General features: G+C 36.9%; 57 protein-coding genes and 3 tRNA genes (1 of these 60 running past the window's edge). 36 read left to right on the forward strand and 24 right to left on the reverse strand.

The window, feature by feature from the left end; translation table 11 throughout:
* Nucleotides 1-201: 201 nt before the first annotated feature.
* From PGOND44_RS08850 to PGOND44_RS08890, 9 genes are all read right to left on the reverse strand, one after another.
* Nucleotides 202-279 (reverse strand) — tRNA-Pro (locus tag PGOND44_RS08850).
* Between the two features lie 54 nt (nt 280-333).
* Nucleotides 334-417 (reverse strand) — tRNA-Ser (locus tag PGOND44_RS08855).
* Nucleotides 418-510: 93 nt separating this feature from the next.
* On the reverse strand, nt 511-816 hold the full coding sequence (locus PGOND44_RS08860; RefSeq protein WP_003440372.1) for a thioredoxin family protein: 306 nt from the start codon (nt 814-816) through the stop codon (nt 511-513).
* A gap of 53 nt (nt 817-869) precedes the next feature.
* Nucleotides 870-4334: an efflux RND transporter permease subunit gene (locus tag PGOND44_RS08865; RefSeq protein ID WP_003440375.1), complete on the reverse strand. Its 3465-nt coding sequence runs from the start codon at nt 4332-4334 to the stop codon at nt 870-872.
* A 3-nt stretch (nt 4335-4337) separates the two neighbouring features.
* Nucleotides 4338-5513 (reverse strand): efflux RND transporter periplasmic adaptor subunit, encoded by a 1176-nt coding sequence (locus PGOND44_RS08870; RefSeq protein ID WP_003440378.1) that lies wholly within the window; start codon nt 5511-5513, stop codon nt 4338-4340.
* A gap of 4 nt (nt 5514-5517) precedes the next feature.
* Entirely contained in the window at nt 5518-6885 is a 1368-nt protein-coding gene (locus PGOND44_RS08875) for a TolC family protein (protein WP_003440379.1), read from the reverse strand.
* Nucleotides 6882-7487 carry a TetR/AcrR family transcriptional regulator gene (locus tag PGOND44_RS08880; protein WP_040555966.1) on the reverse strand — a complete coding sequence of 202 codons (606 nt, stop codon included), beginning with the start codon at nt 7485-7487 and terminating at the stop codon, nt 6882-6884. The genes PGOND44_RS08875 and PGOND44_RS08880 overlap by 4 nt, the downstream gene beginning before the upstream one ends.
* A 273-nt stretch (nt 7488-7760) precedes the next feature.
* The gene (locus PGOND44_RS08885) at nt 7761-8393 is read right to left on the reverse strand and encodes a response regulator (RefSeq protein ID WP_003440381.1); all 633 of its coding nucleotides are present in this window, start codon (nt 8391-8393) and stop codon (nt 7761-7763) included.
* A 96-nt stretch (nt 8394-8489) separates the two neighbouring features.
* Nucleotides 8490-11528 (reverse strand): two-component regulator propeller domain-containing protein, encoded by a 3039-nt coding sequence (locus PGOND44_RS08890; protein WP_003440382.1) that lies wholly within the window; start codon nt 11526-11528, stop codon nt 8490-8492.
* 202 nt (nt 11529-11730) lie between these two features.
* Here PGOND44_RS08890 and PGOND44_RS08895 point away from each other — a divergent pair, with 202 nt between their 5' ends.
* From PGOND44_RS08895 to PGOND44_RS08975, 19 genes are all read left to right on the forward strand, one after another.
* Complete coding sequence (locus PGOND44_RS08895) at nt 11731-12663, forward strand: proline iminopeptidase-family hydrolase (RefSeq protein ID WP_081606525.1); 933 nt, start codon at nt 11731-11733, stop codon at nt 12661-12663.
* A gap of 35 nt (nt 12664-12698) precedes the next feature.
* The gene (locus PGOND44_RS08900) at nt 12699-13739 is read left to right on the forward strand and encodes a hypothetical protein (RefSeq protein WP_003440384.1); all 1041 of its coding nucleotides are present in this window, start codon (nt 12699-12701) and stop codon (nt 13737-13739) included.
* Nucleotides 13740-13741: 2 nt separating this feature from the next.
* Nucleotides 13742-15157: an MBOAT family O-acyltransferase gene (locus tag PGOND44_RS08905; protein ID WP_003440385.1), complete on the forward strand. Its 1416-nt coding sequence runs from the start codon at nt 13742-13744 to the stop codon at nt 15155-15157.
* A gap of 40 nt (nt 15158-15197) precedes the next feature.
* Nucleotides 15198-15950 carry an SDR family NAD(P)-dependent oxidoreductase gene (locus tag PGOND44_RS08910; protein WP_003440386.1) on the forward strand — a complete coding sequence of 251 codons (753 nt, stop codon included), beginning with the start codon at nt 15198-15200 and terminating at the stop codon, nt 15948-15950.
* Between the two features lie 41 nt (nt 15951-15991).
* The gene (locus PGOND44_RS08915; protein ID WP_003440389.1) at nt 15992-16420 is read left to right on the forward strand and encodes a RidA family protein; all 429 of its coding nucleotides are present in this window, start codon (nt 15992-15994) and stop codon (nt 16418-16420) included.
* Nucleotides 16421-16431: 11 nt separating this feature from the next.
* Nucleotides 16432-16767, forward strand: a complete 336-nt coding sequence (locus PGOND44_RS08920) for a hypothetical protein (protein ID WP_003440392.1) — start codon at nt 16432-16434, stop codon at nt 16765-16767.
* Nucleotides 16768-16910: 143 nt separating this feature from the next.
* On the forward strand, nt 16911-17672 hold the full coding sequence (locus PGOND44_RS08925) for an SDR family NAD(P)-dependent oxidoreductase (RefSeq protein WP_003440395.1): 762 nt from the start codon (nt 16911-16913) through the stop codon (nt 17670-17672).
* A gap of 41 nt (nt 17673-17713) precedes the next feature.
* Nucleotides 17714-18193: a nuclear transport factor 2 family protein gene (locus PGOND44_RS08930; RefSeq protein ID WP_003440398.1), complete on the forward strand. Its 480-nt coding sequence runs from the start codon at nt 17714-17716 to the stop codon at nt 18191-18193.
* Between the two features lie 20 nt (nt 18194-18213).
* Nucleotides 18214-18522, forward strand: a complete 309-nt coding sequence (locus PGOND44_RS16005) for an SDR family NAD(P)-dependent oxidoreductase (protein WP_262500719.1) — start codon at nt 18214-18216, stop codon at nt 18520-18522.
* A gap of 7 nt (nt 18523-18529) precedes the next feature.
* Nucleotides 18530-19069 (forward strand): SDR family NAD(P)-dependent oxidoreductase, encoded by a 540-nt coding sequence (locus tag PGOND44_RS16010; protein WP_262500720.1) that lies wholly within the window; start codon nt 18530-18532, stop codon nt 19067-19069.
* A 170-nt stretch (nt 19070-19239) separates the two neighbouring features.
* A complete protein-coding gene (locus PGOND44_RS08940) occupies nt 19240-20562 on the forward strand; it encodes a DUF418 domain-containing protein (RefSeq protein ID WP_003440401.1) in 1323 nt (440 codons plus the stop codon).
* 48 nt (nt 20563-20610) lie between these two features.
* Nucleotides 20611-21945, forward strand: a complete 1335-nt coding sequence (locus PGOND44_RS08945; RefSeq protein ID WP_003440405.1) for a YfcC family protein — start codon at nt 20611-20613, stop codon at nt 21943-21945.
* A gap of 6 nt (nt 21946-21951) precedes the next feature.
* Complete coding sequence (locus tag PGOND44_RS15560; protein WP_155943820.1) at nt 21952-22107, forward strand: hypothetical protein; 156 nt, start codon at nt 21952-21954, stop codon at nt 22105-22107.
* Nucleotides 22108-22461: 354 nt separating this feature from the next.
* Nucleotides 22462-24639, forward strand: coding sequence for a prolyl oligopeptidase family serine peptidase (locus PGOND44_RS08950; RefSeq protein ID WP_236611979.1), 2178 nt, complete (start codon nt 22462-22464; stop codon nt 24637-24639).
* Between the two features lie 150 nt (nt 24640-24789).
* The gene (locus PGOND44_RS08955) at nt 24790-25473 is read left to right on the forward strand and encodes a hypothetical protein (protein ID WP_003440411.1); all 684 of its coding nucleotides are present in this window, start codon (nt 24790-24792) and stop codon (nt 25471-25473) included.
* A gap of 218 nt (nt 25474-25691) precedes the next feature.
* Entirely contained in the window at nt 25692-26192 is a 501-nt protein-coding gene (locus PGOND44_RS08960) for an ester cyclase (protein WP_003440413.1), read from the forward strand.
* A gap of 62 nt (nt 26193-26254) precedes the next feature.
* The gene (locus PGOND44_RS08965; protein ID WP_003440416.1) at nt 26255-26710 is read left to right on the forward strand and encodes a VOC family protein; all 456 of its coding nucleotides are present in this window, start codon (nt 26255-26257) and stop codon (nt 26708-26710) included.
* A 206-nt stretch (nt 26711-26916) separates the two neighbouring features.
* Complete coding sequence (locus tag PGOND44_RS15005; RefSeq protein ID WP_003440418.1) at nt 26917-27639, forward strand: DUF6090 family protein; 723 nt, start codon at nt 26917-26919, stop codon at nt 27637-27639.
* Nucleotides 27640-27688: 49 nt separating this feature from the next.
* Nucleotides 27689-28204: a hypothetical protein gene (locus PGOND44_RS08975; RefSeq protein ID WP_003440419.1), complete on the forward strand. Its 516-nt coding sequence runs from the start codon at nt 27689-27691 to the stop codon at nt 28202-28204.
* 692 nt (nt 28205-28896) lie between these two features.
* On the opposite strand, the gene PGOND44_RS08980 is transcribed toward PGOND44_RS08975, so the two are convergent.
* The 4 genes from PGOND44_RS08980 to PGOND44_RS08995 all read right to left on the reverse strand — a co-directional run bounded on the left by PGOND44_RS08980 (nt 28897) and on the right by PGOND44_RS08995 (nt 33496).
* Nucleotides 28897-29994, reverse strand: coding sequence for an acyloxyacyl hydrolase (locus PGOND44_RS08980; RefSeq protein WP_155943821.1), 1098 nt, complete (start codon nt 29992-29994; stop codon nt 28897-28899).
* Nucleotides 29995-30382: 388 nt separating this feature from the next.
* On the reverse strand, nt 30383-31534 hold the full coding sequence (locus PGOND44_RS08985; RefSeq protein WP_003440421.1) for a tetratricopeptide repeat protein: 1152 nt from the start codon (nt 31532-31534) through the stop codon (nt 30383-30385).
* Complete coding sequence (locus PGOND44_RS08990) at nt 31524-33134, reverse strand: M56 family metallopeptidase (protein ID WP_003440434.1); 1611 nt, start codon at nt 33132-33134, stop codon at nt 31524-31526. Before PGOND44_RS08990 ends, PGOND44_RS08985 begins: the two co-directional genes overlap by 11 nt.
* Nucleotides 33134-33496, reverse strand: a complete 363-nt coding sequence (locus PGOND44_RS08995; protein WP_003440438.1) for a BlaI/MecI/CopY family transcriptional regulator — start codon at nt 33494-33496, stop codon at nt 33134-33136. Before PGOND44_RS08995 ends, PGOND44_RS08990 begins: the two co-directional genes overlap by 1 nt.
* A 117-nt stretch (nt 33497-33613) precedes the next feature.
* On the opposite strand from PGOND44_RS08995, the gene PGOND44_RS09000 reads away from it, so the two are divergent.
* Complete coding sequence (locus PGOND44_RS09000) at nt 33614-34408, forward strand: PhzF family phenazine biosynthesis protein (RefSeq protein ID WP_003440441.1); 795 nt, start codon at nt 33614-33616, stop codon at nt 34406-34408.
* A gap of 44 nt (nt 34409-34452) precedes the next feature.
* On the forward strand, nt 34453-34695 hold the full coding sequence (locus PGOND44_RS09005; RefSeq protein WP_040555970.1) for a hypothetical protein: 243 nt from the start codon (nt 34453-34455) through the stop codon (nt 34693-34695).
* Between the two features lie 336 nt (nt 34696-35031).
* Here the strand turns inward: PGOND44_RS09005 and PGOND44_RS09015 are convergent, their stop codons facing one another.
* Nucleotides 35032-35382 carry a hypothetical protein gene (locus tag PGOND44_RS09015; RefSeq protein ID WP_003440445.1) on the reverse strand — a complete coding sequence of 117 codons (351 nt, stop codon included), beginning with the start codon at nt 35380-35382 and terminating at the stop codon, nt 35032-35034.
* Nucleotides 35383-36357: a polyprenyl synthetase family protein gene (locus tag PGOND44_RS09020; protein ID WP_003440448.1), complete on the reverse strand. Its 975-nt coding sequence runs from the start codon at nt 36355-36357 to the stop codon at nt 35383-35385.
* 192 nt (nt 36358-36549) lie between these two features.
* On the opposite strand from PGOND44_RS09020, the gene PGOND44_RS09025 reads away from it, so the two are divergent.
* The 4 genes from PGOND44_RS09025 (at nt 36550) to PGOND44_RS09040 (ending at nt 42107) form a co-directional block, all read left to right on the forward strand.
* Entirely contained in the window at nt 36550-39363 is a 2814-nt protein-coding gene (locus tag PGOND44_RS09025) for a 2-oxoglutarate dehydrogenase E1 component (RefSeq protein WP_003440451.1), read from the forward strand.
* 30 nt (nt 39364-39393) lie between these two features.
* Nucleotides 39394-40701 (forward strand): 2-oxoglutarate dehydrogenase complex dihydrolipoyllysine-residue succinyltransferase, encoded by a 1308-nt coding sequence (gene odhB, locus PGOND44_RS09030; RefSeq protein WP_003440453.1) that lies wholly within the window; start codon nt 39394-39396, stop codon nt 40699-40701.
* 441 nt (nt 40702-41142) lie between these two features.
* Nucleotides 41143-41640, forward strand: a complete 498-nt coding sequence (gene parS, locus PGOND44_RS09035; protein ID WP_003440457.1) for a type II RES/Xre toxin-antitoxin system antitoxin — start codon at nt 41143-41145, stop codon at nt 41638-41640.
* On the forward strand, nt 41640-42107 hold the full coding sequence (locus PGOND44_RS09040) for an RES family NAD+ phosphorylase (RefSeq protein WP_003440460.1): 468 nt from the start codon (nt 41640-41642) through the stop codon (nt 42105-42107). Before parS ends, PGOND44_RS09040 begins: the two co-directional genes overlap by 1 nt.
* A gap of 65 nt (nt 42108-42172) precedes the next feature.
* Here the strand turns inward: PGOND44_RS09040 and PGOND44_RS09045 are convergent, their stop codons facing one another.
* A complete protein-coding gene (locus tag PGOND44_RS09045) occupies nt 42173-42610 on the reverse strand; it encodes a retropepsin-like aspartic protease (protein ID WP_003440463.1) in 438 nt (145 codons plus the stop codon).
* A 51-nt stretch (nt 42611-42661) separates the two neighbouring features.
* Between PGOND44_RS09045 and PGOND44_RS09050 the strand changes: the two genes are divergently transcribed.
* The 8 genes from PGOND44_RS09050 (at nt 42662) to PGOND44_RS09085 (ending at nt 47824) form a co-directional block, all read left to right on the forward strand.
* Nucleotides 42662-43429: a TatD family hydrolase gene (locus tag PGOND44_RS09050; protein ID WP_003440466.1), complete on the forward strand. Its 768-nt coding sequence runs from the start codon at nt 42662-42664 to the stop codon at nt 43427-43429.
* A gap of 13 nt (nt 43430-43442) precedes the next feature.
* Entirely contained in the window at nt 43443-44462 is a 1020-nt protein-coding gene (locus tag PGOND44_RS09055; RefSeq protein WP_003440469.1) for an asparaginase, read from the forward strand.
* Nucleotides 44463-44543: 81 nt separating this feature from the next.
* Nucleotides 44544-44633: transfer RNA gene (locus tag PGOND44_RS09060), tRNA-Ser, on the forward strand.
* 60 nt (nt 44634-44693) lie between these two features.
* Nucleotides 44694-45482 (forward strand): MotA/TolQ/ExbB proton channel family protein, encoded by a 789-nt coding sequence (locus PGOND44_RS09065; protein ID WP_003440472.1) that lies wholly within the window; start codon nt 44694-44696, stop codon nt 45480-45482.
* 5 nt (nt 45483-45487) lie between these two features.
* Nucleotides 45488-45922 (forward strand): hypothetical protein, encoded by a 435-nt coding sequence (locus PGOND44_RS09070; protein WP_003440474.1) that lies wholly within the window; start codon nt 45488-45490, stop codon nt 45920-45922.
* Between the two features lie 2 nt (nt 45923-45924).
* Entirely contained in the window at nt 45925-46533 is a 609-nt protein-coding gene (locus PGOND44_RS09075; RefSeq protein ID WP_003440476.1) for an ExbD/TolR family protein, read from the forward strand.
* Between the two features lie 14 nt (nt 46534-46547).
* Entirely contained in the window at nt 46548-47030 is a 483-nt protein-coding gene (locus tag PGOND44_RS09080; RefSeq protein WP_003440477.1) for an ExbD/TolR family protein, read from the forward strand.
* A gap of 95 nt (nt 47031-47125) precedes the next feature.
* The gene (locus PGOND44_RS09085; protein ID WP_040555972.1) at nt 47126-47824 is read left to right on the forward strand and encodes a porin family protein; all 699 of its coding nucleotides are present in this window, start codon (nt 47126-47128) and stop codon (nt 47822-47824) included.
* Here PGOND44_RS09085 and PGOND44_RS09090 read toward each other — a convergent pair whose 3' ends face one another.
* The 4 genes from PGOND44_RS09090 to asnS all read right to left on the reverse strand — a co-directional run bounded on the left by PGOND44_RS09090 (nt 47825) and on the right by asnS (nt 52275).
* Nucleotides 47825-48439, reverse strand: a complete 615-nt coding sequence (locus PGOND44_RS09090) for a hypothetical protein (protein WP_003440482.1) — start codon at nt 48437-48439, stop codon at nt 47825-47827.
* The gene (gene rpoN, locus PGOND44_RS09095; protein WP_003440485.1) at nt 48436-49884 is read right to left on the reverse strand and encodes an RNA polymerase factor sigma-54; all 1449 of its coding nucleotides are present in this window, start codon (nt 49882-49884) and stop codon (nt 48436-48438) included. The genes PGOND44_RS09090 and rpoN overlap by 4 nt, the downstream gene beginning before the upstream one ends.
* An 83-nt stretch (nt 49885-49967) precedes the next feature.
* Nucleotides 49968-50846, reverse strand: coding sequence for an RluA family pseudouridine synthase (locus PGOND44_RS09100; RefSeq protein ID WP_003440488.1), 879 nt, complete (start codon nt 50844-50846; stop codon nt 49968-49970).
* Nucleotides 50833-52275, reverse strand: a complete 1443-nt coding sequence (gene asnS / locus PGOND44_RS09105) for an asparagine--tRNA ligase (protein WP_003440491.1) — start codon at nt 52273-52275, stop codon at nt 50833-50835. The genes PGOND44_RS09100 and asnS overlap by 14 nt, the downstream gene beginning before the upstream one ends.
* 180 nt (nt 52276-52455) lie before the next feature.
* Here asnS and PGOND44_RS09110 point away from each other — a divergent pair, with 180 nt between their 5' ends.
* The 3 genes from PGOND44_RS09110 to PGOND44_RS15320 are packed head-to-tail and all read left to right on the forward strand — an operon-like array spanning nt 52456 to nt 54920.
* The gene (locus PGOND44_RS09110; RefSeq protein WP_003440494.1) at nt 52456-52689 is read left to right on the forward strand and encodes a FeoA family protein; all 234 of its coding nucleotides are present in this window, start codon (nt 52456-52458) and stop codon (nt 52687-52689) included.
* The gene (gene feoB / locus PGOND44_RS09115; RefSeq protein ID WP_003440503.1) at nt 52682-54784 is read left to right on the forward strand and encodes a ferrous iron transport protein B; all 2103 of its coding nucleotides are present in this window, start codon (nt 52682-52684) and stop codon (nt 54782-54784) included. The genes PGOND44_RS09110 and feoB overlap by 8 nt, the downstream gene beginning before the upstream one ends.
* A gap of 7 nt (nt 54785-54791) precedes the next feature.
* Nucleotides 54792-54920: a FeoB-associated Cys-rich membrane protein gene (locus PGOND44_RS15320; RefSeq protein WP_081606522.1), complete on the forward strand. Its 129-nt coding sequence runs from the start codon at nt 54792-54794 to the stop codon at nt 54918-54920.
* Here PGOND44_RS15320 and PGOND44_RS09120 read toward each other — a convergent pair.
* The 4 genes in view from PGOND44_RS09120 to PGOND44_RS09135 are tightly spaced (each overlapping or abutting the next) and all read right to left on the reverse strand, a layout consistent with a single transcriptional unit that may run on beyond the window.
* On the reverse strand, nt 54917-55483 hold the full coding sequence (locus tag PGOND44_RS09120) for a 5-formyltetrahydrofolate cyclo-ligase (RefSeq protein WP_003440505.1): 567 nt from the start codon (nt 55481-55483) through the stop codon (nt 54917-54919). The two genes, PGOND44_RS15320 and PGOND44_RS09120, sit on opposite strands and share 4 nt — an antisense overlap.
* Nucleotides 55476-56456, reverse strand: coding sequence for a succinylglutamate desuccinylase/aspartoacylase family protein (locus PGOND44_RS09125; protein WP_003440506.1), 981 nt, complete (start codon nt 56454-56456; stop codon nt 55476-55478). The genes PGOND44_RS09120 and PGOND44_RS09125 overlap by 8 nt, the downstream gene beginning before the upstream one ends.
* Nucleotides 56456-57328, reverse strand: coding sequence for a 30S ribosomal protein S6--L-glutamate ligase (gene rimK / locus PGOND44_RS09130; protein WP_003440508.1), 873 nt, complete (start codon nt 57326-57328; stop codon nt 56456-56458). The genes PGOND44_RS09125 and rimK overlap by 1 nt, the downstream gene beginning before the upstream one ends.
* Nucleotides 57318-57671: the 3' portion of an ATP-dependent zinc protease family protein gene (locus tag PGOND44_RS09135; protein ID WP_003440510.1), read on the reverse strand. 78 nt of this gene lie beyond the right edge of the window; the window shows 354 of its 432 coding nt (coding positions 79-432); its start codon lies beyond the right edge, outside the window — the gene reads right to left on this strand; the stop codon is at nt 57318-57320. Before PGOND44_RS09135 ends, rimK begins: the two co-directional genes overlap by 11 nt.

The following is a 57671-nucleotide window of genomic DNA, read 5'->3' on the forward strand; positions in this document are numbered from 1 at the left end:
ACACTTTCGTGTAAGGCTTTTGATGGTCGGGGTGGCAGGATTACCTCCCAAAAGTCGGTGATCCTGAAAATGAGGTTGTTGCTCATTAAAAGCCTAAACGCCTATAGCGTTTATAAGGCTTTTTGTGTTCTCTTCGGTTTTGAAGCAAGCTTCAACCTCTAGAAAACAAAAAAGCCTTACACTTTCGTGTAAGGCTTTTGATGGTCGGGGTGGCAGGATTCGAACCTGCGACCTCCTGCTCCCAAAGCAGGCGCGATGACCGGGCTACGCTACACCCCGAGTGTAGATTTTGTTTGAGTTTAGATGGATCTCGCTTCATCTAAAATATATCAGCGGAGAGACAGGGACTCGAACCCTGGCGACACTTACGCGTCGACAGATTAGCAATCTGCTCCATTACCACTCTGGCACCTCTCCAATGTTTATAAGAACATGCGCTTTTTGCGGTTGCAAATATAACTGCAATTTTGATTTTGACAAAGCGAATTGAGATTATTTTCTAGTTTCTTTTTAACTCATTGGAGTCTGCTCTTCTAGAACAACAATAAGTTCATTCGCCTCTTTCTTTCCGCTCTCTCTCCATACCATTTCACCCAAATTATAGAGCATATAGGTAGGAAGGTTCTTTACTTTTAAGGCTTCAACGAGCTGTGGATTTTTTTCAGCATCAATTTTAATAATCTTTAACCTATCTCCTAAAGCAGCACTCACGTCTTTCAACCGATCGTGGATACCTTCACAGTCTTCGCTCCAATCTGCAAAAAAATTGAGCAGGATAGGTTTTTTCTCATCGATAAGCTCACCAAACTTTGTCATCGAATTCTAATTTTGATTAAATTTAGTTCAAAATACTTCAGCTTCCAAATCTTTTAGGATGAGGTATTTACAGGGTCTGGTGATTTTTTAAATCTCAATTTAGCTCTTAGGACCAAATAAAACATCACAGGAACTATAATTAAGGTTAAGAAGGTTGCGAAAATCAATCCAAAAATCACTGTCCATGCCAAGGGTCCCCAAAAAATCACGTTATCTCCACCCACATAAACATTTGGTGCGTAATCTACAAAGAGTCCAAAGAAATCGATGTTCAAACCTACCGCTAGCGGGATTAATCCAAGTACTGTGGTGATTGCTGTAAGCAATACAGGTCTAAGTCTAGATTTCCCTCCAGCAACAATTTCTTCAAAATACTGCTGTCTGGTAAGCATCTCTTCATCCTCTAAGTCTAACTTTTCTTTTCGTCGGTCGATAAGGATTTGAGTATAATCCACCAGGACAATCGCATTGTTAACAACAATACCCGCTAGTGAGATAATTCCCATCATGGTCATGATAATAACGAAGTCCATTTGGAATATCCCAAGTCCAAAGAAAACCCCGCCTAAACTCAAGATTACTGCCATCAAAATGATAATTGGCTTAGAAATAGAGTTGAATTGTGCTACGAGAATAAGCAGAATCCCTCCTACGGCAAGCAGAAGTGCTTTAAGAAGAAAATCTAAGTTTTCTTCTTGTTTTTCCTGTTCTCCAGTAAATTTATAAGTCATACTTTCTTTCAAGTCAAAATACTGAAGCTCGCTTTCTAGTTGCTGAACAATTTCATTGCCGTTATAGCCGCCGAGGACGTTAGAGTAAACGGTAATGACTCTCTTTAAATCTTTCCGTTTGATAGAGGAGAAGGTCGATGTCTGGGTCTTATCTATTAAAGTAGAGATAGGCGTTTGTATAATCTCGCCTTTATTGTTTCTGAAGGTCACTGGCTGGTTAAAAATCGTGTTTTCATCGTACCGGGTTTCTTCATTAAATCTTACATTGATCTGGTAGTCGTCATCCTCATCCTTGTAAGTGGACGCTTCTTCTCCAAAGACAGATCGTCTTATGACTTGACCCACCTGAGCGGTAGATATGCCAAGTTTACCAGCTTTTGCTTTATCGACTCTAATGTCCATTTCAGGTTTGGATTTATTGATGTCGATTTTTAATTCTTCAATCCCATCGATTCCAGCATCGTCGATAAATTCCCTCATGCGCTCTGCTTCAGATAGCATCTGATCGTAATTTTCACCCTTCAACTCAATATTGATAGGATATCCTGAAGGAGGTCCTGCGGCGTCTTTTTCAACAACAATGGATACTCCTGGGAAACCTCTTACAGACTCTCTTACTTCGTCCAGAACTTTGCTACTTCTTACGCCTCTTCGGAGTTTAAACTGTCGCATAGATAGCGTGACTTTTCCGCGATGAGGCATTTCGTTGGCTTGCCCAGCATCTGTATTAGGGTTTCCAGAGCCTTTACCGACTTGCGATATAGCAGACTCGACCATAAAGTTATAGCCGTTTTCATCTTCGTATTTTTTTAAGGTCTCAAAAATACGTTCCTCTACCTTCTTGGTCAGTTTGTTGGTCTTATGAATGTCTGTCCCTTCAGGATATTCAATATAAGCCATAATTTGATTGGGCTGATTTTCGGGAAAGAACAAAACCTCTGGCTGAATAATGCCAATAAATACAAAAGAGGAAAATAAAATACCTAAAGTTCCAAAAAAGAAGAGATAGGCTCTCTTTTTATAAATCGCAAACTTGAGGAATTTCTCGTAGAAGTTTTCCAATTTCTTTAAAGATCGGAACTGAAAGAAATAAATTGCTTTCACTAAAAATAACTTATAAATCCAAAGTAAAATAGAGGCTAATATGGCAAGATTTCCCAAACCGCGTAAGCCTCCAATATCTAAAATAAACCCTAAACTCAAGGAAATAATACCTATTCCAAGGAGGATAAGACTCCACCGAATCGTTTGTTTATTTTTTAATTTCTTTTCCTCAACTTTCATGAATTTTGAGGTTAACATCGCGTTGATGATCAGCGCCACAAACAGTGACGAGCTTAGGACTACCGAAAGGGTAATGGGAAAGTAGATCATAAATTTACCGATGGTTCCCGGCCATAATCCCAAGGGGAAAAAAGCAGCCAGCGTCGTTGCCGTAGAAGCGATGATTGGCCATGCAATTTCTCCAATTCCTTGTTTTGCTGCGGCGGTTCTACTCATGCCTTGGTCCATGAGTGAGTACACATTTTCTACAACCACTATACCATTATCCACCAGCATACCTAGTCCCATAACCAAACCGAATAGCACCATTGTGTTGAGCGTAAACCCAAGTCCCGATAATATGATAAGCGCTAATAGCATAGACATTGGGATAGCTACCCCTACAAAAAGTGCATTTCTAAAGCCTAAAAAGAACATCAAAACGATAATAACCAAGAGTACACCAAAGATGATGTTATTCACTAGGTCGTTCACTTGGTTTTCAGTCTTTATAGATTGGTCGTTGGATAGGCTGATGTTTAAAGCTTCTGGGAAATAGTTTTCTCTTTCATCATCGACGATGGTTTTAATTTTTTCTACCGCCTCAATCATATTTTTACCAGCTCTTTTCTTCACATCGAGCATGACTACTGCCTCACCGTAATTTCTAGCAAAGGTTGTAGGATCCTTGGTGTGGAAATTCACTTTAGCAACATCCCTTAAATAAACTTCACCTCCATCATCTTTCACCACGATGTCGTAAAGCTCATCTGGAGACTCAATCTCTCCTAAAATCCTGATGTTCTTTTCAAATCCGTTGGATATGATATTACCTCCAGAGATGGTTTTGTTTTCATTACGAATAGAAGTGATAATATCGGTAAAGCTCACCTCCATGGCGGCCATTTTGTAAATGTCTACCGCAACTTCTACTTCTTTTTCATCTACACCTCGAACCGTAGCCTCTTTAATTTCAGGTAGCAACTCTATCTTATCTTGAAGGTATTCTGCAAAATCTTTTAATTTCTGGATATTATAATTCCCCGTAAAGCTAATATTCAGTATAGGAATCATCTCAGATATATTAAGGTCGAACACGTTGGGCTCTACCTTTGCACCATTGTCTAGAGTTGGCCAAGTGGTTTCAGACTTAACTTGGTCTACCTTGTCTTTGATGAGTTGCTTGGCGTTTTGTACTTCTACATCTTCTTCAAACTCGACAATCACCATAGAGTAATCCTGCAAAGTAGAAGAGGTAATTTCTCGAACGCCCTTCACATCCTTAAACACTTCCTCTAATGGTTCCGTGATAAATTTTTCAACATCTTCTACAGAGGTGCCAGGCTCTATAGAACTCACGTATATCTTGGTTTCAACAATCTCTGGGAAATCCTCCCTTGGCATTCCGTAGTAAGCCATTATTCCTCCAATGAGTATAATAAGGCTTATCACATATACGGTCATCTTATTATCTATTGCCCAAGACGATAAGGCAAATTCTTTATAAGTGTTCTTTTTGGCCATTACTTACTTTTTTTGAAAGTTCAACACTCTTACTTTATCATCTTTTTTGATTGTTCTGGCACCTTCAGTGACCACAACATCTGTAGCTTTTAGGCCTTCTAAAACTTCTATTTCCCCTTGATAACTTTTGCCGAGTTTCAACTCACGGAAATTAGCAATACCAATACTATCGTTTTCCATCTGAAGAGAAAACGTAAAGGATTGTCCCGATGCATTCTCTTGCAAAATATTTTCTGGGATAACGATAGCTTGTTTGGAAGTGTAGTCATTTAGTTTTAAAGTAGCAATTAAGTTGGGCTTTACAAAGTCTATACTGTCTGGAATAGAGACTCGCACTCTAAAGTTTCTATTGCTTTCTGAAATATTACTAGAGACTTGAGAAACCTTCCCGATAAAGCTTTTTCCAATAGCACTTAGGGTCACAATAGCTTCGGAGCCTTCGTTGATATTACCAACATAATTTTCTGGAACATTTGCACTAACGTACATCTCTCCTAAATTCAAAATTCTAAAGATTGGCGTTTGACCAGGGGAAACCACCTGACCTTGGTCTGTGATGATTTCATCTATTTTCCCAGAAAAAGGGGCGTAAATTACAGATTTGTTGAGTTGGCTTCGCATTTGGTCAACTGCATTATCAATTTGCTCAAAGGCCGTTTTAGCTTCAAGATATTGTATTTCTGAACCTATATTCTCATCCCAAAGTCGCCCTTGTCTTTCGAATATCGTTTTGGCAAGCTCTCGCTGTGCCTTCATTTCCTCTAGTTGGCTCGATTGTCCTCCATCATCAATTTTGGCTAATTTTTGCCCTTTCTTAACCTGGTCACCCTCTTTGACGTAGATATCTTTTAATACACCTGAAAACTGAGGGTAGATCATGATATTTTGATCTGTAGTGACATCGCCTTGGACAGTGACATAGTGATTAAAATCTTTTGGAACTAGACTTAAAGCTTCCACTAAGGCATACTTTGAAGTATCTTCAAAATCAGCCAATTTTTTATCTAAGGTTTTAACCTGGCTATTGAGTTTCCTCATCGAGGTATTCAATTCCTCACGTTTTTGATTCAGTTCTGCTTTAGATCCATTTTCGACAATATCTTCAATAGATTTTTCTTTGGGACCACAAGACACAATAATAACAAGGGAAAGTAGAGTGAGGTAAGATATATATTTCATGGGTTTAGTTTTCAAAATTTGTAAATGGAGTATTGATGATCTTTTCGATTTCTGCTTTGGAATTGATAATATCTAGCATAGATTGTAGCAATTCGTTTTGTGCAGTGTAGAGTTGTAACTGAGCTTGTCTAAGTTCAAAACTCGTACCGACACCTTCTTTAAATTTGATTTGGTTTTTGCGCTCAATGCGTTCTGCAAGTTTCAGGTTGTCTTTCGATAATTCATAATTGTCTACGGCAAATTCAAAATTGCTTTTTGCATTATTCAATTGAAGGTTAATTTGGTTGATGGCTTCCACCTTTTGGGTTTCTGCTTTTTCCATTTCAATTTTAGCTTTTTGAGTTCGAGCACTTCGTTGAAGAGAACTAAAAAGGGGAACATTCAGGCTTACCCCAATCGTGGAGAATTCAAACCATTCTGCCCGTGAACTAAAGAATTCAAAATTCTCTCCAAAACTGGTTTGTCCATAGTTGGCAAACGCAGATAGGCTTGGCAAAGCTTTGCTTTTTTCTAGTTTCATCTCCAACTCTCTCTGCTTTACCAGATTGTCTGCAATCTTAAATTGGATGGTATTTTCGATTTGAAGATCTTCCGTTATAAGTTCTGCTTCCAAAGCATCTCTATTGGCTAAGTTTTCTAGATCTTCCAGTAATTCGACTTCAGTAGAAATAGGTAAACCCAGCACCATATTGAGACTTTCTTTGGAAATATCTTCCATACGCTTGGCATTATTGAGCTGACTTTGTAATTGCTGGTAAGTAATCTGAAGTTGCTCTACATCTTCTTCTTCGGCAAGGCCATTTTCAAAAGTGATTCGCGTTTCTCTTAGATTTTCTTTTGCAGTCTCTAGGTTGCTCTCTACAATAACAATAGAGTTTTGAGTTAGTAAAACATTACCATAGGCACTCACCACATCTTTTCTTACTTCTAGCTTAGTGCGCGTTTCATTATTGTCTGAATACTCTAAGAAGGTTTTAGCAGCTTGAAGAGCAACGATGTAAGAGCCGTCAAAAATAATTTGGTTAAGGGTCACCGAGGCATTCATGTTTTGTCTAGGTGAAAACTCTACTGGAATAAAAGTTCCTGGCTCGCCATCGACAAGTTCTGCTGGCAGTGGCGTTTGCCTTATGATAGGGTTATATTCATAAGTCAAACCACCATCGATTTGAGGTAAACCATCGGCAGTGGTTTCCCACTTCTGTTTTAGGGCAATAGCCACATCGCGTCTGGCGTTGATGGTAGCATAGCTACTATCTATAGCAAAATCTATAGCTTCTTGTAAGGTGAATCTATAGCTCTTCGGCTCATTTTGGTCCTGAGCATATACACTCATACTCATTATGGCAATGAGACTGAAAATTAACTTTTTCATTCTAGTTGTTGTTTTTCTAGTTCTATTAAGCGTTGCTTTCCTTTGGTATCTACAATACTCCTTAGGTGGTATTTTAAAAATTCTTCGTAAAGTTCTTTAGGTGTAAGTTGGCTGTCCTTAAAGAGCTCTTCATCTTTAAGATTTAACATGCCTGAGATGTAGATCTTGCAGGTGAAAACCTTGTGTAAATCTTTTCTGTAATAATCATCTTTTACACCACGATCTATATTTTTGCTGATGGATTCTTCCATTTTGCAAACTTGAGATTGTCGCATTTTATCGTAAATCCTTGGATAATACTTTTGAAACTGAAATTGAGGCGAGGATTTTTCATTCTTAAGCCTTTTCATCACTACCCTTTTAATTTCGAACATTTCCTCAATAGGATCTAGCTGCTGAATCTGGACTTCGTCTATTTCCTTGTGAATGCGATCTCGAATGTAATAGGCGACTTGCTCGACTAAGTCCGACTTGTTTTTGAAATAACCGTAAAGGGTTTTTTTGGACACACCAAGCTCCTGAGCCAGATGATCCATGGTGACGCTCTTGAAACCGAATTCCAAAAACAAATCTCCAGCCTTATGTAAAATATCTTCTTTCATTTCAGGCTGCAAATCTAAACACGGAAACTTTTTATACAAGAAAAGTTTCCAAAGTTTTGCTAAATTTTAACATTAGGATTTTAGCTTTTAGTTTTTGGACTTTTGAGGAAAAATAAAACCATGGAAAATAGCTTCACAGACATTAAAGGAGGTAGAAATTATATTCAAATTATAAAATGATGAACATATAGGATTGAGCTAGTGTTGGTAGGGGCTAGAGATTAACAAGCCAAGCTCAGTAGAATTGTGTTTGAACGCAAAGCCTTTGCCAAATTAAAGCTCATTGTCGTAGGACTTTCTTATTAATTCTGCTTTGCTATTAATTTCTAAGGCTTTGTAGATGTTTTTAATATGAGTGCGAACGGTGTCTAGGGATACAAATAAATCGTTGGCAATCATTTTATAGCTTTTACCAGCGACAATGCCAGCAACTATTTCTTTTTGTCTTTCGGTAAGCACATTGCTTTTAATCTGCCTTTGTGCAAAGTGGTTTGCAATTTTTCGTGCAATAGCTGGCGACATATAAGACCCACCTTGGTGTACTACCAGAATGGCTTCCAGTATTTTTTTAAGAGATGTTTTTTTAGACAAATAGGAGCAAGCTCCGGCACATAAAGCTTTATAAATACTATCATTATCCTCAAATGTGGTGAGCATAATGATGGATACTTCGGGCAATTCCTTCAGAATTAGGGGAATCCCTTCAATCCCCGACATTCCTAATAAATTGATGTCTAGAAGGATGATTTCAGGATGGTTTTTAGAGGATTTTATAGCTTTAATAAAATCTTCTACCGAAGCTGTAATGAGCAAACAGTCTAGGTGAGGTTGGGCATTGAAGTAGTCACTCAGGCTTTCCTGAATTAAAGTATCATCTTCTATAATGGCTAACTTAATGCTATTCATACTCTATGCTTCAAAACAATCAAAATTTAAATAATATTGCTACTATCTGTAAAGTTATTATATTATACTAGCAATGCAATCACATTAAGATGTGGTTTAGAGTGTGAATGGTAAAAATAGCTTAACCTCAAATCCGTTTTCCTTGTTAAATTCCAGGTGGCCCTTAAGATTTACAGCTCTCATAGTCATATTGGATAAGCCTAATCCAGTTGAGGTATAGCACTCTTTTTTACTCCCATTATCTTTTATAATAAGGCAGCAACCTTTAGTGTCGTTGGTGATAGTGACAGCGGCATGGGTGGCATCAGAATGCCGTAAAATATTGGTAATCGCTTCTTTATAAATCAAAAATATATGCTGTTTTGTGTATGCTGGCAATTTTTTATTTGGGTTTTTAACGTTGAAACTATCCATTTGAAAGGAGATGTCTTTTGGCAACAATAATTCTTCGGCCAACTCGCGCATGCGCTCTAATAAATCTTCGACGGTTTCGCGTCTGCTGTCGATACTCCACACCAAATCTCGCATCTGTGAAATAGCATTTCTGCTAATGCCTGCTATTTTTTGAAGTTTAAATTTATCGGTTTCACTGGCGTTGATTTCCATAAGTTCGGTCTGCATGGCGAGACCAGATAATAACGAGCCAACATCATCATGTAAGTCGCTTGAAATTTTGGTGCGCAAGCGTTCTATTGCCAAAGCTTGTTGCAATCGATACCTGAAAATCGAATAAGCTATGCCAGCTATAGTCAAAAACATTAGGGCTATAAACCACCATTTTTTATAAAATATTTGACGTACATTAATTGGAATGGATAAGATAGAAGCACTATCAATTCCTCGGGAATCTTTTCCTTTTATTTTTAAGATATAGTCACCTGCCGGCAATTGGTTATAGCGAATTGATGCCGAGTTGCCTTGGTAAAACCAACGGTCTTCAAAGCCTTCTAGTTTTGTGCTATACGTGTTTTTTTGATTCTGAAAATAGCTTGGCATCGTCCAATTGATCTCAAAATACTGATCGTACGGAGATAATTCTAAAGCTGTAAATTTAGTTTTGATATAATCCTCTGTAAAACTAGATTTATTTTGGTTGTTATATCCTGATGCACTTAGAAGGCGAAGTTTTGGTGGATTGGATTCCCTAACTATGTCTTCGGGCTTAAACGTATTTAAGCCATTCATTCCACCGAAATAAAAATGACCTCTGCTATCTTTAAAAAAAGAGGCATAATTAAACTCGAAATGTGTTAAGCCATCTTCGGTATAATAATTTTGAAAGATTTCGGTAGTTTTATCAAAATGGGATAAGCCATTGTAAGTACTTATCCATAAGCCATTAGCCTCGTCTGATAGCAAACCAACCACATTGTTATTTGGTAGTTGTTGAGATTCGGTAAAGGTTTTCACAGTATTGCCATCTGCTGAAATATGATTGAGACCACCACCATAAGTTCCTACCCAAAGGCTTCCATCGGTATCTTCTTCAAGAGCTCGAATACAATTTCGTGATATATTTGGAGTTGTTTTTGTTGTAAAATACTTCTCTAAGCGACCCTTTAGATGCACTTTCAGTAATCCATCGTTTTGAGTTCCTATCCAAATAATACTATCTGTTTTACTTTCTTCAAAAAACTTGTAATTTGAAATATCATCTTCTATTTTTGAGTCCTTAAATAGGAGCGTGCTGGTTTCGTTTTCTATATCAAAAAGTACTAATTGTGATAAACTTTGACCGAAAAGCAGTTTACCGTTTCTCAATTTAATCAGCGGGTTTTGGCCTTTAAAAGTAACGTAGTTTCGAAATTCATCATAACGTTGAACGCTGCCATCCTTTAGGTTTATTTTCATTAAGGTCTCACCCAAGGTAAAAACATGTTCTTTTTTGTTGTCTACAACAAAAAAATTAGCCGTGTGTTGAATGGCTTCTAAGTCCACTTTATTCAATTGAATTTGCAGTGTATCCACTTCACCACTTAGGGTTTTGTATAGAAAGGCGTTGTTATTTTCGCATTTCGCAAAAATTGTCCCGTTTTTATCTTCAAAAATACCGCGCATGGTATTTCCCCAACCTTCATTGTTGGACTTAAATAAGGGTTTAAAAAGTTCATCGCCAATCCGTATTTTAAATAATCCATTATCTGTAGCTACCCAAAGTAATTTGTTAGCATCTATAAACAGATCTCTGATTATGGAATACTTAAATCGAGCTTTAAGTTGGGCTGTATAGTCTGTAAACTCACCTTCCGGACTCATCCGGTAAAGCTCATCTAATCCGGAAAACCAGATGTGTTTTTGATAATCTTCTATAGCATTATAAAATTGAATGGGTTTATCAAGGAGGCGTTTATGAGTAAGCTTGTCTTCATCAAAAATATGAATACCGCGTTCTTGTTGTGGAAAATAATAGTGAATATTGCAAGAATCATAAAAGGATACATTAAATTTTAAATCGGTTCCAAACCACTTAAAACTTGACAAATCAAATTTAGCTTCTAAATTTCCATCGGGATCAAATTTCAAACTTCCGTTAGAGGTGCTCCATAATATATGGCCATGGGAATCTGAAATTAATTGGCTATAATCTACTTTACCTCTTAGAATAGCATGTTTAATTTCGAACCGGTCACCATTCAACTTTTGAAGATATTGTTTTGCCTTTCCTTTTTTGGCGGTCTTGAAATCATCACTTACAATCCAAAAACTACCATCTTTATTTTTTAGCAAGAATAAAACTGACCCTATGATGTTATGAGTTTTATCGTAAGTTATCGCTTTGTCAGTCAATGGATTGAGCTTAAATAGTTTTTCATTAGCTATATACCAGAGGTCATTGGTAGCATCATCAATATCCAACCCCGCCATAATATATTCTTTTTCAATAAAAAGGGGATTATTTTTATTTGAATTATAGGTTTTGATATGATATCCATCATAATGCATCAAACCAACCGCTGTGCCCATCCATATAAATTCGTTTTTGTCTTGGGTAATGGATTTGATGTCTCTGTAGGATAAACCTTGTTCGGTTGTAAAAACATCTATTTGAGATGGGCTTTGAGCATAAACAGGATGGACTACCAAAAGTAGACCCACTTGCACTACTAAAACGAACAGGATTCTGAAGAATTTCAAAACGTGCTGATTAACTGTTTTATGAACGCTAACTCCCAAATATACAAAAAGTTAGCTATAAATATCACATCAATATGTGATTGACAAAATTCTAAATATGGATTAGTTTAGTTCTGTTAATTCAAAATACTTAAAAACGCTATTAATTTAAAATCAAACTAGCATGAAAACAGTCAAAACAGTTGCAATTTTATTAGTATTAATGATTGGGCAAGTCACTTTTGCTCAGGAAAAAAGCTACAAAGAAACCGTAATAGAAAATCCTACTGCAGAAGAAGACCTTAAAGTCGTTGCAGATCATTTAGAGGCTATTATGACCAACAAAATGGGTAAAGCTGCCAGCTTACTTGCAGATTCATATGAAGGAAGAGGTCCTGCGTTCGAAGAAACCGAATACATCTATTATGACCAACTCGATTCTCACTACAGCGACAAACCAAATGATTCAACACTATGGACCATAGAACATTTTGTAGAAGAAGTGGAACAGGTTCGTAAAGCTTTGAATTTGGACAAAGATAATTTCTACTTATTAGGTCAATCTTGGGGTGGCATGTTAGCAATGGAATATGCGTTGAAATATCAAGAAAATTTAAAAGGTCTGGTCATTTCTAATATGATGGCGAGCATTCCTGAATACGAAAAATATGCAGCGGAAGTTTTAGGGCCGCAACTACCACCAGAAGTTTATAAAGAAATCAAAGCCTTGGAAGCTGCGGAAGATTTCGGTAACCCACGTTATACCGAACTCGTGATGGAGCATTATTACACTAAACATGTACTGCATAAACCATTGGATGAATGGCCAGAGTTTGTCAATCGTGCCTTCTCACACCTTAATCCTAATATTTACATCTATATGCAAGGCTATAGTGAATTTGGGGTCACTGGAGATGCAACATTAAAAGGTTGGGATGTTTCTGGCAGGTTAAATGAATTGAAAATTCCAACCTTAATGATTGGTGGCAAATACGACACCATGGATCCAAAATATATGGAATGGATGAGTACCGAAGTGCAAAACGGACGAAGTGTAACCACCAACGGAGCACATGTATCACAATATGATGATCCGGAAACCTATTTCTCTGGATTGATACAATTTATAAAAGAGGTGGATGATGGTTCCTTTTAAATTTTGAACAGATAACTGACTTACAACCAACTCACATGAAACATAAAAAATCTTTAAGTATTGCTATTGCTTTAAGTATTTTGGGCATCACAGCCTGGGAAATCTATTGGCGTTCTCAAGGCTATTTTCCAGATCTAGACGATGATAAATACCTTTGGGTAAAAACACGAGCTCTTGTTGAAGATGCTACAGAAGATGATGTGGTTATCGTTGGTTCTTCTAGAGCACTTTTTAATATTCAGCTGGGTCAATGGGAGAAATTAACAGGTATTCAACCCATACAATTAGCAAATGCGGGAGCCACGCCTTTACCCGTATTTCATGATATTGTAGAAAACTCGAGCTTTAAAGGAACTGTAGTTGTAGGTGTAACACCACCACTTTTCTTTTCTACCACCTTTGAACAAGCACCACCTTGGAGTAGAGCATCATCACGATCAGAATTTTATAAAAATCTCACCTATGCTCAACGTCTTAATTATAGTCTATCAATTCCCCTTCAAAATTCATTAGCATTTGTGTCCAATGACGATGAAGCATGGATAGACGACATTAATCTAAAAGCTTTGCTTAAAACCATTCATCTGCCGCCTCGGACAGACAAACCTCAAGAACCTCCATTTAGAAGGTTTCAAGATATAGACATCAACAGAAATGTTAGGATGAAAGAAGAAATGGTGAGTGATACTGCCTTTGCAAATTCTATTAAAACAGTTTGGAAAACGTTACTATCTGGAGATATACCACCACCAGATAAAGAGGCAACCATCGAATACTTTCTGAAAGATGCTGAAAAGTTTACCTCAAGAGGTGGGAAAATTATTTTATTAAGAAATCCCTCAGATGGATTTTTTAAAGATTTAGAAAGTAAGGGCTTGCCTCGATCAGAATTTTGGGACGAATTAGTCACAAAAGCAAATGTACCCGCATATCATTACCAAGACTACAAGGGCTTAAGTGCCTTTAAAACCATAGAATGGTCTCACTTATCGGCTAAAGATGCAGATCAGTTTACAGAAAACTTTGTAAAGATCCTCCTAGAAGACGGGCTCATTACTAACCTTAAAAACAACTAGTTATGCTATTCAACTCATTAACTTTTGTTGTCTTTTTAGTGATTGTTTTGGCACTGTATTATTCAAAGATTCTCAGCTGGACAAGTAAAAAGGGCATGTTGCTCCTAGCTAGTTATCTTTTTTATGGACTTTGGAATCCGCCGCTAGTGATCTTATTATGGATATCAACTATGGTGGACTGGACTGCTGGAAAAAAATTAGCTGCAGAAGAAAGTCAACGCAAAAGAAAATTTTGGCTACTTTTAAGTCTGTTTGTTAATCTTGGGTTTTTAGCTTTTTTTAAATACCGGGATTTTCTATTAGACAATTTTACGAGTGCAGTAAATGCGTATGGTTATGGCTATGAGGCGCAACCTATGGATATTATTTTACCCATGGGTATTTCATTCTACACCTTTCAAACCATGTCTTACACCATCGATATTTATAAGCGAAAAATAGAACCCGCTCATACCTTTTTAGATTTTGCGTTGTACGTAACCTTCTTCCCACAACTCGTTGCAGGCCCCATTGTAAGAGCTCAAGATTTAATCACCCAATTTTATGAAGAAAAAAGAGCCAACTTTAACCAGTTTGCTTGGGGTACTTTCTTATTAACCATAGGCTTATTTCAAAAAATAGTTCTAGCAGACATCCTACTGGCCGATACTTCTGATCAAGTTTTTAGTTCAACAGCTATTCTTCATGGTGTAGACGCGTGGACGGGCACACTCGCATTTTCTGGACAAATATTTTTTGACTTTGCCGGGTACTCAACTTGTGCCATTGGAATAGCATTAATGCTGGGTATTGTGCTGCCAGATAACTTTAAATATCCATATGCTTCTATTGGGTTTTCAGATTTTTGGAGGCGGTGGCACATTACCCTTTCAAGCTGGTTAAGGGATTACATCTACATTCCCTTAGGTGGTAATCAACATGGAATAACCAGAATGTATGCTGCATTAATTATAACCATGCTCCTAGGTGGTTTATGGCACGGTGCGGCTTGGACATTTGTGATTTGGGGCGCTTTGCATGGTCTTTACCTTATAATGGAACGGTTGCTTAGGTCTAAAATTCATATAAAAATCAACGCTATTAACGGGATATTTCTCGCATTGCTTACCTATATCATGGTAAACTTTACCTGGGTGTTTTTTAGAGCGCGAGAGTTCGCTACCGCTAAAAATATGATTATATCCATGTTATTTATAAATGGTGAAGGAGAAAAAATCGTTGAAACATTTGATGTGATCAAAGTGTTTTTACTTATTTCCCTCTTATTTATGTGTCATTGGATGATGAGAAACACCTCTATGAAAGAAGTTTCATTAAAAGTAAACCCATGGATTTTGGGTGTTTTCTGGGCATTCATGGTGTTTTTGATTGTCATCTCACAAGGAAGTGGTGAGCAGTTTATTTATTTTCAATTTTAATACTCACGCATCATTTATGAACCCCTTTAAATAAAGCACCATGAATTTAGGACTAAAAGAAAAAAATGCAATCATTACGGGAGGCAGTAAAGGCATAGGAAGAAGTATTGCCCTAGTTCTTGCAGAAGAAGGTGTTAACGTGGCTATTTGTGTACGTGGCGAGGAAGCACTTCAAACAACTAAAGAAGAGCTTCTTAAAAATGGAGTGAAAGTACATGCCCAGTCTTGTGATGTAAGCGATACTGAAAAGTTTAAAGCTTTTCTTGATGCAGTAAAAAGCAAATTTGCCACCATAGATATATTGGTCAATAATGCCTCTGCATTAAGTCTAGGTAAAGAAGATGCCGACTGGGAAGCTTCTATAAACATTGATTTGTTAGCCAGCGTACAAGCTACTAGAAAATTCGTTCCATGGATGATGGAGTCTGGTACTGGAAATATTCTCTTTATCTCCTCAGGTTCTGAACTTGAAGCGGGTTCTCCTGCGGCTTATGCTGCTGTAAAGGCAGCACTGATTAGTTATTCTAAAACCCTATCTGCACAATTGGCTCCTAATAATATCCGTGTCAATACAAATGCACCAGGTTCTGTTGAATTTAGTGGAGGACTTTGTGAAATGATTAAAGCACACGATCAATCTTTTTATCACCATACCGTAAACAGTATTCCCTTAGGCAGGATGGGAAGACCCGATGAAATAGCAAAAGTAGCGGCCTTTTTGGTTTCGCCATGTGCAAGTTGGGTTACTGGAACTTGTCTGTCAGTAGATGGAGGACAGCATAAAGGGAATTGAAAAAAACACTATTAAAACCAGTAAATTTAAAAACCAATATAATGAAAACAAAAAACCTTGAAAAAGTAGAAGTCAAGATGGAAACACCAGACTACTTCATGCTAAGACCAGAAGTTGAAAAAGCTTATGGCTACTCGCACGCTGTAAAAATCGGAAATTCCATTAAAATCTCTGGTGCTGTAAGTATGGATGATGAAGGCAACCCAACAGCCGTTGGAGATTTTGAGCAGCAAATGAAAAACTGCTATTCAGATTTAGAAAAAGTGTTGAAACATTACGGATGCACCTTTGACGATGTGGTAAAAGAAGATGTGTTTACCACAGATATGCCTAAGTTTTTAGAGTTCGCAGGCTATAGAACTGAAATTTATAAAAACCATTTTCCAACTGGGTCTTGGCTTGGAGTTAAGGAATTGGCATTACCAGAATTTATGATTGAGATTGAATTAGAGGTACATAAACCAAATTAATTTATAAAATCATGAAACACAAAGCAAAAAATTGGACTAAAACAGAATTGCAAGTATACATTTTATTGATGTGTGCCAATGCAGATAAAGAGCAAACGAAAGAGGAACTCAACATGATATCCTCAAAGGTAGATAAGGAAACCTTTGATAAAATGGCAATGATATTTAAAGCCGATTCTGAAGAAAAAAGATTGATAAAGATTAGTAAAAATATCCAACAACAAAGCTATAGTGTGATGGAGTTAGGTGCTTTTAGAAAAGAAATTCACGAAGTTTTTTTATCGGATAATAAATTCACAATGATGGAACAAAGACTAGATTGGACACTGGATAATATTTTGTACTAAAATGAAATAGAGAAACCTCAATACCAGGTTTTTTTATTTCATAATGATACGTCTGAAGAACAATAACCAGTATAAGTGAACTGACAAATTAAAAACGGGTAAGGCCAAAAACCGATAAAGAGTAAGCATAAAATCACAAAATCATGAAAAATAAAGTCGTATTAATTACAGGGGCCAGTAGTGGCATAGGAAAATCGACAGCTGAGGCTTTTGCAGCAAAAGGTGCTCACGTGGTTTTAGCAGCACGTAGAAAAGATGAATTAGATAGCTTAGTGGCCTCAATTAAAGCAGGTGGCGGAAAAGCATCTGCCATTAAAACCGATGTTTCAATAACTAAAGATGTGCAAGGTATGGTTGCATACACCATAGACACGTATGGCCGTTTAGATTACGCTATAAATAATGCAGGTATTGAAGGCGAACTCGCACCCATTACAGAATTACCTGAAGACGTTTGGGATAGCGTGATGAACATCAATCTGAAAGGCGTTTTTTTATGTATGAAATACCAAGCAAAAGCGATGATAAAAGGTGGTCATTCTGGTGCCATTGTCAATGTGGGTTCAGTAAATTCATTTCTAGGGTTTCCCTCAGGTGCTGCCTATGTGACCTCAAAACATGGCCTAGTTGGTTTAACTACTAGTGTTTCTGCTGAGTTAGCACCACAAGGCATTAGGGTTAATTTGGTGTGTCCAGGAATTACAAAAACACCTATGCACGATCGCTTGAGAGATGTCGTTGGCGATGATTTGTACGACAAAGGGCTACTCCCAACTGTACATTTACAACGTGCAGGAAGACCAGAAGAGATGGCAAATGCCATTGTATTCCTTTGCTCTGACCAAGCAAGCTATATAACTGGTTCAACACTCACCGTAGATGGCGGACTGACCTTAACGATGTAAAACATCAATAATTTATTAATGAACACTAAATAAAATTTAACATGAAAACTTTACAAATCGCAGTAATCTCAATGTTTGTTTGTGCATTCTCTTTCCAAACTCAAGCGCAAGAACTAAAAACAGAAAAAGCAAATTTAGAAATCATAAATGGACTCTATGAGTTCTTCGGTAAAGGTGATATCCCTTCTGTTTTAGGGCTAATGGACAAAGAAATTATGTGGAATGAAGCTGAGAGTAATTCCCTAGCAGACGGCAATCCTTACGTTGGTCCAGAAGCTGTATTAAATGGTGTTTTTGGAAGAATAGGTACAACCTATAAAGCCTTCAGCTTAACAGATATTGAGCTACACGATATGCATAATAACAAAGTGTTAGCGACCTTATATTACGTAGTTACTGGAAATAATGGGAAAAACTATGAGGTACAAGCGGCCCACCTTTGGACTTTAAAAGATGGAAAAATTATAAAATTTCAGCAGTATGCAGATACTAAGAAATTGGCAGAGGCGGAGCAAAAATAACACGACTAACCCAATAAATTATGAAAACAGCATTAATTACAGGAACAAGTAAAGGCATCGGCCTTGAAACCGCATTGGCTTTCGGACGCGCAGGATATAAAGTATTTGCAACCATGCGAAATCCAGCAAAGGCTGACGATTTTAGACAACGAATAAATTCCGAATCCTTGGACATCCAAATTTCAGAAATGGATGTGGATTCTGATACATCAGTTAAAAAATGTATCGATGCCATAACTCAAAACCATGGGCAGGTTGATAAGCTAGTCAACAATGCAGGCATCGAACGCCATGGCTCAGTGGAAGAAATGCCGATAGAAAATTTTTGAGGCGGTTATGAATACCAATTATCTTGGAGTATTGCGTTGCACCAAAGCGCTATTGCCTCAAATGCGACAAAATAAAAAAGGATGTATCATCAATGTAGCCTCTGTTTCTGGCCACATTGCCAACAGCCCTTTGGGAGCTTATGCTGCAAGTAAATTTGCGCTTGAAGCTATTAGTGAAGCTTTGGCGCAAGAAATAAAATCTTTTGATATTAAAGTAGCCATTGTAGAACCAGGTATTATCAACACTGATATGGCAACTGATATTTCGGTAGATAAAATCTCTTTGTATCCGCATTCCAAAAGAATTGCAGGTATGTTTTCGGCATCGCTAAAAAATCCAACACCACCAACCTTATTGGCAGACAAGGTTTTAGAAGTTGCAGAAAGCAATAGCTGGAAATTAAGGCATCCCATTGGACCAGACGCAGAACCCTTCATCGCATGGCGCGCTACCATGACAGATGAAGCATGGGTGGATCGGAATGCCGTTGATGATGATGAATGGTATGAAGCCGTTCAAAGCACATTTGGATTGGATGCCAGATAACTATTTATAAAAATAATTTCTCAAAAAAGGTTTTTATTATGGATTTCACACCCATCAATGCACAATTTCTCAACCGTCAAAATTTTTCAAAATGAAATCTAAAAATCAAGATGCTTTTCATTAAAAAGGGATCATCATAACCATTAACCAACTATCAAAACCAACCAAAAATGAGAACAACGCAAACCTCATTAACCCCATTAAAAGCACTCGACCGTATTCAATCTTTAGATGTAATGAGAGGTATCGTGCTTTTTGGAATTTTATTGATGAACATCAATGGTATGGCATTGGCACATGCTTATGAAGACCCAACAATATCTGGAGGAGCTAAAGGATGGGATCTCTATACTTGGGTCACCACCAATATGCTTTTCGAAGGAACGATGAGGGCTTTATTCTCACTATTATTTGGAGCAGGAATGTTTATTTTTTTAGACCGTCTAGAAAAGAAAGGTGCTGGCATCAAGGCTGCTGATATTTACTTTAGACGTTTACTATGGTTGCTTCTTTTTGGACTCATACATGCCTATCTCCTATTATGGTATGGAGAGATTTTATTTAGCTATGCGCTTATGGGGTTTTTAGTGTATTCGTTTCGAAATATGGCGCCTAAAAAGTTAATCTTCATTGCACTCATTTTATTTTCAATTGGCACCGTTTGGAATTATGCCGATTATAAATCTGATGTTAAAATGATCGAAAACCTTGAATTGGTAGAACAATTCAAATCGGAAGGCAAAGCACTTACCGATGAATTAGAAGAAGCTACAGAGCAATGGGAAGACCTACAAAAAGAGCGCTCGCCTGAAGCCATTGCGGAATACAATTCAAACATGCAAAAAAATTATTTTGGCGTGGTGGCCTTTTTAGCACCTCAAAATTTTAATTTTCATAAGTATTATTTATTCCGTTACGATGTTTGGGATATTTTGAGCATGATGCTCTTGGGTATTGCGTTTTTAAAATTTAAGCTACTTTCTGCAGTAAAATCCTATCGTTTTTATGGCATTATGATGGGTGTGGGTTATGGCGTTGGATTAAGTGTTAATTATTATGAAGTTCAAATGATCATCGAGAACAACTTCTCGTTATTGAGTTTTTCAAAATCCAATATTACCTATGAATTAGGTCGCGTTGCTGTTGCCATGGGACATATAGGCGCCATCATGTTGCTCTGCAAATTACCTGTTTTATCGCTGTTGAAAAATGCCCTTGGTGCGGTGGGTAAAATGGCGCTGACCAATTATGTAATGCACTCAGTCATTGCTATGTTCCTATTTACAGGAGCTGGATTTGGCCTGTTTGGGGAGTTTCAGCGTCATGAACTATTGTACATCGTGTTTACAATCTGGATTTTTCAGCTCATTGCAAGTCCTATTTGGCTCAAGTATCACTATTTCGGTCCATTGGAGTGGCTATGGCGCAATTTGAGCTATCAAAAAAGACATGCTTTGAGAAAGAAACATTCAGAATACCAAAGCCTAAAATAGCACATAGAAACATATGAAAGCCACCCTCTTAAATGCCGAAATTGTAAAATGAAAAAATTTCCAAATGCAATCGTCATCATTCTATCTGTGATACTATTCGCCTGGATACTTACATTTATTATTCCACAAGGCAGTTATGAAAGGACATTAAACGAAACAACCGAGCTAACAAGTGTAGTGCCTGACTCCTACCAACAAGAGGAATTACCACATCTTTCTGTCTTTGATTTACTGCTTGCCATACCTAAGGGAATCGTAGGGCGTGCAGATTTAGTTGTTTTAATACTTCTCCTCGGAGGCTGCTTTTATCTCATTGAGAAGACAGGTGCACTTCAACAAGGGCTAAATCAGCTTATTGTAATATTAGCTGGTAAAGAGTCCCTTGCATTAGTCATTATTTCATTACTATTTATAACGGGTGGCTTTACAATTGGCTTACAAGAAGAAATCATAGCCATGACTCCTATATTGCTTCTGTTTGGACGTAGTATAGGGTACAATGCTAACACTATTGTTTCGTCAAGCCTTGGATCTGCTATCGTGGGCTCTTCTTTTAGTCCTTTTAATCCATTTGGTGTGGTGATTGCACAAAAAGAAGCAGGTTTAGAGCTTCTTTCTGGATATGAATTTAGGCTGATTGTTTTAGCCATTGCTTCCCTTGTTTGGATTTTTTATATACTTCAATATAGCCGAAAAAATCGCATTGAAAAGTCAGTACAAAAGATAGTAACTGAAAAGTTAAGCTTTAGAAATAAACTAATTCTGATGCTTCTTGCCATTACATTTTCAATTGTCACTTACGGTTTGATTTCACTTAATTGGGGTTATAATGAAATGTCTGCCTGCTTCTTTGTTTTAGCATTGACTTGTGGCTGTATTGCAGGCTTTAGCCTTAACAAAACCACTGAAATTTATATTGGCGGTTTTAAAGAAATGGTTTTTGCAGCATTAATTATAGGATTGGCAAATGGCGTATCTGTAATTTTAAAAGAGGGGATGATCATTGACACAATCGTATATGGGCTTTTCGGTCCTTTGCAGCATCTTCCGCCAGCACTATCTGCAGTGCTAATGATGGTATCTCACTCCATATTACATTTCCCAATGCCAAGCACCTCTGGCCATGCTATTTTAACCATGCCTATTCTAAGTCCATTGTCAGACTTAATAGGACTATCAAGACAAATTTGTGTACTGGCTTATCAATATGGTGCTATTATGATGGATTTAATTGTACCCACCAACGGAGCTACCATGGCCGTCATCGCCCTAGCTGGCACCAATTATAAAAACTGGTTAAAATTCATCGTGAAGCCAGTTTTAATAATGATGGGCATTGGGGCACTTGCGATTTTAATCGCCGTACAAATTGGCTATAGTTAAAAGCAGATGAATAATGATGATCTACATAATTCTTCTTTTAAAGAAAAGGAGGATAAAGTCGAAAATGGTCTGGATTACTACCCTGAAACACTTTTTATCGCTTGTGGCACTGAGTTTAGCGCTATGGCTTTGGCCCAAAAAGATGACAGAAAAGCAGCTTAGACCGAAGCTAAAAACAGCATTGAGGACCATATCGCCACATCTATTTTCTGGCCGACGATCTTCTGAAAGGCAGAGAAACTGGAACCCCTAAAAATGGAACAGAGCGAAGCTTCTAACATTTTGACTTTCAAAACATAATGCTGCCTCAAACGCCAAGACCACATGAAGATGTGATTGACAGTTACTGCTTTAAAACCTAATTTAGCTTGTGTTGTAGTTCAACAGTTTTAGGCTTCGTTTTAAAAGTGAGCAAAAGCTTATGAAACCATAAATGACATTATTTCTAATAAAAAGGATTTAGAGCCAACAAGAAAATAAACTCGTGAACTATCTAAAAAATTTAAAACCAAAAACATGATGAAAAAAACAATTCTTTTCGCTCTCGTTGCACTTATTAGTTCAACCGCGTTCGCACAATGGAACTACCCAACAACAAAAAAGGTAGAAGTAATTGACACGTACTTTGGTGTAGATTACAAAGACAATTATCGTTGGCTAGAGGATTTAAATAATCCCGAAGTAGAAACATGGTTTAAACAGCAAGCCGAATTATCTGATGCCACCATGAGCAACATTTCTGGAAGGGATGAACTCATTGCCGAATGGCGAAAACTGGATGCATTGCAATCAGAAACGTTTAGCGACCTAAAAAAAATAGGCGAACGCATCTTCTTTAAAAAACGAATGCCTGGCGACAAAGTAGGTAAAATCTATTACCGTGAAACAATGAACAGCCCAGATATATTGCTTTTTGACCCATTGAGTTTCAAAGAAGGTAAAACCTTGTCCGTCGAAAGTTTTATACCCAGTTATGATGGCAAAAAACTATTGATAGGCTATTCGGAAAACGGGGCAGAAATTTCTATCCTTCAGGTTTTGGATATCGATTCCAACACCTTTTTGCCAGATCTTATTCCTTCCGCTTCCGGTGCCATGGGTTGGTCTTTTGACGATAGTGCCTTCATGTATATGTGGATAAAATCTACTGATAACAAAGATCCAGAGGGGAGATTAAACCCTAAAACAAAATTGCACAAATTAGGAACAAACTACAAAACCGACATCGATTTTTTCAGTAATGAAGCCTATCCAGATTTGGATATTCCTTCCAAAGCCTATCCCTATATATCACTTTCGAAAAATGCAAAAGACTATGTGTTTGCAGGACAGGGAACGGTTGCCAAAGAATTAATACTGTATTATGCACCAATAGATCAATTTAATTCAGAAAATATAGAGTGGAAAACCTTATGTAAAGCAACGGATCAATTGATAAACGGTACACCAGACCTAGGAGGTTCACTAGCAATTTTTGGGACAAACGTGTATGCCATTACCTATAAGGATGCCCCAAAATACAAGCTGATTGCAACCGATTTGAAAAACCCGGATTGGGCAAATGCCGAAACCGTTGTTGCCGAAAAAGATATGAGTTTAACAGGATATACCCGTAGTAAAGATTATCTCTTACTCAATTATAGTGATGGGATCAATTCACATCTTTTTAAATTTAATCCCAAAACAAAGACAAATACAAAGATCACCTTACCCTTTATGGGAATTGCCAAGGCAAAATGTATAGATACCAAAACGAACGACTTTATCATAGACCTTACCTCTTGGAACAAACCGCTGACCGAATTTTCATTCGATGCCGATACTGAAAAATTTACGGCAAGTCCGTGGAATACACCTGTAACCTACCCTGCCGAATACAATGATTTGATTGTAGAAGAAGTAGAAGTAAAAGGCCACGACGGCGTGATGATTCCCTTATCGATTATCTATAAAAAAGGGACAAAAAAAGACGGTTCTAATGTTTGTTTTATGAGAAGTTACGGCGCTTATGGATATAGTATGACACCATCTTTTAGCTCCTTTGCTAATGCATTAGTCACAAAAGGCGTGGTATATGCAGTTCCACACGTACGTGGTGGAGGCGAAAAGGGCGAAGCATGGTATAAAGCAGGTTATAAAACTACCAAACCTAATACGTGGAAAGATTTTATTAGCTGTGCAGAATATCTTATTGAACAAGGCTTTACCCAATCGTCCAAATTATCTGGTATGGGCACAAGTGCTAGAGGAATCTTAATTTCGAGAGCCATTACAGAAAGACCCGATTTGTTTGCAGCAGCCATTAATAATGTAGGAACTTCCAATAAAATGCGAGGCGAATTTTCAGCAAATGGCCCAGCAAATGTTCCAGAATTTGGAACCGTTACAGACCCCATCGAAGTAAAAGCACTCTACGAAATGGACGGCATGCAACACGTAAAAGATGGGGTGAACTATCCCGCAGTAATCAATATAGCCGGTTGGACAGACTCGCGTGTTGTGGCATGGCAACCCGGCAAATTTGCAGCAGCCCTTCAAAATGCAACAGCATCCAGCAAACCCGTTTTAATGAAAGTAAATTATGATAACGGCCACTTTACCGAAGACAGAGAAGTAACCTGGGCAAATTTTGCAGACCAGTTTGCCTTTGTGATGTGGCAGACAGGGCATCCAGATTTTCAGGTGAAAAAGTAAAGATTGCTCATAATTATAATATTGTTTTTGACTGTTCGAGCCTGCTTTACCAGCAGGCAGGAGCAGTCAATAATAATAAAATCGAGCAAGTTTTGTTTCGACTTTTGTTTATCCTGTATTAGCGCACATATAAATAAAAACTTCAAACTAATGAAGACCATCAATTTAATAATCTATTTCACATTTTTAATCCTGCTTATGGGTTGTGAAAAATCATCAAACAAGCGGACCATTGTCATTGAAAAAGGCAAAGTAGGAATGATTGGATTTGGGTCGTTAATGTCTCTTAACAGAACTGAAGAAGTATTCAAACACTCCTACACAGACTCCATTTATTTAGTTCATCTGGAAGGTTTTCAAAGAAGCTGGGATTTTGTTGCTTCTAATGATGACAAAGGCTACACAACAGAAGAATTGAAAAATGATGGCTATTACATTCGAGACAATGACACGTTGCCTTTTGACAAATCTATTTACTTAAACATTACAGCACAAAAAGGGGGCGCTATGAATTGTGTTCTGTATATGGTAACAGAGGAAGAAATTAAAGATATTGATCTTTATGAATTTGGATACGAACGGATAGATGTAAGCGAAAAGATTACCGAATATAATTTTAAGGGAGGAAAAGTTTACGCCTATAAAGCCACGCCTGAATATGTATATGATTCGGAAAAAACCAAAGGTGTAACTATAATTCCCCAAGATTATGTGGATTTAGTAACCAAGGCTTGCGATAGTATTGGATTCGATTTTAGAAAAGAATATGATGCGACAACAAGTCCTTTGAATTTGGAATTAACTGCACCAGTTATCTGGAAAAAGGTACGATAATATAAAGGCTAACATCTTAAAATAGTAGTGGATAAAAACGAGAATGATTTAAAATCCCAAAGCGTCGCGGGCTTTCGGGTTTTCTATTTACCAAATGGGTTATTTAAACACTATTTCTAGTCTAATTTAATCAAGTTGGCATTAATTGGGCCAGCTCGTGGACAAAGACTCGTAAACCGACAAAAGCAAAAAATAAATCAATAATTAATTATCATAAAATGAAGACACACAACTATTCAATCCTAACATTAATCGCTGTTCTATTCCTTTGTTTGGGTTGTCAGTCAAATAGCGAATTAGAGAACGCAGACTACAATCGAAAGCTTATACTTCAATACCATGAGGTTTGGAACACTGGACAAGTAGAAAAATTAAATGAAATATTAGCTCCTGACTTTGTATGTCATTATTTAACTGATCAGGAGTGGAAAGGCATTGCCGGATCCAAAACTGAAATCGTTAATTGGAGAGCGCTATTTCCCGACTGGCATGAAGAAGTAGTCGATATTATTATTGAAAAAGACAAAGTGGTAACACGCTATAATTCCACAGGAACACATTCGGGAACTTATGAAGGAATTGATTCGACTGGGACTAAAGTGATGATTGCTGAAATATCCATTTACCGAATTAAGGACGGCAAACTTGCTGAACAATGGTGCCTTATGGACGATTCAGCTTTAAAAAATCAACTCATAAAATCTCTAAAACCTATTTAGACAAGGATTTGACCCACTGACAATTGGGGGCTCTTGAAATATAAAATTCAAAAAAAGAAGTTATGAAAAAAGCAATCATTCTACTCCTTTTAATTCAGTTTTCTAATGTTGTCATTGGGCAAGAAAAGAAAGAGTTCTCTCTTTCCTTTAATCACATGGCATTGTCAGTTAAAGACGTAAATGTATCAGCTGAATTTTACACAAACGTTTTGAATTTGGAAATAATTCCATTACCACCAGAAGCTAAAAACGTAAAATGGATTTCATTAGGAGATGGAAAAGAATTACACCTATTATCAATTTTCAAAGAGGAGATTAAAACAGATAAGGCTATACATCTTGCCTTATCCACTGCGAATTTTGATGCATTTGTTCAGAAACTCACAACAATGAATATTGAATTCTCTGATTTTCCTGGAAACCTCAATAAAATTAACCTAAGACCCGATGGAATCGAACAAGTGTTCTTTCAAGACCCAGATGGCTATTGGATAGAAGTGAATAGCATTAATAACTAAATTTATTACACTATGATAAAAATACTTTTTTCAGTGATGTATATTATCCTTTTTTAGCGTTTGATAGACCAAAAAAAGACCAACTTCATATCTCTCGTAGTATCAATTTTTTTCTATTTACGAGAAAATAGATTCAAAATAGATGATGGTAACAATCTCAATACAATAAGATGATAAAAATTTTTAGAAAAATAAGATATAACCTAATGGAAACAGGCAAAACAACCAAATACTTCAAATACGCCATTGGTGAAATTGTCCTAGTGGTGATTGGTATTTTAATCGCACTTCAAATAAACAATTGGAATGAAAACCGAAAAGCTACTATTGAAGAAACCGCTATTCTAGAAAGTCTTTACGAAAATTTAATATTAGCCAATCAACAATCAGAAGTACTAATTACAGATGAGAAGACTCTAAAACAATTACTCATTCGTGTACTAAGAGTTGAAACTAAACCTGTCGAAATAGAAAAACATACAATTTCAGATTCAATTTTTAAAAGTGCAGTTTGGGATTTGCAAAGTGACTTACCTATTATTAACACTTACGTAAACCTAAAAAACAGTAATAAAATAAGCCTAATTAAGAGTAAAACTATTAATGAAAAATTCACCGATTTAGACTTTCACTTCAATAAACTAAATGATGCACTTGAAGATAGATTGAGTGTACATCAAATTAGAATAGACGACATTTTAGAAAAAGATGTCAATTTCATTCTTTTGATTAAATCTAACGTTCAGGAAATTAGTACTGTAAATGAATCACCAAATAACTATGAGGAGATCCTAAAGGATAAAAGAATAAGAAACCTACTAGGAATGAAACTGGACTTTACCCAAGATGTTATTGATCGTCGTGTAGCTCTAGATAAAGAAATGGAGTATTTAACAAGCCTGATTGTAATAGAATTGAATAACAGGTAACAATAGCAAAAGCAAAATACCACATAAAACCACTCGTAAAAATTTGAATATGAAGACAAAATTAGTTTTAGGCAGTTGGCTGGCTATCGTCATCTGTTTATCCGCACACAGTCAAACCCTTGATCAGAAATATGCCAAAGATGTAACATCGATAACTGCAATCGTTGATGCGTATTACGATGTGATTTCAGGCGCAAGTACAGATCATTGGCAATTTGAAAAAGATAGGTATTTACATTCTGCTACTGCGCTCATAACACGCTTAGACGACAATGGAAAAGCAGATGTGCACACTTTAGAAGCAGAATACGTCCCATTATTATTGCTGCCTAAAGAAGATTTTTACGAAACGGAACTTAAACGAAAAGTAAGTCAATATGGTAATATGGCGCAAGTATGGAGTGCTTATGAAGTAAGAACCAACCCAGAAATCGCTTCAAATAGTAGAGGTTTGAATAGCATTCAACTTCATTTTGAAAACGGAAGATGGTTCATAGACAGTTGGACGACGCAAATGGAAACGAAGAGCAATACTATAGTCGCGGATTTCTTGAAAACCGAGTAAAGTTTTAAATCAATAAAAACTGTGCTCAATTAAAAATTGTGTGTGTAAATTAAAGGAGACTGTTATGATTAAATTCTTTAGGAAAATTCTCCAAAACCTTCTCAACGAAGGAAAAACCAACAAACCTGCCTCGCCGGCAGGCACGCCCACCCATTTAGCACTACTGCTGATGAGAATCTTTCGAAGGCTGTACCCACAACAAACCGTACTCTAGATGTTAACCATTTTGTGTATTTAGGCTTGTAAAAAATAGATTCCCATTTTCATGGGAATTTAAGTATGCCATTGAAAAAATAGATTTAGCCACATAAAAACGTCTTTTTAGGGACGAGCTATTGGTAAACTTATACTAACGGAGAAGCTCGTGCCTTAAGGTACGATATATCATATCACGTACCTAAAGGCACGTTTTTTAACCTCAGCATTTTGAATTTACCAAGATGAAGTCCCTAGCGGGACAAAACAACAAACTAAAAAGATTCCCATTTTCATGGGAATTTGTGTGGCACATAAAAAACGTCTTGTTATGGACGGGCTATTGGTAAAACTTATACTAACGGAGAAGCTCGTGCCTTAAGGTAGGATATATCACGTACCTAAAGGCACTTTTTTTAACCTCAGCATTTTGAATTTACCAAGATGAAGTTCCTAGCGTAAAAAAACAACAGACGAATCGAAGAAGCGCTACTACACTAAAAAACATACCCTATCCTAAAGTCAAAAAAGTCTGCTACGTGCAGGTGTGCTTTTAAGTTAAACCCTGCAAAAACGTGTTTTGTAAAATGATAGCTAAGTCCGTAGCGTTGGTATACTGCATCTGTAGAGCGATTCTGTTTAAAATAATAAACCCCTAATTGTTGACTAAAAGTAACACTGCCTAACCAAAACTCATGACCTCCTAAAAACGCCCCTTGACCGAAGGCCGCATTGCTGCCCTCTAAGGTAAAGCGCTCTTTTCTGGAGTAATCAAAAATCCACTCGGTTCCTGCTGTCAAAGCGCTCCTGCCACCTACCCATCTTGCATAGTTACCAAGAAATCCTAATACATAGAATTTATCTTTATCTCCCACATTGGCATTGCTCCAGCCAGAAAAATGCACCAACGACCATCGTGTTTTATCGTCTGGAGGCTCCCGCTGTCCATTTTTGGCAAGGGAGGGAAACTCAATGGGCTCAAGACTGGTGTTTAATCCTATATTTAAACTTGGAAAATTCAATCCTTTATTGGGGGTTCTTACCCCTCCGTTGGAGGTGTGATTGTACTTAGCTGCTAGTCTTAGATTGAGCTTGTCTGTGAGTCTGTAATTTACACCTACGCCTAGTACAATCATAAAATTAAACAAGGTACTGTAGGACTCGTTTAGAGGATTGCTGATGTCATCATACTGCTGGGTTAAAAAAGCACCACCTAGGCCCATTCTTACAAATAAATTGATTCGCTTTTGAGTTAAGAAGTAAGGTTCTACATAGGCTAAAGGAGCAATACCTACACCCAGCACTTCAGGGTTATCCCAGTCCCAATACGCAAGGCTAACTCCTACTCTGGGAAAGCAATTGCAAAAGTTCCAAGATTCTTGCGTAATTAAGTGTTTACTCCAATCCAATCTTATGGCAAAGGGATAGGCATCATCAATTTGTCTAAGCGATTCTGTATGTTTTAATAAATTACCATAATCAAAACTTATCCCCAAAACCGTAGGTCTACTTTCGGTGAAAATGCCATCATTTTGAGCTTTAGTAGCAAAGCTTATAAAATTGAACACAATTAAAAACAGCATTAATTTTTTCATACTAAGATTGAAGTATTAGTAAATAGTCAATTCAGAAAAAAGTTACCAAATCACTTTTTTTCGTTTTTCGCGATAGTAGTCTTTAGGCCTATTAGTTTAAGTATAAATATATAAACTAAAATTCATTAGATTAAGGACAAGTCGTGAGATATCTATATGGAAAATTAATAAAAATTATTCTAAAAACTTAAGAGTGGACAGGTCCCTTAAAATCTTAATGCGAGATTAAAAAAATAGCCATCGAGATCTTTTTAACTACTTATAGTTGAGTTGTGTTATTTCTTGGTTGAGTATTTGAGATTTTAAAAATCACTTATAGCTTATACGATTAATTGACAACTCCGTAAACCTCATGTGAGTAGTCACTTGGAAATAAACAGAAAAGCCCCTAGTCATTCGCCTTAAAATGCTTCTCTCGTTTTAGGTCTGTTAACCTTCGATAAATGATGTTTTTGAAAGCTGAGGTTTCATCATTATCAAACTGAGTCTCGTAGCGTTTATAGTAAGCTAATTTTTTATTGGTATCTGTATAGAGTCGATCTGCGGCCAATGCCATTTCTACATAAGCTCTTTCAAACTTAGGGGATTCTTCTATCACCAGCTCTAGCAAGTGGATGCCTTCTTTCAATTTGTCTTGTTTGATCTTAGCTAATGCCAAAGTAAAACGCTCCTGGTCCAAGCTGGTGTCCTTTAACCCAATGGAGATTTGGGCATGGCTTTCTGCAGATTCAAAATCCTTAACCATGGAATATACTTTTGCTAATTGATGGTGGTATTTAAAATTCTTTGGCTCTATCCTAAGTAACCGCTTGTAGTATACAATCGACTTTTGAAGTTGAGACGTATTGGCATAAGCAATAGCCATTTTCTCGACTACAAATTTTGGAGGTGTGGTGAGTTGTTCGAGATTCTCAAAAGCTTCTAAGGCTAAATTCAATTTTCGTTGTTGGTAGTAGATTTGTCCTTGTAAACCGATTATCTTTTGATTGGAAGGGTTGAAAGTAAGAGCAGTTTCGCAAGTTTCTTCTGCTTTTTTAAAACTGCGAATCTTGAAATAATATGTTGCCAAAGCATAGGCAGCAGCTTGATGACTAGGGTCTTGCTGTAAAGCCTTCAAATAAAATATATCCACAGACTTAGAGCCCAGCTCTGCTTTGGTGAGGCCTAGTTGGTAAGAGAACTCGGGATTGCTAGGATAGCGCTCGTGGAGTTGTGTTAATAGACTATCTGCAGGCTTAAATCGATTATTATCTTTTAAAAGCTTGGCATATACAAATTGATATCTGGGGTTATCCTCTTCTGTGAATAAGGCCTCTCGATAGGCGTCCAAAGCTTTCTTATAAAACCTTTTGGCGTGAAGACTTCTAGCTCTTAGGATTTTAGACTCAAAATGAGTAGGGGGTGAGTTTTCATAATTCTCAAGGACTTTAGAATACTCCCCGACAGCAAACAAACTATCTAGATCCTGACCAAAAGATTCTTGTACACCTCCAAAAAGGTGTACAAGAATAAGCAGGATGAAGCTTGTCTTAATCTTCATTACTAACCTTAAAAGTAATAGGTAAAGAGTAGATAACACCTACTTTCTCACCACCCTGTTCACCAGGTTTCATAGTGGGTAATTTATTGATGACTCGTTCCCCTTCAGCTTCGAGTATTGGATGCGGTGCGCGCGCAGTTACATTCACTATTTTGCCATTTTTATCAATTTTAAACTGGACATAAACTCTAGTGATACCTTTTAGGTCCAATTCTACCGCTAGATTAGTGTTGAAGTTCCCATTAACAAATTGACTTATCTCGTTACTCATGCATTCTTTACGTTCCTTGTTGGTCTCTAAGCCTTCACAACCTGGGAAGACGGGAACATTTTCAATAACTGCGAAGGGCACATCTCCTATGCTATTACCCTTTTCAATTTCTGTAACCGTAGTTGTAGGGTTGTTTTTTTGTTTTAGGTAATCCTCATAGGTTTGAGATTTTACCTTTTCAAGTAATTCAGAATCTGTAGCGCCTACTTTACTATTTTCATTAGCCATTTCTGTTGAAACGTAAATCATAAGTGCATTTATTCTATAAAAATCTTCTTTAGATTTAATTTCTCTGTAATTACTAAACTTAAATTTATCTGGCATATCATTAGACCACATCCCATACTCAGCCACAGCTTCCTTAAGCTCTTTCATGTACTGTGCTTTAAGTTGTTTTGCTTCAGCTTCTTCGGTCATCTGCTGGATCTCATCCTTACTTTCCTCTTTACAGGCCGTGTACGTGAGCATTAAAGCAACGAGTGGTAAAATCAGAAGATATTTTAATTTACTTCTGGAAGTGGAGTTCTTTTTTTGTAACATCATAAGTCTTAGTTTTAATTGTGAATGATTAAAAAACGAGTTGGAAAACTCAAAATTTTGTGTATCAAAAGCTTGGTTAAGTAAGCTTTGGGCATACTCTTTCTTGCTTAAGTGCTTAGCAGCAACCGCATCCGCTTGAAGCTCATGCACCAGCAATAGCTCTCTTTTCAATACATGGTGGGCTGGACTCAGCCATAACAAGGCACGCAATATTTCAGAAAATAACAGATCAGCTCCATGATTGGCTTTGGCATGCTCCAGCTCATGGACTATAATTTTATCTCGCTGGTCTTCAGCAATTTGGTCTCCAATAAAAATGGAATTCCAAAAGGTAAAAGCATTGTTGGAGGATGACAGGCTGTAACATTTTATGTTCTCTTTATAAGAGTCAAAAGTCGCTGTCGCTATAACTTGCTTAAGTTTCCAATACCCTATACTGAATTTGACGCAGAATACGCTAAAGCCTATAAGATATACAAGCTTCAAAATCGCGTCTAGACTCCAAGATAACGTCTGGGGAGTAGAGGTTTGTCCTGAAGTCGTTAAGTTCACTTCCTCACCCATCAGAAAATAATTTTGTAATTGAGATGTGTTTTGTTCCGCAGCATTAGCACTCCCCAAATCGAAGGCCAAAAAGCCCAAGTCTAGCAGAGGAAGCATAAAAGAAAGCAAAGCAGTTCCTAGCAAATACAAGCGGTTGTAGGAATAGAAGGTTTCTTTTTTGAAAACCAGATAGAGTCCCAAAAAACAACTTTGAAAAAGGATAACATCCAAGATATAGAGTCCCATTAGTCTTCGGTTTTATCGATGTCTTTAAGAATGCTTTCCAGATCTTTGGCGCTCATATTTTTCTCTTTTACAAAAAAGGAAACCATGTTTTTAAACGATCCTTCAAAGTAGGAGTTTACCATCTTTTTCATGCTGGCTTTCTGGTAAGTAGATTTGTCAACAATAGCGAAATATTTAAAACCCCGGCCTGCTTTTTCATGACCTACAAATCCCTTGTCTTCCAATATTCTTATAATAGTCGATACTGTGTTATAAGCTGGTTTAGGCTCTGGTATATCAACGATAAGCTCGGCAACGCGAGCATTTTCTCTTTGCCATAAGAGGTGCATAATGTCTTCTTCGGCTCTAGTAAGTGGTCTCATAAGTTCTAATTTTTGACTAATGTAAACTAATATTGTAGTTAAACTACCATGTTAGTTGTTAAAGTTTGTTTTTAGATGGTTTTGAAAAACCTTAGGTTTACTTAAATTTTTGAACTTATGGCCACAATTTTCCAAGTAGACGCGTTTACAGATCAGCTCTTTAAGGGAAACCCTGCGGGGGTTATGCTTCTAGAAAACGGATTTTTGGAAGAAGATCTCATGCAAAACATCGTTAAGGAAATGAATGTGTCTGAAGTTGCTTTCGTGGTTCCTAGAGAAAAAGAGTTCGATATTCGATTTTTCACTCCTAAAGCAGAAGTGCCTCTTTGTGGACATGCAACCTTATCTGCAGCTCATATTCTTTTTGAAACTGGACACGTATCTACCACAGAAACGATTCGCTTCAACGCGATGAAGGATGTGTTGGAGATTAAATCAATAGGAGGTAAGCTTCAGATGAAGTTTCCAGAGTATGAGCTAAGACCAATTTCCATTCTAACAACTGACCAAAATCTATTGGATATAAATGTGGAGGAGGCTTTCGAGGTGACCAACGATTGGAAGCTGTTGGTGCTATCCTCGGAGGAAGAGCTTCAAAATTTTGTTCCTCAAGCCAAGCAACTTCAGGATTTAGGTCTTGGTCAAAGCATATTTACAGCAGTATCCAAAACCCCAGAGAGGGACCTAGTTTGCAGGTGTTTTGTGCCCGATTTAGGTATTCTGGAAGATCCCGTTACAGGTTCTGCTCACTGTGCTCTTGGAGTATATTGGTCCAAAAAGCTGAACACATCCACTTTGAAATCTGAACAAATTTCTGAGCGAAAAGGACAATTGCAACTCGAGATGAAGCAGGGCAGTGTCTTTATTTTAGGAGAGGCTAAAACCGTTTTTAAAGCTGAATTTTACTTGTAGAATTTTTGAATTCATTAAATTCGTATAGTTAATAAAACATCGAGATGAGCATAGAAACACGAAAAATAGAATTTGTCCAAGAGTTTTTGAAACTTCAAAGTGAAAAGTCAATTTCAAAATTTGAAAAAACAGTAAAGACAGAAAACAAACATTCAGCTAATAGAAAAGTTGAATCAATATCAGCTAATGAATTAAATGTTCGCATTGATAAATCATTGAAAGATTCAAAAAATGGAAGGTTGACTGAAGTAAACGACCTGTTAACAGAGATTGATAAATGGAGTTGAAAATATTTTGGACCGATTATGCTAAAGCTGAACTCAAAGAAAACTTCAAATACCTAAGAGAAAAATCAGGGTTAAGTGTTGCAAAAAATGAAATCAAAAAAATAGTTTCGCAAACGTTAAGGTTAAAAAAAACAAGCAGAAATTGGACAAATTGAGCCAATGTTGAAAGAAAGGAATATAGAGTTTCGCTACTTATTACATCAGACTTATAAAATAATCTATTGGATAAATATCGAGAAAAATCAAATTGAAATAATGGATGTTTTCGATACTCATCAACACCCTGAAAAGATAAAAAGAATTAAATAAAGCTAAAACCGTTTTTAAAGCTGACCTTTACTTGTAAATCGATCTCCAATATATTTTTTTAAAGCTTCGTTCTACAACTCTGTAGACTAAACGCTCCAAAAAGTCGTCGTGCCTCATTAAGTCTTGAATTTCCTTTTCGTGAATATCTATTCTATACAACAGATGAATAAAACTTGATGTTTTCTGATGCATCAGTTCAGAAAAGATGGGCTGTAGCCCGTTCCATAGTTCTTCCGGAGTAATGTTGGTTTGCAGCTCTATATCACTAAGTCCTACTAAGGCGAGGTCTTTATTGATTTGTTGTATCAGCTGCTCCCAAACCTCGGCGTACTTGTCTACCTGGTCGATAACCTCATTAAGTTGTGAAGGGCAATTCATTTACATCTTTCGGTTCATCAAGTTAGTGCCAAATTGGATCAGGAAGTCTTTTCCTTTCTCAGACACTTCTATATCTTTTAAGCTTTCAAAAGCCATTTCAGTGTATTCTTTTATTTTGGCTGTTGTTGCTTTTTCTGCTCCAGAATCTTCAAAGATTTGCTTGGCAGTTTCTATTTTACTAGATGGGTTTTCTGGCGAAATAGTGTAGAGATGTTTCAATTGCTCTGCGCTGCTCTGGTCTGCCAATTCCAAAGCTTTCAGGTATAAGTAGGTTTTCTTGTTTTCTATAATGTCTCCGCCTATTTGTTTTCCAAAGACGGCCTGTTCTCCAAACGTGTCTAAATAGTCATCTTGAATTTGGAAGGCAATACCTAAAAGTCTCCCGAACTCATAAATTTTACTCTGCACACTTTGGGAAACATCGCTTACAATGGCGCCCATTTTTAGAGCAGCTCCCACCAAAACAGCGGTTTTATACTCAATCATTTTAAGGTACTCCTCGATAGTAACGTCGTCTCTTTCTTCAAAATCGACATCATACTGCTGTCCCTCACACACCTCAATAGCTGTTTTCGTGAAGAGTTCTGCTAGAGGCTTGAAGTGTTCTGCCGGATAATTTTCAAACAACTGGTAGGCATTGATGAGCATGGCATCTCCAGAGAGAATTCCTGTATTGATGTCCCATTTTTCATGGACGGTTTGTTGTCCTCTTCGCAGAGGGGCGTCGTCCATAATATCGTCATGTACCAAAGAAAAATTATGGAAAATTTCAATGGCTAGCGCTGCATCCATTGCTTTTTCTCGGCCTCCGCCAAAAATATCGGCACTCATTAAGACCAACACAGGTCTCAGTCGTTTTCCACCGAGTCCAAGAATATACTCTATAGGTTCATATAGATTTCTAGGTTCTTTTTTTGGAACTTGAGCCTCCATATATTCTAAAAAAGACAACTTATAAGCTTCTAAATCCAACATCAATTTTTTTGTGCTAAAATAAATCTTTTGAAGTTTCTAACTTGTTTTTTATAAAATTGTTTGCTGTGGCGCTTCGATTTTGTTTAAGCCTAAAGGCTTATCGCCTAAGTATTGATAATATTATTCCAAATGAACCGATTTTTAGATAGAAATTGTAATTTTGTAGTACACATTACTAGATGTAATACCAATATGGACAAATATTCCTTTTTAAATGCGATGTCTCCATCGCTACTAGCAGATCTTTATAATCAATATTTACAAAATCCTGACGCTACAGAGCCAAGCATGAGAGCCTTTTTTCAAGGTTTCGACTTTGGCCTAGAGTCTGGAGAATCTCTTGGAGAATCCTCTAATGGAACGACAACTGTCACCCTAAAAGATTCTGGAACCAAAGAAACCGAAAAGGTTGAGGTGTCAGGAAATGTGCAGAAAGAATTCCAAGTCATCAACCTTATTGACGGTTATCGTCACCGGGGACATTTATTTACTAAAACAAACCCTGTAAGGGAGCGTCGTAAATATTCACCAAAACTAGACATCGAAAACTTTGGTTTATCCCAGTCAGATCTGGATATAGACTTTGAAGCTGGAGAAGTCATAGGGATTGGTAAAACCTCTTTGAGAAAAATCATTGAGTTTTTGGAGAACGTATTTTGTGATTCTATTGGTGTAGAATACGCCTATATCCGTAATCCAAAAGAAATAAAATGGATTCAAGACAAAATTTATCACAATCAAAATAAGACTGATTTTTCTGAAACTCAGAAGAAAAATATTTTAAGAAAACTAAATGAAGCCGTCACTTTTGAAACCTTCTTACATAAAAGTTACGTTGGGCAAAAAAGATTTTCGCTAGAAGGGAATGAATCTTTGATTCCTGCTTTGGATACCTTAATAGAAGCTGCAGCAAATGTAGGGGTGAAAGAGTTCGTGATGGGAATGGCCCACCGTGGCCGTTTAAACACCTTGGTGAATATTTTTGGTAAAAGTGCAAAAACGATTTTCAATGAGTTTGAAGGTAAAGATTATGATGTTGATGGTTTCGATGGAGATGTCAAGTACCATTTAGGATGGACTTGTAAACGCCAAAGCGATTCTGGTAAAGAAATTAATCTCAACATGGCTCCCAACCCGTCTCACTTAGAGACCGTTGGTTCTATTGTACAAGGTATAGCGAGAGCGAAGCAAGACGACCATCATTTGGGAGAAGAACAGGATGTTTTACCTATCGTAGTTCATGGAGATGCAGCTATCGCAGCACAAGGTATTGCCTATGAAATAGTGCAAATGGCACAGCTAGACGGTTATAAAACAGGAGGAACTATCCATATTGTAGTGAATAACCAAATTGGGTTTACCACCAATTATACAGACGGAAGATCTTCAACTTACTGTACCGATGTCGCTAAAGTGACTTTGTCTCCAGTGCTCCACGTGAATGCAGACGATGCAGAGGCTGTTGTCCATGCGATGAATTTTGCTCTACAATTTAGAATGGAATTTGGTAGAGATGTCTTTATCGATTTGTTGGGGTATAGAAAATATGGACATAACGAAGGGGATGAGCCAAGATTTACTCAGCCCAAATTATATAAGGCCATTTCTGAGCATAAAAATCCTAGAGATATTTATGCAGACAAATTGGTAGAACAAGGAATCATAAACAAAGATTACTTGGACCAATTAGAGGAAAGTGTAAAGTCTAAGCTTAACGAAGAATACGAAGACTCTAAGAAAGAGGATAAAGTAATGATGACCAAAATTCTCCAAGAAGAATGGGAGGGTTATGAACCTGCAGATAAGAATGAGATGCTCAAGCCTGTGGACACCACCTTCGACTTGAAAGAACTTTCAAAATTAGCGGAAGCCATCACGACCTTGCCAGAGGATAAAAATTTCATGAAGAAGATAAAGAAGCTCATGAAAACCCGTCACACTATGTATTTTGAAAAAAATGAGCTCGACTGGGCAATGGGTGAGCTTCTAGCCTATGCAACATTATTGAAAGAGGGGCATGATGTGAGAATATCTGGACAAGATGTAGAGCGTGGAACCTTTTCCCACAGACATGCGGTTATCATAACTGAAAATAGCGAAGAAGAGTATGTCCCTCATAATCATTTGGGTGGAGAACAATCTAAATTTTATATTTACAATTCTCTTCTTTCAGAATATGCTGTGGTAGGGTTTGATTATGGTTATGCTATGGCAAGTCCATCGTCGCTAACCATCTGGGAGGCACAATTTGGTGATTTTAGTAATGGAGCTCAAATCATTATCGATCAATACATCTCTTCGGCAGAGGATAAATGGAAAACGCAAAACGGTTTAGTCATGCTGTTACCTCATGGTTATGAGGGGCAAGGATCAGAACATTCTTCAGCAAGAATGGAAAGATACCTTCAGTTGTGTGCCAAAGACAATATGTTTGTCGCCAACTGTACCAGTCCAGCAAATTATTTCCACTTGTTAAGACGTCAGCAAAAAACAAACTATAGAAAGCCACTCATTGTATTTACGCCCAAAAGTTTATTGAGGCACGCAGAGGTTATATCTTCAAAAGAAGAATTGGCCGAGGGAAGTTTCCAAACCGTAATAGATGATGCTAAGGCTAAGGTAAAAGACACCAAGACTCTTGTGTTTTGTTCTGGTAAATTTTACTTCGATCTTAAAAAGAGACGAGAAGAAGAAAAAAGAAACGATGTGGCTTTAGTGAGAGTAGAACAGCTCTTTCCATTGCCTAAAGAAGAGATGAATAAGGTCATCAAGAAGTATAAGAATGCCAAAGATGTGGTTTGGGCACAAGAAGAACCAAGAAATATGGGAGCTTACACGCATCTTCTGTTGCAATACGATAAAACGAAAGACTTTAGAGTCTGTAGTAGACGTTTTTACGGTTCTCCTGCGGCAGGAAGTCAAACAAGATTCAAGAGAAGACACGAAGAAGTTATCGATTATGTATTCGATGATTCAAAAGACAATTGTTTAAACGACTACAAATAATAAAAACCAAGTTACGAAACACATAATATTATGGCTTTAGAAATGAAAGTCCCTTCTCCGGGAGAATCCATTAGCGAAGTTGAAATCGCAGAATGGTTAGTAAAAGATGGAGACTATGTAGAAAAAGATCAAGCTGTCGCAGAAGTAGATAGCGATAAAGCAACTTTGGAACTTCCAGCAGAAGCCTCAGGAATTATCACCTTCAAAGCCCAAGAAGGCGATGTTGTTCAGGTAGGCGATGTAGTTTGTTTAATTGATACAGAAGCTGAAAAGCCATCTGGCGGTGACGATAAAAAAGAAGAATCTAAGTCAAAAGATTCTTCTAAAGACTCTTCAGAAGATAAAAAAGAAGATAATAAAGAAGCCCCTAAAAAAGAAGAAACGTCAAGTTCAAAAGAGGAAACGTCAGCTTCAAAAGAAACTAAAGAGGAAACCTCTTCTTCTAAAGAGACTTATGCAACAGGAACGCCTTCTCCAGCCGCTAGGAAAACCTTAGACGAAAAGGGAATCGACTCTAAAGATGTGAAAGGGACAGGCAGAGATGGTAGAATTACCAAAGAGGACGCCGTCAACGCAGAAGCAAAACATTCTATGGGATCTCCAGGTGCTGGAAAACGCAGCGAGACGAGGAGTAAAATGTCTATGTTGAGACGAAAGGTAGCGGAGCGTTTGGTAAGTGTTAAAAATGAAACGGCTATGTTAACGACTTTCAACGAAGTCAATATGCAGCCTATTTTCGATCTTAGAACTCAGTATAAAGAGAAATTTAAAGAAACTCACGGCGTTAGTCTTGGTTTTATGTCTTTCTTCACCCTAGCAGTTGTTCGTGCATTGGACAAATTTCCTTCTGTCAATAGTATGGTAGATGGTAAAGAAATGATTACTTACGATTATAAAGATATAAGTGTTGCGGTTTCGGGGCCTAAAGGCTTGATGGTGCCAGTAATGCGTAATGTCGAAAATCTTGGCTTTAGAGGGGTTGAGCAAGAAGTAAAACGTTTGGCAACTCGCGCTAGAGATGGTAAGATTACGATAGATGAAATGACTGGAGGAACCTTTACCATTTCAAATGGAGGTGTTTTTGGGTCTATGTTATCTACTCCGATCATTAATCCTCCGCAAAGTGGGATTTTAGGAATGCACAATATTGTAGAGCGCCCAGTCGCTATAGACGGTAAAGTTGAAATACGCCCAGTTATGTACGTTGCTCTATCTTACGATCATAGAATTATTGATGGCCGTGAATCTGTTGGATTCTTAGTCGCTATTAAAGAGGCTTTAGAAGATCCTAAAGAATTATTGATGAACGGAAATGTAGAAAAAGCATTAGAGCTTTAATCTATAGATCTTTTTAAATCACTTACAACCCTGAAGTTTTACAAAGCTTCAGGGTTTTTTGTTTCTGTTTTAAATTGGATTTGCCCCCTTTAACTTCCGTGGGTTTCGATACATTTCTTAAGGGTTTTTAGTTGGCTTAGGATATCCAGCTTGGTGAGGAACATTAACTAAAGGTTTTACGTTGAAAAGAGCTGTTTCAATTATTGAAGCGGCACTTTTATGTTACAAACAAGTTTTACTTTAAATAGAGGCGACTGATTTTTTTAATCGATAACCGCTTTGCCTTTTTAAGAATATCGATACCGATGATGCCGTGAACTAGTTCAGCATCATAATTGCTTAAGGCTTTATTGACCTTTGATAAGTCATTTATAATTGATAGAATCTCTAAAAATCGCAATTACAGCAATTTGGTTGTATATTTACAACAAAACTATTGTAATGAGTGATGTCCTTAAAACAAAGCCTTTCAATACAAAAGTAAGTATTGATAAAGCTAAGCTGAATAATAAGAATATCCAGAAATGGATTTTAATTGCTGATGGTAAAACTTTTGCCTGGTCAAATAGGTTAGAGAGAGTTCAAGTAATTCGGAAAGGGATCCCTTACGACTCCATAGGGAGTATTAGTAAGAAAATCAACAGCCCTGTCAAAACAGTTTTAAATATTGTGGGGGTTCCTCAAACTACTTACAACAAGAAAAAAAGTAATCATTCTTTATTGGATAGCCGGGATAGTGAACTCGTATTAAGGATTTCTGAAGTAATTGATTACGGTATTGATACTTTTAATAATGAGGATGAAAAATTTCAAAGATGGCTTCATAAACCAAATCTCTCATTAGGAGGAAGTCCTCCAATTAAATTCTTTGATACGATAAGCGGAATAAACGAAGTGAAATTTTGTTTGAGCAGAATAGAATACGGAAACTTTGCTTAATGAAACTCTATCGAATTGAACGAAAAAAATATCTAAAATCGACATTGACAGGGATTGGAGCTTCGAAATCAAAAGGGTTCAGATGGAATAGTGAAGATACACGATTAATCTACACTGCTGATACAAGAGCCCTTGCCATGTTGGAAGTTTCAGTTCACTTAGACATAAGTGAAGATTTACCTGATGATAGATATTTTGTTGAAATTGAAATACCAGATGATATCTCTGCACTTGAAGTGAAATTAAAAGATCTACCAGAAAAATGGGATTCAAAACCCCCATTACTTGTTACACAAATAATTTGTGATGACTTTGTTCTAAATAATGAAGCAGCAATTCTCAAAGTGCCAAGTTGTATAATTCCTCAAGAACACAATTATCTAATTAACCCACTTCATCCAGATGCTGAAAAGATCAAAATTATAGGTCAAACATCGTTAAAATTCGATGAAAGATTTAAAAAATAGCGACTTATGGTTAAAGCCAATCATCTACTCAGCAAGATCTATTTTACTTCAAATACAAATAACTCTTACTTTAAATAGAGGCGACTGGTTTTATAATCGATAACCGCTTTTCCTCTTTTAAGAATATCGGCTCCTATGATGCCGTGAACCAGTTCAGCATCATGATCGCTTAAGGCTTTATTGACGTGAGAGAGATCGAATAAAATTAAATCGACTTTTTTTTTGGTCCACTTGCCAATGCTTACTTTGTTACTGGTAGACGTTTTGGTAAGCATATTGGTCGCCCCCGCTCCAGCAGCTTTGATATTACTATCTTCAGAAAATAAATTGAAATGCTCTGCATAAATAAAGTCGATACAAGAACTGGAAGCCCCAGTATCTATGATAAAACTTCCTTCAACACCGTTGATGAGGACTTTACATTCAAAATGATTAGTTTCAGTAGTATTCATCTTAAGTGCTTTATACTTCTTTTCTAGTAAAAATGATTTTAAGGAAGACATTTATAGAGTTTTCGGCAAATATAAAGTTTCGTTTTAAATAAATTTGCCCTTATGATAATTACAGATACACATACTCATTTATATTCTCAAGCTTTTGATGAAGACAGAGAAGAAATGATCCAAAGAGCACTAGATAATGAAGTGAAACGGTTTTTTATTCCTGCTATAGATTCAGAAACAACCCAAGCCATGTACGATTTGGAACGTCGTTATCCAGAGCAAATGTTTTTGATGATGGGATTGCATCCAACCTCTGTCTCCGAAACCGTGGAAGAGGAGCTAAAGCATGTGGAGGAACAACTCAAGAAAAGAAAATTTTATGCCATTGGTGAAATTGGTATAGATTTGTATTGGGATAAAAGTTTCTTAGAAGCTCAGAGAAAAGCCTTCAAGCGTCAAATTCAACTCGCTAAGTCTTATAAACTTCCTATTGTGATTCACTGTAGAGAAGCTTTTGATGAGGTGTTTGAAGTCCTTGAAGAAGAGAAAGGAAAGGACTTACACGGAATTTTCCATTGCTTTACAGGAACAAAAACGCAAGCCGAACAAGCTATAGGGTACAATATGAAATTAGGAATAGGGGGGGTGTCGACCTTTAAAAACGGTAAAATAGATCAGTTTTTAAATGAGATTGACTTAAAACATATTGTTCTGGAAACAGATTCGCCTTATTTAGCACCAAAGCCTTATAGAGGGAAGCGAAATGAAAGTGCTTATGTGTTGAAAGTTGCGGAGAAATTAGCCGAACTTTACGACTTAAGCCTTGAGGATATTGCCCTACAAACCACAAAAAACTCAAAGGAGGTCTTCGGAATCTAATATAGCATCAGTTATGTCTAAAATCTTACTCGTTTATACAGGTGGTACAATTGGGATGGTAAAAAATCCTGAAACTGGTGCCCTTGCGGCTTTCAATTTTGACGAGCTTTTGTCTAATATTCCCGAGTTGAAATTATTGGAACACGATATCAGTACGGTAAGTTTTGAAGAACCTGTGGATTCTTCAGATATGGATATAACAGATTATGTAAAGTTGGCGGAGTTGATAGAAATCAATTTTGAAGACTACGATGGATTTGTCGTTTTGCACGGAAGTGATACCATGTCTTATTCTGCCTCAGTAATTTCTTTTATGTTCGAGAATTTAAAAAAACCTATTATTTTTACAGGATCTCAACTTCCTATAGGTGACTTGCGTACAGATGCAAAAGAAAATTTGATTACTAGCATACAGTTAGCTGGTCTTAAAGAGCAGGGGGAAACCGTTATTAAAGAAGTTGGACTTTACTTTGAATATAAACTTTACAGGGCAAATAGAACGACTAAAGTGAATGCAGAGCATTTTGAAGCCTTCGCGTCTTCAAATTTTCCTCCTATTGCAGAATCGGGTGTTAATCTCAAGATCAGCTACGATAAATTGATCAAGCCCAATGTGAGAAAGAAAATGCTAGTTCATAAGCTCTTAAATGATAATATTCTCATATTGAAACTATTTCCTGGAATTAATTATAAAACTTTAAGTCATATTTTTAACATTCCGCATCTCGAGGGGATTGTTTTAGAAACTTTTGGGAGTGGAAATGCGAAAACAGATCCATGGTTTTTGGAGCTTTTAAAGTCGGTTATAGATCGAGGAGTGAAAGTTGTAAATGTGACTCAGTGTGTTGGCGGGTCAGTGATAATGGGCAAATACGCTACGAGTGCGGGCTTAAAAAACATTGGAGTTATAAGTGGAGGAGACATTACGACAGAGGCTGCTGTCGGGAAAATGATGTATCTTTTGTCCAAAAAATTGGGGCCTAAAGTATTTAAAACTATATTTGAAACTTCACTACGTGGAGAAATGAATTAAAAAATTAACGCTCATTTCTTCTTGTAAAACTATTTTTTTTTATTTATTTGCTATGCGTTAATAAATGTTCATTTTAAAACTAGAGAGGTGACCGAGTGGTCGAAGGTGTGCGCTTGGAAAGCGTATGTTCCGATTGTATCGGAACCGAGGGTTCGAATCCCTTCCTCTCTGCTGTTCACTTACAAACTAAAATCATTTAAACACTAATTATTAATTCTAAGACAGACAACAATGAAAAGATTATTTTCAATTTTAGCCATTTTGGCAATCATGGCAGTTGGTAACACAACTTTAACTGCAGCAAACACTTCTGAAGTTTTTACAGAAGCTGCTGTCAATTTCGTTCAAGATGATGCGAGTGCTTCCGCAGAAGGTTCTGAGGAAAGCGTAGGATTCCATCAAGAATTAAAAAACCGTTTCATTGAAGGTGGACCTGGATTTATGGGTATCGTACTTCTTTGTCTTATTCTTGGATTAGCGATTGCTTTTGAAAGAATCATTTACTTAAACTTAGCAACAACTAACTCTAAAAAGCTTGCTCAAAGCGTTGAGGATGCAATGAAGAGTGGTGGTGTAGAGGCTGCAAAAGATGTTTGTAGGAATACAAGTGGTCCAGTAGCGTCTATCTATTATCAAGGTCTAGACAGAATGCATGAAGGCGTTGAGGCTTCTGAAAAAGCTGTCGTTGCTTATGGTGGAGTTCAAATGGGACAATTAGAGAAAAATGTATCCTGGGTATCTTTATTTATCGCTCTAGCACCAATGCTTGGCTTTATGGGTACTGTAATAGGTATGATTCAAGCTTTTGATAAAATTGAAGCAGCGGGTGATATGCAACCTTCTTTAGTAGCAGGTGGTATTAAAGTCGCCCTTTTAACAACTGTATTTGGTCTTGTTGTAGCTATTATTCTTCAAATATTTTATAATTATATCATTGCTAAAATTGATAGCATTGTGAATGATATGGAAGATGCTTCAATTACACTTATTGACATTTTAGTTGCACATAAAAACAAATAATCAGTATGAACAAAATATTTAATATCATAAAAATCGTTTTCGGTGTTGTGGGAGCTATCCTTTTTATAAGGATTCTCAACGCTGGGGACGAGGCGATAGAAGCAGATGCAGCCTTACAAACTAGTGTTTTGGCTCCGTTTATGTGGGTATCCTACATTATTTTAGGAGTGACTGTATTAGCTGTTCTTTTCTTTGCTATTAAGGCTCTTTTTACAGGGAATATTAAGAAAACACTGTTATCATTAGGTGGATTTATCTTAGTTATAGTTATTTCCTACGCCGTTTCTAGCGGAACTGAAACAGCCATGAGGGACGGAGATATTTTATCTGCTAATGGATCTAGATGGGTAAGCGCAGGATTAGTAGCTTTTTACATCCTTGCAGCACTGGCCGTATTAGCGATGTTTTTATCTAGTGTGAGAAAAATCATAAACAAATAATTATGGCAAAAAGAGCAGCACCAGAGGTAAACGCTGGATCCATGGCGGATATAGCTTTCCTTTTGCTTATCTTTTTCTTAGTCACAACAACTATAGAAACTGATAGCGGAATTACAAGGAAATTACCTCCTATAGATGATGAACAAGAAGAGCCACCAATACTGAAGGAACGTAATATCTTTGTTGTCCTTGTCAATTCCAATGGTGATCTTCTAGTTGAAGACGAGATTATGGAGTTTAAGAATCTTAGACAAGCCACTATTGATTTTCTTGATAATGGTGGAGGACTAGGTGACGAAGCTTGCGATTATTGCCAAGGCCCTAGACTTACTAGCTCATCAGATAATCCTGTAAAAGCTGTTGTTTCCTTACAGAACGACAGAAAAACTCAATACGGAAGATATATAGCAGTACAAAACGAACTTGTCGCTGCCTATAACGTCTTAAGAGATAGAGAGGCGAATAGATTATATAACATCGATTTTACAGAAATGGAAGATGATTACAACGATCCAGAATTTCAAGGGGATAAGGATAAGTTGAAAGAAAGAATTGGTGTTATAAAAGAGTTATTCCCACAAAAACTATCTGAAGCAGAACCTAAACGATAAAAATTTGAGCACTTATGTCAAAATTTAAAAAGAAAGGTGAGGGAGGAACCCCAGCAATTTCAACTGCATCCTTACCGGATATTGTTTTTATGCTTTTGTTCTTTTTTATGGTGGTTACTGTAATGAGAGACAATTCTCTTAAGGTTCAAAATATTTTACCTTTCGCAGACCAAGTCGAAAAATTGGATAAGAAAAATCTGATTATGTATATCTATGCGGGGAAACCTTCACCAAGATATCAAGAGACCTTTGGTACAGAAGCCAGAATTCAATTGAATGATAAATACGCAAGTATCAGCGATGTACAACAATTTATAAAAGAGGAACGTCTCTCTAAGCGTGAAGAATTACGTGATAAGTTGACTACCGCTTTGAAAGTTGATAAAGAAACTAATATGGGGTTAGTATCCGACATCAAACAAGAATTGCGTAAAGCAGAAGCATTAAAAATTAATTATACTACTAAACAAGGTGAAGCATCGCTTAATTTAGAATAAGCACTTGTTTTACTGAACTTAAAAAGGCATTTCTTAATTAGAAATGCCTTTTCAAGTTTATAAACTAGCTTATCTTTCCTTTATCTTTGTTGTTCATGAAATTTATAGGTCTCCTTTTCTTCTTCTTTTCTTTTTCTTCGCTTCTTGCTCAAGATGAGCTTGAGTGGTTGAAAGAAAATAAAAATGATTCGCTCTACAGGGAGGATCAATTTTATTTTGGGTTTAGCTTCAATTTTTTGACAGAATTACCCTCAGATGTTGAACAATCTGGATTTTCTGGGGGTCTTATGTTTGGATACATTAGAGACATGCCCATTAATAAAAGACGCAATCTGTCAATTGGCTTAGGGCTTGGTCTTAATCTTAATACATTTGGTCAATCTCTTCAGGTTAATTCTAATGCGGGTCAAGATATATTTCTTCCTATAAATCCCGATCGCGACTATAATGTCAACCGCTTTACGACCAATATCGTTGAAGTACCCCTAGAGTTGCGGTGGAGATCTTCAGACATAGATAAGTATGCTTTTTGGAGAGTTTATCTTGGCGTTCATGTTGGCTATGTATTTCGCTTTAAATCTACTTTCGAGTCGGTTGAAGAACAATATACTGTTACAGATGTTGATGCTCTTAATTCTTTTAGAACCAGCGCTAAACTTACTTTTGGTTATGGTGCCATCAACTTTTTTGTAAACATGAGTCTTACCCCAGTCTTTGACGGTGAAATTGAGTCGACAGGAGAGCGTGTGAGCATTACCCCTATAAAGGCAGGTCTCGTATTTTTCTTTCTATAGCTATACCCAATAACTGAAGAAATATAACTGAGGTAAAATCCCTGCTATAATCCCTAAAAAGATCTCTGGGACCGTATGTGCGTTTTGAAACACTCTAGATGAACTCACAACGCCTAAGAATAGAGTAAAAAATACAATAGACAGGAGCATGCTTACATGAAAGGATAAACTCAAGCCAATAATAAAACAGGTTAATCCACTTATCCCTAAAGCATGCAGGCTTATTTTTATGCTAAACATACTAAAGAGCAAAGAAATAATACCAGAAAATAAGATGCCCGAGAAAAAATAAAATAGAGTTCTATAGTTGTAGACGTCTATAATTCTGTTGAGTAACACTAAGATCAAAAGGATAAAAAGCATCAAAAATAATCGCCTTTCTCTGACTTTGGAAAGTTCATAATCCGAAATGAGTTTTAAATTCTTAGATATAAATAGAAAAACTATGGGTAAGAAAATAGTAAGAATGGAAATGGCAAGTAGTTTTGCCGTGATGAGTTGGTTATCTAAGTAGTTTGGAATGGCATAGAAGTAATACAAGCACCCGAGTAATGGCATCCAGAGTGGATGGCCAAGAATGGAAACTGCTTTAGAAAATCGCCTTAGTGATTTCATATTTCCTTACGAAGTCTGGCTACAGGCAAATCCAATTGTTCTCTATATTTAGCAATAGTTCGTCGAGCTATAGGATAACCTTTCTCTTTTAAAATCTGAGCCAATTTAGCATCGGTATGCGGCTTCTTTTTGTCTTCTGAATCAATAGTCATTTCTAAGATTTTTTTAATCTCTCTAGTGGATACTTCTTCCCCTTCTTCGTTTGTCATTGATTCTGAAAAGAAACTTTTAATCAAAAAAGTTCCATAAGGTGTTTCCACATATTTGCTATTAGCCACTCGAGAAACAGTACTGATGTCCATATTGATTTTCTCTGCGATATCTTTTAGGATCATCGGCTTCAAGCTCCTTTCATCACCAGACAAAAAGTAGTCTTTTTGATGAATCATAATAGAATACATGGTAGAGTACAAGGTGTCTTGTCTTTGTTTTATAGCATCGATAAACCACTTTGCAGAATCTAGTTTTTGTTTGATGAAAAAGACTGCTTCTTTCTGTTCTCTCGTTTTTTTAGTAGACTCTTTGTATCCCTTCAGCATATTGGAATAATCACGTGAAATATGCATTTCTGGCGCATTTCTACCATTCAAGGTGAGCTCCAGCTCTCCATTTTTTATGTGAATGGCAAAGTCTGGAATGACATGCTCTACCGATCTACTATTTCCGGAAAAAGAAGCGCCAGGTTTTGGGTTGAGATGTTCAATTTCTTCAATAGCTTCTTTGAGTTTTTCTTCGGAAATAGAAAATTTTTGAATGAGCTTTTCATAATGCTTTTTACTGAACTTATCAAACGCCTCATCAACGATTCTGTAGGCTAAGTCAGCGCTCTCTGTCTTATTTTTTCTGTGAAGTTGAATCAATAAACATTCTCTCAAGTCTCTAGCGCCAACTCCAGCTGGGTCTAGAGATTGAACTATTTTCAGAACCTTTTCTACGGTTTCTTCGTCGGTATAGATGTTTTGGGTGAAAGCCAAATCATCTACAATATCTATAAGGGAACGTCTTATATATCCACTATCATCAACGCTACCTACTAGAAAAAAGGCGATTTCTTCTTGATTTTCTTTAAAACTAAAGGTTTGTAATTGTGTTTTAAGAAATTGAGAAAAGGAGGTCCCAGAGGCATAAGGGACTTGTTTGTCTTCGTCGTCGGCACTGTAATTATTGGCCTTTAATTTATAACTAGGAACTTCATCATCACTCAAATAATCATCTACATCAAATTCTGTTTCAATAATATCCCTTTCCTCTTCGGTATTTTCATTACTGAATTCATCTTCAAATTCATCCTTTTCCTTGCCAGCATCCAAGGCAGGATTTTCTTCATATTCCTGCTTTACTCTTTGCTCAAAGGCCAAGGTAGGAAGCTGTATCAGCTTCATCAACTGGATTTGTTGAGGGGATAGTTTTTGTGATAACTTTAAATTTAGGCCTTGTTTGAGCATTATGTTTTAGTCAATTTTTTACTTGTTCGACGGAGAACCCTAATCAAAATTAGGTTAGGTTACTGCATTTCAAATCTAAAAGATTACAAACTCCTATTTATAAATTTAACGAATTTATGTGGTAATTCTGTTTCGAAACTTAATCTTTTATTGGTTTTAGGATGATGGAGCTCGAGAGAGGAAGCAAATAACATTAGCGTGTTAGATGTTTTAAGGGAACCATAGGTTTTGTCACCAACTATAGGATGACCTATTTTTGAGAGGTGAATTCTCAGCTGATGGGTTCTCCCGGAGCTAGGCTTCAAGCTCAATACACTGAAATCCTCTTGATTTATTTTAAACGCCTTTTCAACCCTATAGTTGGTAGAACTTTGTTTTCCATCAATATCTAGGCTTATGACATCACTAAGAGGATCGAAGTGTCCTTCAACGATAGCTAAATAGGTTTTATGAACCTTATTGTGCTCGAATAAAACTGAAAGGAAGGATTTTGAAGTTAAGGTTTTAGCAATTATCAGTAGGCCAGATGTAGGATTATCGAGTCTATGAACGGGCTGTGGATAGGGGAGTTTATCTTTTTCTGAAGAGACTTTTAGATTAAAGGCTAAGGCGTTTTCAATGGTTTTGAAATAATTCCCATTGGTAGGATATCCTTCAGGCTTATTCACCACAGCCATAGAGTCGTCCTCAAAAATAACCTCGAGTCGTAATGGAAAAACTTTCTTTTTATGATGAAGCTCTTCGGCATACAATTCCAAAATTTGACCTTGTTCTATCCAATCTGATGTTTCAGCAACTCGACCATTAAGAAAAATAAGTCCCTTCTTAATGGCCTTTTTTAGAGCACTCTTAGTTTTAATTGACTCAAACACAGTAAATCCATAGTCCTGAAGCCGGATCTTTTTTTCTAGGGCTAACACGTGATGACTTTCAATGCAATCTCCTGGCTTAAAATTCTGCATTTTGAGGGCTTCTAGGGTAAGGAATAACATCTCTTATGTTCGACATTCCTGTAGCAAATAACACAAGACGTTCAAAGCCTAATCCAAAGCCAGAGTGAACACAAGTTCCAAATTTTCTGGTGTCCAAATACCACCACAACTCTTTTTCATCTATCCCAATTTCTCTCATTTTAGAAAGTAAAACATCGTAGCGTTCTTCTCTTTGTGAACCTCCTGCGATTTCACCAATACCGGGGAAAAGAACATCCATGGCTCTTACGGTTTTGCCATCGTCATTCAGTCGCATGTAAAAGGCTTTGATATCAGCTGGGTAATCATAAATCACAACTGGACAGCCAAAATGTTTCTCTACGAGATAGCGCTCGTGCTCACTTTGTAAATCTGCCCCCCATTCTTCAATGATATAATTGAATTTTTTCTTTTTGTTAGGTTTCGAATTTCTTAAGATATCTATAGCCTCTGTATAGGACACTCTTTTGAAATTATTTTTGAGGACAAAATCTATTTTTTCACGCAGAGGCATCGGTGATCTATCTTTTTCTGGCTTAGATTTTTCCTCTTCAAGAAGTCTGTTTTCCAAAAATTCTAAATCAGATTTACAATGCTCTGTAATATATTTCAAGACATATTGGATGAAATCTTCGGCTAAATCTATATTGCCTTCTAAATCACAAAAGGCGACTTCTGGTTCAATCATCCAGAATTCCGCTAGGTGTCTAGTCGTATTGGAGTTTTCTGCTCTAAAGGTAGGTCCAAAGGTATATACTTTTCCTAGGCCCAATGCATAAGTCTCAGCTTCCAATTGACCGCTAACCGTTAGATTGGTTTCTTTTCCGAAGAAGTCTTGGGAAAAATCAATCTCGCCGTCTTCAGTTTTTGGTGGGTTTTTTAAGTCTAAGTTGGTAACTTTAAACATTTCTCCTGCTCCTTCAGCATCACTTCCAGTAACAATAGGCGTGTTCACGTAATAGAAACCGTTGTCATTGAAGTATTGGTGTACAGCAAAAGATAGTTTGGATCGCATTCTCATTACCGCCCCAAACGTATTTGTTCTTACTCTCAAATGAGCTTGTTCTCTTAATTTTTCAAAAGAGTGCTTTTTAGGCTGAAGAATGGTTTTCTTCACATCTTCTGGATGAGCTTCTCCAAGAATGTCGATGGATTTCACTTCCAATTCTACACTCTGTCCTTTTCCCTCACTTTCTTTTAAAGTTCCAGAAACAGAAATGGCAGCACCTGTTGTTATTTTTTTTAAAACTTCATCATCTGTATTTTCAAAATCGACGACGCATTGTAAATTCTCTAAACAAGATCCATCGTTTAAAGCGATAAACCGATTACTCCTAAAGGCTCTCACCCAACCATTAACTTTATAGTCCTGTAGAACTTGATCGCTTTCTATTAGCTCAACTACCTTTTTAATTATCATTTTGTTTGTTTTAAGAGAAAGGCAAAGATAATTTTTTCCCTAAGGCTTTACAATACCTTTCTCTAAATAGATGAAGAGTCTTAACTTGTACTCATTTTAGAATCTTGTGGTAATTATGATTAAAAAGCTTGTTGATTTTCGAGAAAGCTTCATATCTTTGTTTAAAATCATTCTAAATAAATGTTGACGATCGCTAGTTTAAAAAAAGGACAGAAGGCTATTATTGGTGAGATGACTTCTCAGGATATACCACTTAAGCTCTTAGAAATGGGGTGTTTGCCAGGAAATCATGTTGAATTGATACAGATTGCTCCCTTTAAAGACCCGCTATATCTCAATATTAATGATACTTTTTTATCGATTAGAAGAGAAACAGCAAAGCTGATTCACATTGAACTTATTCCTGATGAGTAAACAAATAAATGTCGCTCTAGTTGGGAATCCCAACACAGGTAAAACTTCAGTATTTAATAACTTGACCGGTCTCAACCAAAAGGTGGGGAACTATCCTGGCATTACTGTCGAGAAGAAAGAAGCGGTTGTAAAACTCTCTAGAAACCTGAAAGCTCATGTTCTAGATCTTCCAGGCACCTACAGTCTTAATGCAACTTCTTTAGATGAAAATGTGGTCATTGAACTACTGTTGAATAAGAATGATAAAGATTACCCAGATGTTGTTGTCGTTATAAGTGATATCGAAAATTTAAAGCGAAACCTTTTACTGTTTACCCAAATCAAGGATTTAGGTTTGCCAACCATCTTAGCTATCAATATGGCAGATCGTATGGATAGGAAAGGCATTCAGCTAGATGTGGGTTTACTAGAAAAACGGCTGAAGACCAAAGTTAATCTTATAAGTGCTAGAAAAAATAAGGGATTTACTGAGCTTAAGCAATCCATATTGGATTATCAAAAACTATCTGTGACTCCTTGCCTAGAGGCTTCAAAAATAGATAAACAGTATTTTGAGTCTTTAAAGAAAGCTTACCCTAACCAAGATTTATACAAATTATGGTTGGTGATTACTCAGGACGTCAATTTTGGTAAAACCAATAGAAATAGGATTTCATCAGAAAATGGATTCAAACCAAAATCAGATTCAGAAATTAAACGCCTTCAGCAAAAGGAAACTATAAAGCGGTATCAGTTTATCAATGAAACCTTAAAAGAAACCTTGACCAAGAATTTAGCTTTAGCAAAAGGCTTAAGAGCTTCTATAGATAGGCTCTTGATTCATAAAATTTGGGGTTATGTGATTTTTTTAGCTATTCTTTTTTTGATTTTCCAGACTATTTACGATTGGTCGACTTATCCCATGGATTTTATTGACGAAAGTTTCTTGGCGCTGAGCGAATACGTAAAAGATGTTTTCCCTGTAGGAATGCTTTCAGACCTAATTTCTGAAGGAATCATACCAGGAATAGGAGGGATCGTTATTTTTGTTCCACAAATCGCCTTTTTGTTTTTGTTCATTTCTATTTTGGAAGAAACGGGTTATATGAGTCGAGTCGTCTTTTTGATGGATAGAATTATGCGAAAATTTGGGATGAGTGGCAAGAGTGTTGTCCCTCTAGTCTCAGGGACAGCCTGTGCTATACCCGCGGTTATGGCTGCAAGAAATATAGAGAGTTGGAAAGAAAGGCTAGTGACCATATTGGTGGTTCCTTTTACTACTTGTTCTGCAAGACTTCCTGTATATCTTATCATTATAGGTTTGGTGATTCCAGACGAGCGTTGGCTTGGAGTGTTTAATTATCAAGGAATTACCTTGATGCTTTTGTATCTGCTTGGCTTTGTGACTGCCGTTGTTTCTGGTTGGTTAGCTAGCAAAATGCTAAAAATTGAATTTAAGTCCTATTTCGTAGTTGAAATGCCAGATTATAAGATGCCCATTTTTAAAAATGTATTTTATACGGTGATCGAAAAAACTAAATCTTTTGTTTTTGGAGCTGGGAAAATTATTCTTGCGATTTCTATTATTTTGTGGGTTTTGGCAAGTTATGGCCCAACGGATGATTTTGATAACGCTGAATCTATAGTCACTGCATCTTTAGATGTGACAGAGCTATCCCAAGAAGAAATCAATACTGAAATCTCATCCTATAAGCTCAAGAATTCTTATATTGGATATGCCGGTAGAGCGATAGAGCCAGCTGTTATTCCTTTAGGTTACGATTGGAAAATAGGAATAGCGATCATCGCTTCCTTTGCAGCCCGCGAAGTATTTGTAGGAACCTTAGCGACGATTTATAGTGTGGAAAATGATAATGAGCAAACCATAAAAAACAGAATGGCAGCAGAGACCAACCCAATTTTAGGAGGTCCATTATTTACCTTTGCAAGTGGTATTAGCCTGTTGCTATTTTATGCCTTTGCAATGCAGTGTATGAGTACATTAGCTATTGTAAGAAGAGAAACCGGAACCTGGAAGTGGCCGATGATACAGCTATTTGGAATGTCTGGATTCGCTTATGTAGTTGCTCTAATAGCTTTTCAAATTTTAAAATAATAAATTGATGTTACAAGAAATTCTAGTTCTTCTTATTTTTATGACAGCCGTAGCTTTTTTGATTAAGAAATTCTTCTTCAAGTCTAAAACGGCCTCATCCTCATGTGGCTCTGGAGATTGTGGGTGTAAAGACTAGCTTTGTTTGAAGGTGTAAACAGCTTTTGGAGTAATGCAATAATCTAAAGCAATGTCATAATCATCGACTTCTAAAATATCCTCGTCTGGAGGAAAAAAAGAGAGACCTACTTTGATGACGTCTTTTTTACAGCTCGATAAAAATCTATCGTAGAATCCTTTTCCATAACCCACTCTGTTTCCTAAAGTATCATATCCAAGTAAAGGAACAAAGACAAGATCCAGTTGTTGAGGATCTATTTTAATTCCATTTACAGGTTCAGGAATATTCCATTGGTTAAGTTTCAGTTTAGTGGTATCTGTCAGTAAATAGTGCTCAAGATCTTGACCTCTCATTTTTGGGATTACCACATTGGCGTCTTTTCCAAAGATAATATGAAGTATATATTCTGTATTGATTTCCTTTTGGTTTTCAATAGTAAGAAAGATATGGTAAAATTCTAAATCCCAAATGTCGAGTTTTAAACTTTGGTTGGCAATTTGAAGGCTAAACTCATCAATTTGGTCTAAGGAAAAATCACTTCTTAGCGCTTTATATTTTTGTCTTAGACTGGTCTTATCCATCTGCATCGTCTTTGGAAATATGAAAAATCGCATCACCTTGATAAACGATGGGGGACTGGTTGGCATTGATGATATAACCTGTGTTGCTAGCCTTTACCTTATGCCTAAAACTTCCATAGGGATCTGTAATAGTGGCTACAAATTCTCCTCGTTGAACGAATTTACCAATGGGAATCTTGATGTGAAGAAGTCCGCTATATTTGGCTCTCATCCAATAGGTACTGGAAATAAATTTTGTTGAGTCTACAGGATCCTCAGCATCAAAGTTAGATTTCAGCATGTCAAAATGTTTCATTATTCGCTTTAAACCATCTACGCCGTACTTTGAAATGTGTTTGCTGCTATCTTGAGATTTTCCACCTTCGAAGAGAAGTATGGTCTTACCTTGTTTGAGACAAGTGCTGCGGTAAGAATTTTTGATGGTTGAAGAGTAAACAGTAAACGGAGCGTTGAAGACTTTGGCGAGATCCTCAGAAGCTTTGTCGGTTTTGTCTACGCGAATTTGCGCAGCATTAAAACGACTAGCACCGCCAGTGTGAAAATCGAAGCAGTGATCTGCAAGAGGCAGAATTTCAGTTGCAAATTGATAAGCAAACCGACTTGCTAAAGCTCCTTTTTTGGATCCAGGGAACATGCGATTAAGGTCTCTGCCATCTGGAAACTCCCGTTTCATATTCAAAAATCCGAAGACATTGAGAACAGGTACACAAATAACCGTTCCTCGAGTAGGCTTATGAATACCTTTGGCTATAAATTGCCTTACCGTTTCTACACCATTAATTTCGTCGCCATGAATTCCAGCAGTTACCAAAAGGACTGGGCCCGGTTTTTTTGCTCGTTCTATAATTATAGGAACCTCTACAGAAGTTGTTGTGTATAGTTTTGCAGTATTAAAATTGATACGCGCCTTTTCTCCTGGAAATACTTTTCTCTCTAGGATGTGAAGAACATTTTTAGAATCGATGTGTGGCATTACACATTTTTTTCAATATACTGAATGATAGTCTTGGCAATATCTTTTCCTGTTGCTCTTTCGATACCTTCTAGTCCTGGAGAAGAATTTACTTCCAAAATTAACGGACCTCTAGAACTTTGTAATAAATCGACTCCCGCCACTCCTAGACGCATAGCTTTAGCAGCTTTTATAGCAGCAATTTCTTCTTCGTCTGTAAGTTCAATGACCTCTGCAGAACCTCCTTGGTGAAGGTTTGAACGGAATTCTCCTTCTTTCCCCTGTCTTTTCATAGCACCAACAACATGGCCATCCACCACAAATACTCGTATGTCTGCCCCTTTAGCTTCTTTAATAAATTCTTGGACAATCACTCTAGCCTTAAGACCATTGAAGGCCTCAATAACAGATTTGGCTGCATTTTTAGTTTCGGCCAAAACCACTCCTAGACCTTGTGTGCCTTCTAAAAGCTTAATCACCAAAGGTGTACCTCCAACTTGTTGAATTACCCCATTCACATCTCTAGAATAGTTGGTAAAGACAGTTTTTGGAAGGCCAATTTTTGCTCTAGATAAAACTTGTAAGCTTCTTAGCTTATCCCTACTTCTCACCAAGGCTTCAGACTCTATAGTACTAAAGGCTCCCATCATTTCAAACTGTCTTACAACGGCAGTCCCGTAGAAGGTAACCGAAGCTCCAATTCTAGGAATAATAGCATCGGTGTCTAGAATATACTCTCCCTTATAGTAGATGTTTGGATTGCGTTTTTCTATAACTAAATCACATTTTAAGGGATCAATAACTTGAACGTCATGTTTCCTCTTTTTAGCGGCTTCTACAAGTCTTTTCGTAGAATATAAATTTGGATTTCTCGATAAAATTTTAATGTTCATGCTGGAAATTATTGTAGGATATATTCTTTAATTCTGGGTCAACTATAAATTTTTTATTCAAGAATTTACGCCCCAAAAGTACGGGATGTTTCATCTCTTTTCTATTGCTCAAAGAAAGTGAAATTTTATAAACTTTTCCGAAAATTTCTATGTTAGACTTTATTTCATATCTTTTTTGAGCAATTCCATTACTGCTTTTTACTCTTATTTTATTGTAATTACTGAAAATGAAAGGCTTGTGGTTGTATTTTGAAGGCTCTTCATCTAAAAAAATACAGTGCAGACCATCTTCTTTTTCCTCCATATTCTCGCAATGAATTGACGACGTATAAGCACCAGTATC

The organism is Psychroflexus gondwanensis ACAM 44, from assembly GCF_000355905.1.
Lineage (GTDB): Bacteria > Bacteroidota > Bacteroidia > Flavobacteriales > Flavobacteriaceae > Psychroflexus > Psychroflexus gondwanensis.

Coding starts and splice junctions, on each gene's coding strand:
- PGOND44_RS08920 (WP_003440392.1), top strand. CDS start 16,432: ATGAAACACAAAGCAAAAAATTGGACTAAAACAGAATTGCAAGTATAC.
- PGOND44_RS08870 (WP_003440378.1), bottom strand. CDS start 5,513: ATGAAATATATATCTTACCTCACTCTACTTTCCCTTGTTATTATTGTG.
- PGOND44_RS09005 (WP_040555970.1), top strand. CDS start 34,453: ATGAGCATAGAAACACGAAAAATAGAATTTGTCCAAGAGTTTTTGAAA.
- PGOND44_RS09000 (WP_003440441.1), top strand. CDS start 33,614: ATGGCCACAATTTTCCAAGTAGACGCGTTTACAGATCAGCTCTTTAAG.
- PGOND44_RS08930 (WP_003440398.1), top strand. CDS start 17,714: ATGAAAACTTTACAAATCGCAGTAATCTCAATGTTTGTTTGTGCATTC.
- PGOND44_RS08990 (WP_003440434.1), bottom strand. CDS start 33,134: ATGGGACTCTATATCTTGGATGTTATCCTTTTTCAAAGTTGTTTTTTG.
- PGOND44_RS15320 (WP_081606522.1), top strand. CDS start 54,792: ATGTTACAAGAAATTCTAGTTCTTCTTATTTTTATGACAGCCGTAGCT.
- PGOND44_RS09070 (WP_003440474.1), top strand. CDS start 45,488: ATGAACAAAATATTTAATATCATAAAAATCGTTTTCGGTGTTGTGGGA.
- PGOND44_RS08980 (WP_155943821.1), bottom strand. CDS start 29,994: ATGAAAAAATTAATGCTGTTTTTAATTGTGTTCAATTTTATAAGCTTT.
- PGOND44_RS09075 (WP_003440476.1), top strand. CDS start 45,925: ATGGCAAAAAGAGCAGCACCAGAGGTAAACGCTGGATCCATGGCGGAT.
- PGOND44_RS08965 (WP_003440416.1), top strand. CDS start 26,255: ATGAAAAAAGCAATCATTCTACTCCTTTTAATTCAGTTTTCTAATGTT.
- PGOND44_RS09040 (WP_003440460.1), top strand. CDS start 41,640: ATGAAACTCTATCGAATTGAACGAAAAAAATATCTAAAATCGACATTG.
- PGOND44_RS08975 (WP_003440419.1), top strand. CDS start 27,689: ATGAAGACAAAATTAGTTTTAGGCAGTTGGCTGGCTATCGTCATCTGT.
- odhB (WP_003440453.1), top strand. CDS start 39,394: ATGGCTTTAGAAATGAAAGTCCCTTCTCCGGGAGAATCCATTAGCGAA.
- asnS (WP_003440491.1), bottom strand. CDS start 52,275: ATGATAATTAAAAAGGTAGTTGAGCTAATAGAAAGCGATCAAGTTCTA.
- PGOND44_RS15560 (WP_155943820.1), top strand. CDS start 21,952: ATGAATAATGATGATCTACATAATTCTTCTTTTAAAGAAAAGGAGGAT.
- PGOND44_RS09085 (WP_040555972.1), top strand. CDS start 47,126: ATGAAATTTATAGGTCTCCTTTTCTTCTTCTTTTCTTTTTCTTCGCTT.
- PGOND44_RS08960 (WP_003440413.1), top strand. CDS start 25,692: ATGAAGACACACAACTATTCAATCCTAACATTAATCGCTGTTCTATTC.
- PGOND44_RS08955 (WP_003440411.1), top strand. CDS start 24,790: ATGAAGACCATCAATTTAATAATCTATTTCACATTTTTAATCCTGCTT.
- PGOND44_RS15005 (WP_003440418.1), top strand. CDS start 26,917: ATGGAAACAGGCAAAACAACCAAATACTTCAAATACGCCATTGGTGAA.
- PGOND44_RS08900 (WP_003440384.1), top strand. CDS start 12,699: ATGAAACATAAAAAATCTTTAAGTATTGCTATTGCTTTAAGTATTTTG.
- PGOND44_RS09100 (WP_003440488.1), bottom strand. CDS start 50,846: ATGCAGAATTTTAAGCCAGGAGATTGCATTGAAAGTCATCACGTGTTA.
- parS (WP_003440457.1), top strand. CDS start 41,143: ATGAGTGATGTCCTTAAAACAAAGCCTTTCAATACAAAAGTAAGTATT.
- PGOND44_RS16010 (WP_262500720.1), top strand. CDS start 18,530: ATGAATACCAATTATCTTGGAGTATTGCGTTGCACCAAAGCGCTATTG.
- PGOND44_RS09020 (WP_003440448.1), bottom strand. CDS start 36,357: ATGTTGGATTTAGAAGCTTATAAGTTGTCTTTTTTAGAATATATGGAG.
- PGOND44_RS08885 (WP_003440381.1), bottom strand. CDS start 8,393: ATGAATAGCATTAAGTTAGCCATTATAGAAGATGATACTTTAATTCAG.
- PGOND44_RS09080 (WP_003440477.1), top strand. CDS start 46,548: ATGTCAAAATTTAAAAAGAAAGGTGAGGGAGGAACCCCAGCAATTTCA.
- PGOND44_RS09055 (WP_003440469.1), top strand. CDS start 43,443: ATGTCTAAAATCTTACTCGTTTATACAGGTGGTACAATTGGGATGGTA.
- PGOND44_RS16005 (WP_262500719.1), top strand. CDS start 18,214: ATGAAAACAGCATTAATTACAGGAACAAGTAAAGGCATCGGCCTTGAA.
- PGOND44_RS09025 (WP_003440451.1), top strand. CDS start 36,550: ATGGACAAATATTCCTTTTTAAATGCGATGTCTCCATCGCTACTAGCA.
- PGOND44_RS08950 (WP_236611979.1), top strand. CDS start 22,462: ATGATGAAAAAAACAATTCTTTTCGCTCTCGTTGCACTTATTAGTTCA.
- PGOND44_RS08995 (WP_003440438.1), bottom strand. CDS start 33,496: ATGAGACCACTTACTAGAGCCGAAGAAGACATTATGCACCTCTTATGG.
- PGOND44_RS08925 (WP_003440395.1), top strand. CDS start 16,911: ATGAAAAATAAAGTCGTATTAATTACAGGGGCCAGTAGTGGCATAGGA.
- PGOND44_RS09015 (WP_003440445.1), bottom strand. CDS start 35,382: ATGAATTGCCCTTCACAACTTAATGAGGTTATCGACCAGGTAGACAAG.
- PGOND44_RS09090 (WP_003440482.1), bottom strand. CDS start 48,439: ATGAAATCACTAAGGCGATTTTCTAAAGCAGTTTCCATTCTTGGCCAT.
- PGOND44_RS08860 (WP_003440372.1), bottom strand. CDS start 816: ATGACAAAGTTTGGTGAGCTTATCGATGAGAAAAAACCTATCCTGCTC.
- PGOND44_RS09050 (WP_003440466.1), top strand. CDS start 42,662: ATGATAATTACAGATACACATACTCATTTATATTCTCAAGCTTTTGAT.
- PGOND44_RS09065 (WP_003440472.1), top strand. CDS start 44,694: ATGAAAAGATTATTTTCAATTTTAGCCATTTTGGCAATCATGGCAGTT.
- PGOND44_RS08865 (WP_003440375.1), bottom strand. CDS start 4,334: ATGGCCAAAAAGAACACTTATAAAGAATTTGCCTTATCGTCTTGGGCA.
- PGOND44_RS08875 (WP_003440379.1), bottom strand. CDS start 6,885: ATGAAAAAGTTAATTTTCAGTCTCATTGCCATAATGAGTATGAGTGTA.
- PGOND44_RS08985 (WP_003440421.1), bottom strand. CDS start 31,534: ATGAAGATTAAGACAAGCTTCATCCTGCTTATTCTTGTACACCTTTTT.
- PGOND44_RS08905 (WP_003440385.1), top strand. CDS start 13,742: ATGCTATTCAACTCATTAACTTTTGTTGTCTTTTTAGTGATTGTTTTG.
- PGOND44_RS09125 (WP_003440506.1), bottom strand. CDS start 56,456: ATGCCACACATCGATTCTAAAAATGTTCTTCACATCCTAGAGAGAAAA.
- PGOND44_RS09045 (WP_003440463.1), bottom strand. CDS start 42,610: ATGTCTTCCTTAAAATCATTTTTACTAGAAAAGAAGTATAAAGCACTT.
- feoB (WP_003440503.1), top strand. CDS start 52,682: ATGAGTAAACAAATAAATGTCGCTCTAGTTGGGAATCCCAACACAGGT.
- PGOND44_RS09120 (WP_003440505.1), bottom strand. CDS start 55,483: ATGGATAAGACCAGTCTAAGACAAAAATATAAAGCGCTAAGAAGTGAT.
- PGOND44_RS08880 (WP_040555966.1), bottom strand. CDS start 7,487: ATGAAAGAAGATATTTTACATAAGGCTGGAGATTTGTTTTTGGAATTC.
- rpoN (WP_003440485.1), bottom strand. CDS start 49,884: ATGCTCAAACAAGGCCTAAATTTAAAGTTATCACAAAAACTATCCCCT.
- PGOND44_RS09110 (WP_003440494.1), top strand. CDS start 52,456: ATGTTGACGATCGCTAGTTTAAAAAAAGGACAGAAGGCTATTATTGGT.
- PGOND44_RS08910 (WP_003440386.1), top strand. CDS start 15,198: ATGAATTTAGGACTAAAAGAAAAAAATGCAATCATTACGGGAGGCAGT.
- PGOND44_RS08915 (WP_003440389.1), top strand. CDS start 15,992: ATGAAAACAAAAAACCTTGAAAAAGTAGAAGTCAAGATGGAAACACCA.
- rimK (WP_003440508.1), bottom strand. CDS start 57,328: ATGAACATTAAAATTTTATCGAGAAATCCAAATTTATATTCTACGAAA.
- PGOND44_RS08945 (WP_003440405.1), top strand. CDS start 20,611: ATGAAAAAATTTCCAAATGCAATCGTCATCATTCTATCTGTGATACTA.
- PGOND44_RS08895 (WP_081606525.1), top strand. CDS start 11,731: ATGATTGGGCAAGTCACTTTTGCTCAGGAAAAAAGCTACAAAGAAACC.
- PGOND44_RS08940 (WP_003440401.1), top strand. CDS start 19,240: ATGAGAACAACGCAAACCTCATTAACCCCATTAAAAGCACTCGACCGT.